This window comes from uncultured Bacteroides sp. (assembly GCF_949298305.1).
Taxonomy (GTDB): Bacteria; Bacteroidota; Bacteroidia; order Bacteroidales; family Bacteroidaceae; genus Bacteroides.
In genome coordinates, this window is the sequence record NZ_CASFWU010000010.1 from 1 (window position 1) to 57,671 (window position 57,671).

36 protein-coding genes and 2 pseudogenes are annotated in these 57,671 nt (G+C 57.2%); 18 read left to right on the forward strand and 20 right to left on the reverse strand.

What is annotated here, in order from left to right; translation table 11 throughout:
- Positions 1 to 396 precede the first annotated feature (396 nt).
- The gene (locus tag Q1Y74_RS02285; protein ID WP_300812097.1) at positions 397 to 786 is read left to right on the forward strand and encodes a hypothetical protein; all 390 of its coding nucleotides are present in this window, start codon (positions 397 to 399) and stop codon (positions 784 to 786) included.
- A gap of 90 nt (positions 787 to 876) precedes the next feature.
- Positions 877 to 1,851 carry a YwqG family protein gene (locus Q1Y74_RS02290; protein ID WP_300812098.1) on the forward strand — a complete coding sequence of 325 codons (975 nt, stop codon included), beginning with the start codon at positions 877 to 879 and terminating at the stop codon, positions 1,849 to 1,851.
- Here the strand turns inward: Q1Y74_RS02290 and Q1Y74_RS02295 are convergent.
- Positions 1,845 to 2,456, reverse strand: a complete 612-nt coding sequence (locus tag Q1Y74_RS02295; protein ID WP_300812099.1) for a DUF4143 domain-containing protein — start codon at positions 2,454 to 2,456, stop codon at positions 1,845 to 1,847. The genes Q1Y74_RS02290 and Q1Y74_RS02295 overlap by 7 nt on opposite strands.
- A gap of 392 nt (positions 2,457 to 2,848) precedes the next feature.
- Here Q1Y74_RS02295 and Q1Y74_RS02300 point away from each other — a divergent pair, with 392 nt between their 5' ends.
- Entirely contained in the window at positions 2,849 to 5,275 is a 2,427-nt protein-coding gene (locus Q1Y74_RS02300; RefSeq protein ID WP_300812100.1) for a glycoside hydrolase family 95 protein, read from the forward strand.
- Between the two features lie 387 nt (positions 5,276 to 5,662).
- On the opposite strand, the gene Q1Y74_RS02305 is transcribed toward Q1Y74_RS02300, so the two are convergent.
- From Q1Y74_RS02305 to Q1Y74_RS02335, 7 genes are all read right to left on the reverse strand, one after another.
- The gene (locus Q1Y74_RS02305; RefSeq protein ID WP_300812101.1) at positions 5,663 to 7,477 is read right to left on the reverse strand and encodes a YgiQ family radical SAM protein; all 1,815 of its coding nucleotides are present in this window, start codon (positions 7,475 to 7,477) and stop codon (positions 5,663 to 5,665) included.
- Between the two features lie 33 nt (positions 7,478 to 7,510).
- Positions 7,511 to 7,723, reverse strand: coding sequence for a sulfurtransferase TusA family protein (locus tag Q1Y74_RS02310; protein WP_300812102.1), 213 nt, complete (start codon positions 7,721 to 7,723; stop codon positions 7,511 to 7,513).
- 8 nt (positions 7,724 to 7,731) lie between these two features.
- Positions 7,732 to 8,049, reverse strand: coding sequence for a hypothetical protein (locus tag Q1Y74_RS02315; protein WP_300812103.1), 318 nt, complete (start codon positions 8,047 to 8,049; stop codon positions 7,732 to 7,734).
- Between the two features lie 225 nt (positions 8,050 to 8,274).
- Positions 8,275 to 11,196 carry a xanthan lyase gene (locus Q1Y74_RS02320; RefSeq protein ID WP_300812104.1) on the reverse strand — a complete coding sequence of 974 codons (2,922 nt, stop codon included), beginning with the start codon at positions 11,194 to 11,196 and terminating at the stop codon, positions 8,275 to 8,277.
- Positions 11,197 to 11,373: 177 nt separating this feature from the next.
- Positions 11,374 to 13,365: a glucosamine-6-phosphate deaminase gene (locus Q1Y74_RS02325; RefSeq protein WP_300812105.1), complete on the reverse strand. Its 1,992-nt coding sequence runs from the start codon at positions 13,363 to 13,365 to the stop codon at positions 11,374 to 11,376.
- Between the two features lie 34 nt (positions 13,366 to 13,399).
- Positions 13,400 to 14,572, reverse strand: coding sequence for an N-acetylglucosamine-6-phosphate deacetylase (gene nagA / locus Q1Y74_RS02330; protein WP_300812106.1), 1,173 nt, complete (start codon positions 14,570 to 14,572; stop codon positions 13,400 to 13,402).
- 139 nt (positions 14,573 to 14,711) lie between these two features.
- Positions 14,712 to 14,963, reverse strand: coding sequence for a hypothetical protein (locus tag Q1Y74_RS02335; RefSeq protein WP_300812107.1), 252 nt, complete (start codon positions 14,961 to 14,963; stop codon positions 14,712 to 14,714).
- 262 nt (positions 14,964 to 15,225) lie between these two features.
- On the opposite strand from Q1Y74_RS02335, the gene Q1Y74_RS02340 reads away from it, so the two are divergent.
- Entirely contained in the window at positions 15,226 to 15,927 is a 702-nt protein-coding gene (locus tag Q1Y74_RS02340) for an SIMPL domain-containing protein (protein WP_300812108.1), read from the forward strand.
- Here the strand turns inward: Q1Y74_RS02340 and Q1Y74_RS02345 are convergent.
- The 3 genes from Q1Y74_RS02345 to Q1Y74_RS02355 form a co-directional block, all read right to left on the reverse strand.
- Positions 15,905 to 16,717: an amidohydrolase gene (locus Q1Y74_RS02345; RefSeq protein ID WP_300812147.1), complete on the reverse strand. Its 813-nt coding sequence runs from the start codon at positions 16,715 to 16,717 to the stop codon at positions 15,905 to 15,907. The two genes, Q1Y74_RS02340 and Q1Y74_RS02345, sit on opposite strands and share 23 nt — an antisense overlap.
- 71 nt (positions 16,718 to 16,788) lie before the next feature.
- Entirely contained in the window at positions 16,789 to 17,343 is a 555-nt protein-coding gene (locus Q1Y74_RS02350; protein ID WP_300812148.1) for a lysophospholipid acyltransferase family protein, read from the reverse strand.
- A gap of 2 nt (positions 17,344 to 17,345) precedes the next feature.
- Positions 17,346 to 17,615: a hypothetical protein gene (locus Q1Y74_RS02355; RefSeq protein WP_300812109.1), complete on the reverse strand. Its 270-nt coding sequence runs from the start codon at positions 17,613 to 17,615 to the stop codon at positions 17,346 to 17,348.
- Between the two features lie 443 nt (positions 17,616 to 18,058).
- On the opposite strand from Q1Y74_RS02355, the gene Q1Y74_RS02360 reads away from it, so the two are divergent.
- The 4 genes from Q1Y74_RS02360 to Q1Y74_RS02375 all read left to right on the forward strand — a co-directional run bounded on the left by Q1Y74_RS02360 (position 18,059) and on the right by Q1Y74_RS02375 (position 24,878).
- Entirely contained in the window at positions 18,059 to 19,255 is a 1,197-nt protein-coding gene (locus Q1Y74_RS02360; protein WP_300812110.1) for an efflux RND transporter periplasmic adaptor subunit, read from the forward strand.
- A 25-nt stretch (positions 19,256 to 19,280) separates the two neighbouring features.
- Positions 19,281 to 22,388 carry a multidrug efflux RND transporter permease subunit gene (locus Q1Y74_RS02365; protein ID WP_300812111.1) on the forward strand — a complete coding sequence of 1,036 codons (3,108 nt, stop codon included), beginning with the start codon at positions 19,281 to 19,283 and terminating at the stop codon, positions 22,386 to 22,388.
- 140 nt (positions 22,389 to 22,528) lie between these two features.
- Entirely contained in the window at positions 22,529 to 23,917 is a 1,389-nt protein-coding gene (locus tag Q1Y74_RS02370; RefSeq protein WP_300812149.1) for an efflux transporter outer membrane subunit, read from the forward strand.
- A 310-nt stretch (positions 23,918 to 24,227) separates the two neighbouring features.
- Positions 24,228 to 24,878, forward strand: a complete 651-nt coding sequence (locus Q1Y74_RS02375; protein ID WP_300812113.1) for an HU family DNA-binding protein — start codon at positions 24,228 to 24,230, stop codon at positions 24,876 to 24,878.
- Positions 24,879 to 24,978: 100 nt separating this feature from the next.
- Here the strand turns inward: Q1Y74_RS02375 and Q1Y74_RS02380 are convergent, their stop codons facing one another.
- Positions 24,979 to 26,271 carry a DUF3667 domain-containing protein gene (locus Q1Y74_RS02380; RefSeq protein WP_300812114.1) on the reverse strand — a complete coding sequence of 431 codons (1,293 nt, stop codon included), beginning with the start codon at positions 26,269 to 26,271 and terminating at the stop codon, positions 24,979 to 24,981.
- A 111-nt stretch (positions 26,272 to 26,382) separates the two neighbouring features.
- Positions 26,383 to 27,744: a DUF3667 domain-containing protein gene (locus Q1Y74_RS02385; protein ID WP_300812116.1), complete on the reverse strand. Its 1,362-nt coding sequence runs from the start codon at positions 27,742 to 27,744 to the stop codon at positions 26,383 to 26,385.
- A gap of 155 nt (positions 27,745 to 27,899) precedes the next feature.
- On the opposite strand from Q1Y74_RS02385, the gene Q1Y74_RS02390 reads away from it, so the two are divergent.
- Both Q1Y74_RS02390 and Q1Y74_RS02395 read left to right on the forward strand, forming a co-directional pair.
- Complete coding sequence (locus Q1Y74_RS02390) at positions 27,900 to 29,546, forward strand: diphosphate--fructose-6-phosphate 1-phosphotransferase (RefSeq protein WP_300812117.1); 1,647 nt, start codon at positions 27,900 to 27,902, stop codon at positions 29,544 to 29,546.
- A gap of 214 nt (positions 29,547 to 29,760) precedes the next feature.
- Positions 29,761 to 30,624 carry a glycoside hydrolase family 25 protein gene (locus Q1Y74_RS02395; protein WP_300812118.1) on the forward strand — a complete coding sequence of 288 codons (864 nt, stop codon included), beginning with the start codon at positions 29,761 to 29,763 and terminating at the stop codon, positions 30,622 to 30,624.
- Positions 30,625 to 30,688: 64 nt separating this feature from the next.
- Here Q1Y74_RS02395 and prmA read toward each other — a convergent pair whose 3' ends face one another.
- The gene (gene prmA, locus Q1Y74_RS02400; RefSeq protein WP_300812119.1) at positions 30,689 to 31,534 is read right to left on the reverse strand and encodes a 50S ribosomal protein L11 methyltransferase; all 846 of its coding nucleotides are present in this window, start codon (positions 31,532 to 31,534) and stop codon (positions 30,689 to 30,691) included.
- Positions 31,535 to 31,797: 263 nt separating this feature from the next.
- Between prmA and Q1Y74_RS02405 the strand changes: the two genes are divergently transcribed.
- From Q1Y74_RS02405 to Q1Y74_RS02420, 4 genes are all read left to right on the forward strand, one after another.
- Positions 31,798 to 33,126 (forward strand): hypothetical protein, encoded by a 1,329-nt coding sequence (locus tag Q1Y74_RS02405; RefSeq protein ID WP_300812120.1) that lies wholly within the window; start codon positions 31,798 to 31,800, stop codon positions 33,124 to 33,126.
- A gap of 169 nt (positions 33,127 to 33,295) precedes the next feature.
- Positions 33,296 to 34,888, forward strand: coding sequence for a TonB-dependent receptor (locus tag Q1Y74_RS02410; protein ID WP_300812121.1), 1,593 nt, complete (start codon positions 33,296 to 33,298; stop codon positions 34,886 to 34,888).
- 1,352 nt (positions 34,889 to 36,240) lie between these two features.
- Positions 36,241 to 37,989: a glycoside hydrolase family 43 protein gene (locus tag Q1Y74_RS02415; protein WP_300812122.1), complete on the forward strand. Its 1,749-nt coding sequence runs from the start codon at positions 36,241 to 36,243 to the stop codon at positions 37,987 to 37,989.
- 5 nt (positions 37,990 to 37,994) lie between these two features.
- On the forward strand, positions 37,995 to 39,611 hold the full coding sequence (locus Q1Y74_RS02420; RefSeq protein WP_300812150.1) for a glycoside hydrolase 43 family protein: 1,617 nt from the start codon (positions 37,995 to 37,997) through the stop codon (positions 39,609 to 39,611).
- A gap of 228 nt (positions 39,612 to 39,839) precedes the next feature.
- Here the strand turns inward: Q1Y74_RS02420 and Q1Y74_RS02425 are convergent, their stop codons facing one another.
- The 4 genes and pseudogenes from Q1Y74_RS02425 to Q1Y74_RS02440 form a co-directional block, all read right to left on the reverse strand.
- On the reverse strand, positions 39,840 to 41,087 hold the full coding sequence (locus Q1Y74_RS02425) for a hypothetical protein (RefSeq protein WP_300812123.1): 1,248 nt from the start codon (positions 41,085 to 41,087) through the stop codon (positions 39,840 to 39,842).
- Positions 41,088 to 41,408: 321 nt separating this feature from the next.
- Positions 41,409 to 42,089, reverse strand: a complete 681-nt coding sequence (locus Q1Y74_RS02430) for an ABC transporter ATP-binding protein (RefSeq protein WP_300812124.1) — start codon at positions 42,087 to 42,089, stop codon at positions 41,409 to 41,411.
- A gap of 180 nt (positions 42,090 to 42,269) precedes the next feature.
- A pseudogene (locus Q1Y74_RS02435) lies at positions 42,270 to 44,629 on the reverse strand (ABC transporter permease).
- A gap of 305 nt (positions 44,630 to 44,934) precedes the next feature.
- Positions 44,935 to 46,329 carry a DUF4933 domain-containing protein gene (locus tag Q1Y74_RS02440; protein ID WP_300812151.1) on the reverse strand — a complete coding sequence of 465 codons (1,395 nt, stop codon included), beginning with the start codon at positions 46,327 to 46,329 and terminating at the stop codon, positions 44,935 to 44,937.
- A gap of 268 nt (positions 46,330 to 46,597) precedes the next feature.
- Here Q1Y74_RS02440 and Q1Y74_RS02445 point away from each other — a divergent pair.
- Positions 46,598 to 47,929, forward strand: a pseudogene (locus Q1Y74_RS02445) (sigma-54 dependent transcriptional regulator).
- A 170-nt stretch (positions 47,930 to 48,099) separates the two neighbouring features.
- Positions 48,100 to 49,455 carry an ATP-binding protein gene (locus Q1Y74_RS02450; protein ID WP_300812125.1) on the forward strand — a complete coding sequence of 452 codons (1,356 nt, stop codon included), beginning with the start codon at positions 48,100 to 48,102 and terminating at the stop codon, positions 49,453 to 49,455.
- A gap of 1 nt (position 49,456) precedes the next feature.
- Here Q1Y74_RS02450 and Q1Y74_RS02455 read toward each other — a convergent pair whose 3' ends face one another.
- Complete coding sequence (locus Q1Y74_RS02455) at positions 49,457 to 51,703, reverse strand: inorganic phosphate transporter (RefSeq protein ID WP_300812126.1); 2,247 nt, start codon at positions 51,701 to 51,703, stop codon at positions 49,457 to 49,459.
- Between the two features lie 211 nt (positions 51,704 to 51,914).
- On the opposite strand from Q1Y74_RS02455, the gene Q1Y74_RS02460 reads away from it, so the two are divergent.
- Positions 51,915 to 53,480, forward strand: coding sequence for an ATP-binding protein (locus Q1Y74_RS02460; protein ID WP_300812127.1), 1,566 nt, complete (start codon positions 51,915 to 51,917; stop codon positions 53,478 to 53,480).
- A 30-nt stretch (positions 53,481 to 53,510) separates the two neighbouring features.
- Here the strand turns inward: Q1Y74_RS02460 and Q1Y74_RS02465 are convergent, their stop codons facing one another.
- The gene (locus Q1Y74_RS02465; protein WP_300812128.1) at positions 53,511 to 55,586 is read right to left on the reverse strand and encodes an RNA degradosome polyphosphate kinase; all 2,076 of its coding nucleotides are present in this window, start codon (positions 55,584 to 55,586) and stop codon (positions 53,511 to 53,513) included.
- A gap of 136 nt (positions 55,587 to 55,722) precedes the next feature.
- Here Q1Y74_RS02465 and Q1Y74_RS02470 point away from each other — a divergent pair, with 136 nt between their 5' ends.
- Positions 55,723 to 56,214, forward strand: a complete 492-nt coding sequence (locus tag Q1Y74_RS02470) for a metallophosphoesterase family protein (RefSeq protein WP_300812129.1) — start codon at positions 55,723 to 55,725, stop codon at positions 56,212 to 56,214.
- The last annotated feature ends 1,457 nt before the right edge of the window (positions 56,215 to 57,671 follow it).

Here is a 57,671-nt window from a genome sequence, read left to right on the forward strand (position 1 = left end):
ATATTATATATATATTATATAATATATAATATTACTTTTTCTTGCTACATCCCGAAAATCGATTTTTAGCTAACTGTAATTGTAATTGTAATTGCAATGCTGTGATTGCAACTGCTTTTTGGGGCATGAACCTTTTTCCTGTCTCAAATATAGTTTTGCAAATAAAACTAAACAAAAGCGCAGGAATGTGTATAAAAAGACCTCTCCATCGCCCTGCTTTTCAATGATTTAGATATTTTTAACACGAAAACTGTGTTATGTTAACAGATTTTCACAGGTTACGGATGCCTGTTTTATGGCTTTTCGCTTTTTTGTACTTATCTTTGCTTTGGGAAGAGGGACGGATGTGAGCGGTTAGTGGTGAGTGGTGAGCGGTGAATTTAAATTTTATGTTCTATGTATGGAAGCAGTGACGAAGTGTATGTCGAGGCAATGACGGAGGACATCGGCCTGGCGGCCCGGATGCTGGCTCTGGGGGTGGAGACGGAGGTGCCGGAGTGCGGGCTGTTCGAGCCTCTCAAGGTGCCCTTCAGGGACAAGTCGGGACGGCTGGACATCACGGACTGGTGGCTGAGGGTGTTTTCGCTGGGCAGCCTGGCAGGATGCGACAAGACGGAGAACAGGCGGTGCCTGGAGCTGGTGGGCGCCTTGCCGGGTGGCTACAAAATCTCGTCCTGTCATTTCTGTGGTACGAAGGAGGAATGCCTGGCGGCATTGCGGCATCCTGACTATGCGGAGCGCGTGAAGGATAGCATCCGCCACGACCTCTTCTGGATGGACGACTGACGGGGCGTGGCGTGGGTGTCCGGGCGGATGCTGTTGTCAAGAGAGTGAGGGGTGCCGATACTGAAAGTGGCCGGTCTGGCCTGAAGGAAAATGAAAACAGGAAAGGATATGGACAAGAATGGCAAGGGGGCGGAGTTGCGCGTGGTTGCCACACGATATACGCGCGACATGTCGGTGGCCAACACGTACAGCAGGGAGGCGCGTGTGGGCTGCGCGGAGTTTCGTGTGGGGATGCGGATTGAGGTGGAATATATGGACTGCGGGGCGGTGGAGGTGCTGGCTTTCTCGGAGGAGAAGGTGGTGCTGCGGTGGGCCAACGAGGTGTATGAGGTGCCCCGGGGCGGAAGCGTGGAGTCGCCCGCTGTCCTGATGGACAATCCGTATCTGAGCGTCGACCAGGTGACGATGAGGTTCGGCTACGGGCAGCCGCCGGCCGGCAGTGCGGCCATCTTGATTGCGACCCGTGACGCGGAGGAGGACCTGACGGGCCGCAGCCACTGGTGGGGCGCCCCTGACCTGCCGGAGGATTTGGTCTATCCCTGCGTGCCGGTGGACGACGGCGAGGGCGGGCACTACGACGAGCCGCTGACGTTTGTCTGCCAGATACGTTGCGCCGACCTGGCGCCGCTGGACGAGGAGAACCTGTTGCCCCACAGGGGGATGCTCTATTTCTTTGCCCCGCTGGATTATTTTCTGGGCGAACACGGCTCGCCGCTCGACCATCACGTGGCGCCGGTGGTGCTCTACACGGAGCGGGAAGAGGGGCTGGAGCCTTACGACCTGCATTGGGAGGACACGGGCGAGAGTGTTTTCCGTCCGGCGGAGGCGATGGACTTCCATCGGGTGGAGGAAGCCAGGGGAGACGGACACCGCCTGCTGGGCCGTCCCTATCAGGAGGAGGTGGAGGAGGCGCATCGGGGCTGCTTGTCGCTGCTCCAGATTGACGAGGACGACCGCTGGGGCCTGCGCTTCTACGATTGCGGCATGTACTACTTCCTCCTCTCGGAGGACGACCTCAGGGCACGCCGGTGGGACAGGGTGGAGGGGGCGCTGTTCTACTACTGACGGGGGCTCTTGAAGATGTTGGACAAGGCATAAAGCGGGATGATGTCAATCCTGTCCAATTGGCCGAAGTTTTCCAGCGAGGTCCGGATGCCATAATCCAGTTGCTTGTCGGACATAAACTGGTACATGCTCTTCATGGAGCCGCTTGTGCCGGCCTTGACCTCTACGGGTACCGCCTTCATGTCCTTGGCAATTACGTAGTCGACTTCTGCCTGCGAGCCTCTGGATAGGTTCTGCCAGTAGTACAAGTCGTGCCTTTGGGTGGGTGGGCTGTATTTGAGCATCTCCAGTCCTGCCACCATTTCGGTCAGAGACCCTTTGTTTACCAGGTCGGAGGCTGTGCCGACAAGAATGAGCCTGGACATTTCGGATAGTCCGCCTGTGTTTTCCAACCCCAACAGGCGCAGCAGCAGACCGCTGTCCAGGAACAGGTATTTTACAAACTTATCGTTTGTCTCAGCTCCAAGAGGCACTCCATTGGCGGCGGTGTGTACGACGGGTTTGATGAGCCCGGCGTCTGTCAGTAACTCCAGTGCGGCCTTGACCTTCTCGCTGCGGTAGTTGCCTTGTACCTGGCTGAAGACGAATTTGCCGCCTGTCTGCAAGGCTGCTGTAAAAAGTCAGGGATAAAAACGCCTGTTTTCTGTAAAAAGTCAGGGATAAAAACATCTGTTTTTCGTGAAAAGTCAGGGATGGACGTGCCTTGCGCAGGGCTGAAGGAGGCACTTCGTGACGGACGGCCTGAAAAACTTAGTTTTTCGTTTGTCTCTCCGCACACGTTTCATTACATTTGTGGACAACTTGTGACAAGCTACGAGCTACCAGTATTAGCTACAGGCTACGAGCTACGAGTAACGTGCTATGAGCTGCCAATGGGAGGCTATAAAAACTTTCCGAAGGCCGCAACGCATCGTACTCGCATCTTGTCATTCGTTCGTACATGGCTCACACTGGTAGCTCGTAGCTTGTAGCTCGTCACTCGTAAAAAACAGATGAAATGAAAAATACACTTTTGAGAAACATGGCACAGGGGCTGCTCCTGCTGGGAGGATGCCTGTGCGCAGGCGCGGTATCGGCGCAGAACGACAACCTGGTATTACACTACAACCGCCCGGCGGAGTACTTTGAGGAAGCGCTGGTGATAGGCAACGGGACGATGGGGGCCATCGTCTACGGCGGTACGCAGCGCGACGTGCTCTCGCTCAACGACCTTACCCTCTGGACTGGCGAGCCCGACCGCGAGGTGACATCGCCCGACGCCCATCGGGCCATCCCCGTCATTCGTGAGTTGCTGGACAACGAGGACTACCGCGGCGCCGACCGCGAGCAGCGCAGGGTGCAGGGACACTACAGCGAGAATTATCAGCCCCTGGGGCAGCTGACCGTCACCTACCTGGACGAGCCTGCCGAAATCAGCGCCTACCGCCGCACGCTGGACATAGGCAACGCCACCGCGCGGACGGAGTACTTGCGGGGAGGGAAGCGGCAGGCGAGCGACTACTTTGCCTCGGCGCCCGACTCGGTCATCGTGCTCCGCCTGAAGTCCGACGCCGTACAGGGCTTGCAGGCCGTGCTGACCTTCACCTCGCAACTGCCCCACGCCACGACGGCCAGCGGCAACGAGATTGCGGCCGAGGGCTATGCCGCCTACCACTCTTACCCCGTTTACCTGGACGACGTCAAGGAGAAGCACCTGTACGACCCCGAGCGGGGCACGCGCTTCCGTACGCTGGTCAGGGTGCTGACGCAGGGAGGCAGTGTGAAGAGCTTCCCTTCGGGCGAACTGAAGATTGAGGGCGCAAGCGAGGCGCTGGTGCTGGTGGCCAACGTGACCAGCTTCAACGGCTTCGACAAAGACCCCGCCCGCGAGGGACGCGACTACCGCAGCCTGGTGGAGCGGCGCATGGAGCGCGCGGCCGCCAAGACGTACGACCAGCTGAGGGAGGCGCACGTGGCCGACTACAAACGCCTCTTCGACCGCGTGAAGCTGGACCTGGGGCGGACGGCACCCGAGATTGCGGCCCTGCCCACCGACGAACAGCTGAAACTCTATACCGACCGGCAGCAGACCAATCCCGAGCTGGAGGCGCTCTACTTCCAGTTCGGCCGCTACCTGCTCATCTCCTGCTCGCGCACGCCAGGCGTGCCCGCCAACCTGCAAGGCCTGTGGAACGAACGCCTGCTGCCGCCCTGGAGCTGCAACTACACCAGCAACATCAACCTGGAGGAAAACTACTGGGCGGCCGAGACGGCCAACCTGAGCGAGCTGCACCAGCCGTTGATGGATTTCATCGCCAACCTGAGCCGCACAGGCGGGGAGACGGCCAAGGCTTACTATGGCGTGGACAAGGGCTGGTGCCTGGGACAGAACACCGACATCTGGGCCATGACCTGCCCCGTGGGACTGAACGGCGGCGACCCCTCGTGGGCCTGCTGGACGATGGGCGGCGCGTGGCTGTCCACCCACATCTGGGAGCGCTACCTGTTTACCCTCGACAAGGATTTCCTCAGGCGGTATTACCCCGTGCTGAAGGGGGCGGCCGAGTTCTGCCTCGGCTGGCTGGTGGAGAAGGACGGCTGGCTGATGACCTCGCCCGGCACCTCGCCCGAGAATAAGTTCGTCACTCCCGACGGCTATGTGGGCGCCACTTCCTACGGGTGTACGGCCGACCTCGCCATGACGCGCGAATGCCTGATGGACGCCGCCAAGGCGGCCGAGGTGCTGAAAGTGGACAAGGACTTCCGCAAGCAGGTGGACAAGACGCTGGCGCGCCTGCTGCCCTACCGTGTGGGGGCCGACGGCAACCTGCAGGAGTGGTTTCACGACTGGAAGGACGAAGACCCGCAGCACCGCCACCAGTCGCACCTCTTCGGCCTCTATCCGGGCCATCACCTCTCTGTGGCGGCTACGCCCGACCTGGCCAAGGCCTGCGCCCGCACGCTCGAAATCAAGGGCGACAACACGACGGGGTGGAGCACGGGCTGGCGCGTCAACCTCTATGCCCGCCTGCTCGACGGCAAGAACGCCTACCACATCTACCGCCGCCTGCTGCGCCTGGTGACGCCCGACGGATATAAGGGCAAGGACGCCCGCCGCGGCGGAGGCACCTATCCCAACCTGCTGGACGCGCACGCTCCCTTCCAGATAGATGGCAACTTCGGAGGCTGTGCGGGCGTCATCGAGATGCTGATGCAGTCGTCCGAAAGCACCATCAGCCTGCTGCCCGCCCTGCCCGCAGAGTGGAAGGACGGCCACGTGGAGGGCATCTGCGCCCGCGGAGGCTTTGTGGTGGACATGGCGTGGAAGGACGGCCGGGTGGTTTCCCTCCGCGTCACTTCGCGCAAGGGCGGAAAGACACAGCTGCGCTTCAACGGACAGAAGAAAACCGTCAGCCTGAAGGCGGGCGAGAGCTGGGAGTTGTAAGCGGACGGCGGAGTGTGTGGAAAATTCACCACAGATTGCACCGATTGGCACAGATTGTTTAAAACAAGGATAATCAGAAAAAAGTAACCTGTGTAATCTGTGGTGAAAGTATAATCGTAGGGTAGGAAGCGAGGGGAAAAGAAGGTGGCCAACCTGCCGGGCATAGGTGTGGCGGCCGGGCGACATGCCCGAAGCGGTTTCTGGGTTTTGAGGGTTCTGAAATCAGAAATCGAGTGAGTGTCGGGGGACTTTTTTAACCACAGATGGCACAGATAGGACTTGATAATCGCAGATGGATGTGGCAAGATGCCATAAAGCTGTGATAATCTGTAGTATCTGTGTCATCTGTGTGCCATATTCATTTGATTGGAATCCCAAACTCTGAAATCATCCCCCTCTTCTTCCATACAGCTTGTCTATCAGGTCGGCCCGTCCGATGCGGCGCAGCTCGTTGATGATGTTGCGGCGCTCTTCGGGTTTGTACCAGAAGAAGAACTGGCGTTGGGCCAGCTTCTCGCGTTGCGTCTTGGCGCTGAACACAGGTTCGAGCGTGTAGGGGTGATAGCCTGTGTACCAGGCTTCGGTGCTGACGGTCATGGGTGTGGGCGTGAAGTCCTGCACCTGCTCCAGGTGGAAGTCGAGCCGCTTGGTGATGACAGCCAGCTCGGCCATGTCCTCTTCGTGGCAGCCGGGGTGGCTGGAGATGAAGTAGGGGATGAGCTGCTGGCGCAGACCTTCTTCCTGGTTGATGCGGTCGAAGATTTTCTTGAACGTCTCAAACTGGGCGAAGGGCGGCTTGCGCATGACGTTGAGCACGCGCGGGCTGGTGTGTTCGGGTGCCACCTTCAGCCGTCCGCTGACGTGGCGGGTGATGAGTTCGCGGGTGTACTCGCGGGTGCTTTGGTTCACCTTGGGGTCTTTGCTCTCGTGGAGCAGGAGGTCATAGCGCACGCCGCTGCCTATGAATGACTTCTTGATGCCCGGCAGGGCGTCTACGGCGTGGTAGATGTCGAGCAGGGGGCGATGGTCGGTGTTCAGGTTGGGGCACACCTTGGGGTAGATGCACGAGGGGCGCTTGCACTTTTTGCACAACTCCAGGTTGGTGCCCTGCATGCGGTACATGTTGGCGCTGGGGCCGCCCAAATCGCTCAGGTAGCCTTTGAAGTCGGGCAGCTTCGTGACGGCCTCCACCTCGCGCAGGATGCTCTCCTTGCTGCGGCTCACGATGAACTTGCCTTGATGGGCGGAGATGGTGCAGAAAGCGCACCCACCGAAGCATCCGCGGTGGATGTTGATGGAGTGCTTGATCATGTCGTAGGCGGGGATGCGCTTGCCCTTGTACTTGGGATGGGGCAGGCGCGTGTAGGGCAGGTCGAACGAGTGGTCGAGCTCCTCGGTGGTGAGGGGCGGATAGGGCGGGTTGACCACCACCACTTGCTTGCCCACCGCCTGCACGATGCGCGAGGCGGCGTACTTGTTGCTCTCCTCCTCGATGTGGCGGAAGTTGGCGGCCTCCTTCTTCTTGTCCTTCAGGCATTCTTCGTGCGGGTAGAGGGTGATGTCTCCCTCCCGGGGGCTGACTTCGCGGGCAAGGTAGGCTATCTGGGGGACGTCCTCCACGTGGAGGCCTTCCTTCATGCGTCGGGCCAGCTCGACGACGGGCTTCTCGCCCATGCCATAGATGAGCAGGTCGGCACCGCTGTCCAGCAGGATGCTGGGGCGCACGCGGTCCTGCCAGTAGTCGTAGTGGGTGAGGCGGCGCATGCTGGCCTCGATGCCTCCCAGAAAGACGGGCACATCGGGGAAGAGCCTCTTCAGTATCTGGGTGTAGACAATGGAGGGGTATTCGGGGCGCATGTCGGGGCGTGCGTCGGGTGTGTAGGCGTCGTCGCTGCGCAGACGCTTGTTGGCGGTGTACTTGTTCACCATGGAGTCCATGCAGCCGGCCGATACGCCAAAGAACAGGCGGGGACGGCCCAGTTTCTTGAAGTCGCGCAGGTCGTCGCGCCAGTTGGGTTGGGGTACCAGGGCCACACGAAGCCCCTCAGCCTCAAGGATGCGGCCAATGACAGCGGCGCCGAACGAGGGATGGTCCACGTAGGCGTCGCCGCTGAAGATAATGACATCCAGTTCGTCCCACCCACGAAGTTCCACTTCTTTTTTGGTGGTGGGCAACCAGTCGGTCAGTCGGTATTCTCTCATGGGTGGCAAAAGCAGGGTTGGATTGGACTGGATTTATTTGGTAAATTGCACGGACATCCGCTGCCCGTCGTAGATTTCGCGGAAGCCTATCTGCTGTTCGGCCAGGTATTCTTTCAGGTCGTTGAAGGCTTCGGGGCTGTCCATGACGATTTCCAGCTTCTCACCCTGAGCCGCTTCGCACAAGGCTTTGACGGCAGGGATGAGCGGGCTGTAACGCTTCTGTCCGCAGGTGTCGATAGTTTTCATTCTCTTTCTTATTCTTCCTCTTCGAGGGGTTCCTGTTGGGAAAGCCATTGCAGATAGAGACGGATGAGCTGCTGCAATCCGAAGGCTTTCATGTTGTTGTGGTAGATGACGTCGATGCAGAGGTCGAGCAGGTCTTTGCTGTCTTCCTCCTGGGCGGCAATCAGCGAGCGGATGTTCAGCTTCAGTTTGTCGAGCACCGTCTCGTCCACAATGCCGTTGCTGTCAATGAGATGGCGGAAAAGTCCATACTTCTCAATCGTTGCCAGATTTTCTTCCGAAATCTCCATGGTGCGGGTGCCGCTGGGGTTTGCTTGTATAGTGTACATGAGTCAATAATTTTGCGGTTAATGATTAATGTTTCTTTTTCTGTTGGAACAAAGATAACTTTTTCGTCAGAGAATGCACAGCGTTTGGCAAAGTTTTTTTTAGTGATGAGCTACGAGCTACAAGCTACGATTTACGAGCTACGAGCTACGGGCTACGAGCTACAAGCTACGATTTACGAGCTACGTGTTGGACAGAAGTAGTATTCACTTGTAGCTCATAGCTCATCACTCGTTGCTCGCCGACAAGAACTTCAGGATGGAGGCCATGATGGCGGCACGGTCCGTTTCCTGTCGGATGCTCTCGAAGGGGAAGCCCATGACGAAGGTGCGGTAGTCGTTGCCCCGATAGGCCGTAGCGGAGGACAGGTTGCCGTAGGCGTATGTCAGGGCTGTGAAGGCGGGCGCTACGGGCAGGATGCAGTCGGACGCAGGGACGGCATAGCTGTCCTCGTTGGGAGTGGCGGGGAAACTGAATGTGCGTCCCAGTCCGCGGATGTAGGTCTGGTCGCCGCCTCCCTTGATGCTGGCGCCGAAGCGGCACTTCAGCACTTCGCTCACAAACTCCTGGTCGCCTTGCGAGCCGTCCATGTCGCTCGTCACGTAGGCACCGCTGACCAGCAGGTTGCCGCCCGAACGGCAGTAGGAGGTGAGGACGCGCTGCATGGCCGAGGAGAAGGTCTTGTAGCGCACGTTGCGGGCGGGGTTGCTGGCAGCGTCGTCCTTCTCCAAACCCAAGATGAGGTCTACTATCGGGTAATCTTCCAATGAGACTACGCCGTTCTCCACCGCTTCGTCGCTGCACGAAACAAAGCTGTAGCCGCCTGCGGCCTGAATGGCCTTGCCGTGTATGAAGGGATAGTCGAAAGTGTTGCCCGCTATCCTGACTCCTTCCAGCTCGCTGCTGCTTTCGCCCAGGGTCTTGCCTGCATTCTTGCGGTTGAAGTCCTGCTGGGCTCCACAGAGCGAGATGTCGTAGAGGTAGGGGACGCCCGCATCTTGCGAGAGGTCGAAGCCTGCCTGTTGGGCGTTGTTGATGACAGCAGGGCCACTGATGCGGTCGAAGCCGTTCACGATGAGTACCCGGCTCTCTTCGCGCTTGGCCTTGTAGGCGGAGAGTATCTCGGAGGGAAAGCTCTCGCCGCCGCGGTTGACGGCTGTCACCTTGAACGAATAGACAATGCCCGGCTCTATCTTGGCGGTATAGGAGGGGTTGCTGACACGCACGCCGTTGTCGAATCCGCCCCGCCCGATGCGCGTATAGACAATGTATTCGCGAGGTGTGGCGGTGGGTTCCAGCGGGTCTTCCACGCCCTGCCAGGTCAGTTCGAGGGTGTTCTTCTTCCGCCCGAACCGGATGGCAAAGCGGCTGACGGGCAGGGGTTGCACCACGTAGTCCTCGCCATGCTGGTTGCAGAGGTATTGCAGGATGGCCTTGTAGAGCGAACGGCCCACGGTGAACTTGAAGTTGGGGTCGTGACCCAGCTGCATGTCGGCAAAGTTCTGGTGTGAGAGAAGCTCTACAATGGTGGACGGCACGGCGGGCAGGCGTGTCTCGCTATAATTGCGGTCCCACAGGCTGCGGCGTGTCCAGTCGGTGTTGAAGGTGGAGCGTATGTCCCGCTGCAGTTGGGTGAGCAGGATGTCCGACAGGTCGCGCGAGGCATAGCGGTCGGTGCGGGCGGAGAGCAGGCCGTTGTTGAAGTTGGTGGTATAGATGCCCAAGGTGCCTACGATGCGGTCCTCCTGGCTGTAGCCGGCATCGCTGTGCAGGGCCATGCTCATCTCGAAAGGTACGCCCAGTCCTTTTTCTTCGGGGTTGAAGACGGAGCTGCCCGACAGGTAGTTGAGCATTCGCGAGCGGGTGTTGATGTCGTCGTCATAGTCGTTGTCGGCCTGTGGCCTGCCGTAGACAGAGGTAGGCATACCTGCCCACTGGGCGGAGTAGCGTGCTCCCTCCAGGTAGCGGGGCAGGCCGCTGATTTGTCCGCCCCGGCGGATGTTGCCCATGCCGCCGCCAAAGCGGACGGCATCGGCGCAAACCACACCTTTTTCCTTGCTTTCGTTGCTCAGTACCACCATGCCGTAGTCGTTGCAACCCTTGTCGAACATGAAGGTGCCCAGATAGACCCAGGTGCCTCCACCCATCTGCTGGTTGACCTTGAACTCGGTGACGCCTCCGTTGTGAAACACCAGGTATTTGGCATCGCTCACGCTTTGCGGAAGGGTCTGGTAAGAGACGTAGACGGCATATTCGCCCGTCTCGGGTATGTCAGGCACCCACTCGGCAAAGGCGCGGTCTTTTTTCTTCTCGGTGGGGGCAAAGCGGGCTGTGCCGTCCAGGAAGGGATTCTCTCCGTCGTTGTACGTCCTTTTGCGTTGGGCAAAGCCGGGTTTGTCCGTTGTCCGCCAGTCGGCCTTGCGGCTTTTGCCTTCGATGTAGAGCGAGCGGTTGCCGGCAGGAGTGTTGTCGTTGTCCACAATGACTTCCAGCCTCTGTGTGTCGCGTTCGCGGGGGGTGAAGACGATGGCACCGGCATTTTCGAGCATGGGGATGAGGTAGGGGAGGACAAAGGATTGGGTGAACTGGTCTTCGGTGGTGCAGAACAGGCGCGGACGCTGCCAACCCCACTTACCTTTGTCGTTGAGGTAGTACTTGCCATGGCTCTGCCAGAGGGCGATGTGCTTGCCTTCCAGTCCGCGGCTGATGTCGTAGGGGCGGGAAGTGCGGCTCACCCATGGATTTCCCTTGTACTCCAGCTTGCTGAACAGGCGGTTCTTGTCCTGCTTCTTCTTGCGGTAATAGTTGGGTATCAGTTCTTCAATGGGGCGTCCGCCGGCCGAGAGGATGACGTCGTAGTAGCGTACAGGGCCGGGAAGCAGTTGGCGGATGCTGCGGTAGATGCCGTCGGTAATCTCTTGCCTGAAGGGCTGGTAGGCGAAGCGGTCGTTGGCATAGATGAAGATTTCCTTGCGGGGGTAGTCAATGCGGAAACTGTCCAGCCGACAGGTGCCGATGTCCGTTGCCGAGCAAGTGTATTGTCTGAAAAACGTCTGGAGCCGCTCTTTCACATTCTGTTCGATGTCTTGCGCAAAGAGGGCGTTGCTTCCCCAGCAGAGGAGAAATAGCAGGAAAACAATCTTTTTCATATTGTGGGGCGGTTGATGATGGGCTGTTTGCGGAAGACAGCAGATGGCATTCTGTCCTTGACATGCCCGATGTTACCTTTTTATTATTCTATTTTTCTTGTTTCGGGCGCAAAAGTAGATAAAAAAAGAGTGGGAAACGTTGTGCTTCCCACTCTTCTTGTTTCGATTTAGCAAACTTTACAACGGAATGTACTCCACAAAAGCCTCCATGGCTTCGTAGGATGCCAGGCCGAGGCTGTCGTAGAGAGCAGCCGTGCCGCGGTTGCGGTCTTCGCTGCGCTGCCAGAACAGGCGCTCGTCGTTGCCCAGGAAAGGCGCGCTCTCCATCTGGCTTTGGTGCTTCAGGATGGAGTTGCGTTTGGCACGAAGCTCTTCGGGGCTGATGGGGACAGCCATCTCGATGTTCTCGATTTCCCATTCGGCCCAGGCTCCGCGATACATCCAGATGCGGCATTCCTTCAACCATTCGGCACCCTCTTCCTTCTCCAGGTCGATGGCAGCGAAGACTGCGTCGGTGCAGACACGGTGTGTGCCGTGCGGGTCGGCCAGGTCGCCTGCCACGAAAATCTGATGAGGCTTCACCTCACGCAGCAGGTTGCGCACGATTTCCACATCGGCCTCGCTGATGGGGTTCTTCTGTATCTTGCCGGTCTCGTAGAAGGGCAGGTCGAGGAAGTGGCAGTGGTCAAGCGGGATGTTGTTGTACGTGCAGGCCGTGCGTGCTTCGCCGCGGCGTATCAGGCCCTTGATGGTGAGGATGTCGCGCGTGTCCATGTCGCCGTCCTTCTTCTCACGCAGGAATTGGCGGATTTCCTTGTACTTTTCGTTGATGGTCTGGTCGGCACTGTTGTTGAAGAGCTGGTTGAAACCGTTGATGAAGTGCAGGAAGCGGATGACTTCTTCGTCGCCCACGGCAATGTTGCCGCTGGTCTCGTAGGCCACGTGCACGTCGTGCTTCTGCTCTACCAGGCGGCGGATGGTGCCTCCCATGGAGATGACGTCGTCATCGGGATGGGGCGAGAAGACAACCACACGTTTGGGGTAAGGCATGGCCCGTTCGGGACGATAAGTATCGTCGGCATTCGGCTTTCCGCCTGGCCAGCCTGTGATGGTGTGCTGGAGGTCGTTGAATATCTTGATGTTGACATTGTAGGCCGAACCGTAGAGGGCCAGCAGTTCGCTCAGACCGTTCTCGTTGTAGTCCTTGTTGGTCAGTTTCAGGATGGGCTTGCCGGTGAGCTGGCACAGCCATACGATGGCGCTGCGTATCAGCTTGTCGTTCCATTCGCACGACGTAACCAGCCACGGACGCTGGATGCGCGTCAGGTTGGCTGCGGCGCTGAGGTCGATGGCTACATGCGCATTGTTGTGCGTCTGCAGGTAAGAGGCCGGGATGGTGTCCGTAATGTTGCCTTCCACGCATTCTTTAATCATCTTGGCCTTTTCCTCACCCCAGGCCATCAGGTAAATCTTCTTGGCGGCCAGGATGGTGGCCACGCCCATGGTGATGGAGCTGATGGGGGTATTCTCGATGTTGCCGAACATTTTGGCGGCATCGTTGCGTGAGGCATTGTCCAACAGAATCAGGCGGGTCGTGGAGTTCAGGCGTGAGCCCGGCTCGTTGAAGCCGATGTTGCCCACGCGGCCGATGCCCAGCAGGGCTATGTCAATTCCACCGAAACTTTCGATGCGCTGTTCGTAGAGTCGGCAGTACTCGAAGATGGTGTCTTTGGGCATGTTTCCGTTGGGGCTGAAGATGTTTTGCGGGTCAATGTCCACATGGTCCAACAACATTTCTTTCAGTGAGTTCAGGTTGCTGTTGATGGCGTCTGCGGCAAGGGGATAATATTCGTAGAGGTTGAATACAATGACGTTGCGGAAACTCAATCCTTCTTCCTGGTGCATCCGGATGAGGGCTGAATACACATTGCGCGGTGTGTTTCCGCCAGCCAATGCCAGCACGCAGAAGCGGCCCGCTTTCTGTTTCTCGCGGATAGCCTGTGCTATGTCGAGAGCCACCTGTTTGGCTCCTTCTTCCGGCGATTCATAGATGTCTGTCGGAATTTTCTCCAACCGTGTCAGCACCGACCGTTCAAAGGCATTTTCGGGTCTGTAATACCTGGTGGAGACTCTGTTGAGAGTGATTTGGGAACTGAGATTGGTTTTCATAAAATAGAAATATTAAATGAATAAAAAAAGATTGTCACGAGATGGATAAGGTGTCCGTTTCGGGCACGAGCTGCCCCATGGCCCATACGGCTCTGATTTTAAGTTCGTCGTCCATGACGATGATGTCGGCGTCTTTGCCTTTCTGGAGCGAGCCCTTGCGGTCGTAGACACCCATGATGCGTGCGGGCGTTTCCGAAGCCATGCGTACGGCATCCGCCAGGGGAATGTCTGCCTTCTGCACCATGGTGCGTATCAGGCGGTCCATGGTGGCCACACTGCCGGCCAGTGCCGAGCGGTCGGCCAGCTTGCAGACTCCGTCTTCGATGATGACGCGCGGGTCGAACGCTTCCTGGCTGTCGCTGGCGGCGCATGCCAGGGCATCGGTGATGAGGCAGGTGCGCTCCACACCTTTTATCTTATAGACCAGACGCAGGATGGTGGGCGGTACATGGATGCCGTCTGCCACAACCTCTACGGTCATGTTGTCCATCAGGTAGATGCTTTCCACCGTGCCTTCGTACTTGTACTCGCGGCGTTTGTGGAAGCCCGGCATGGCATTGTAGAAGTGGGTGGCATGAGTATAGCCGGCTTCGTAACCGGTGCGGATGTCTTCAAACTCGGCCTGTGTATGGGCTACTGAGGCCAATATCCCCTTGGCTGTGATGTACTTGCCGAACTGCATGGCACCAGGCAATTCGGGAGCGGCATCCCAACGTTTGATGCAGGACCATTTCTCTACAATGGGGATGTATTCGTAGGGGTCGGGGTTCTTGATGTTCTCAGGCATTTGTCCGCCTGCCATGGCCATGTTCAGGTAATGGCCTTCCAGGTGCAGGCCCAGAATGGGGCTGTCCTTTTCTGCCATCAGCTTGGTGCAGGTCTCTGCGGCCTGTTCAATCATGGGCACGGTGGAGGAGGAAAGAGTGGGGAAGATACTGGTGGTACCATACTTCATGTGTGTGCGGACTGCAGCTCGGAAAGCGTCTTCGGTACATTCCATAAAGTCGCGTCCGCCGCCGCCATGCACATGGATTTCCACCCCTCCCGGCAGCACGTACATGCCTTTCACATCGATGACTTGGGCACCGATTACAGCCAGGTCGCAGTTGGTCACCTCCAGAATTTTGTTGTCCCTGATGAGTACGGAACCGTCCTTCAGCCATCCCTGAGGTGTCAGGATGCGGGCATTGATTAATTGAGTCAACATAGGATTTAGGATTAAAGTTATTGTTTTATAAAGTCTTGTCAGTTGACGTTGTTTTTCAATTTACAAATGTAGGGACTTTTTAGCTATGATACACTCCCTATATCGTGGTATTTTCTTTAAAAAGTACAAATTCGTGCTTTCAATGTTGATGGCGCATTTGCAAACCATGCGTTGCTTTCGCAAAATTTGGAGTTATTCCACCTGCTATTTGCCTTCTTCCGCAAGCAGTGTGCGCCCGGTGTGAAACTTCTGCTTTCACCGAATTTGTCTGTCTGTCAGCTTCAAAAAGGCCTGTGAAAGCGTGAAGTTTTTTTCTGAAGAAGCCTTCATTGAGGTATGTGAAGGCTGAAACGGTGGAAACAAGGGGCTTATGTCCTGTGAAATCTGGCATACTCTGTGGTGCCCGGTCATTTGAAATTTGATGATGGACATGGAGTTTGTCGGATGTTTGCACAGTCCGTATCGGATGCTTGCATGGTCTGCGGTGGATGCTTGCATGGTCTGCGGTGGATGCTTGCATGGTCTGCGGTGAATGCTTGCATGGTTCGTAAGCCATGTTTGCAGGTTAGAATATGGATAAAAATTCCTAAAGGGGGAGGAATATGCAGAATTTTGATTATGTTTGTACGCACATATTTTAAATTCAAGGGCTTATGAAGAATTGGAGAATTGAGGCGATAATCATCGCCATCGGTATCATCATGCTGGGCGTGATGATCAGGAACGGCATCAACGATTTCAAGGACAAGGAACGGGTGGTGACGGTGAAGGGACTGGCCGAAATGGAAGTGCCGGCCGACAAGGTGGTGTGGCCGCTGGTCTATAAGGACATCGGCAACGACCCGGCTGCGCTCTATACCAATCTGGAGCAGAAGAACAAGGCCATCGTGGAGTTCCTGAAGTCGAACGGCATCGGCGAGGAGGAAATCAGCATTGCCCCGCCCGAGGTGATAGACATGCAGGCCGAACGCTATGCCGACCGCAACGTGAACTATCGCTACAACGCCACGTCGGTCATTACCGTGACGTCGAAGAACGTGGACAAGGTGCGCAAGCTCATGTCCGAGCAGGCCGAACTGATGAAGCAGGGGATTGCCATTACGGGCGGCGACTACCGCTACAACGTGGTTTATGAGTTTACTGGGCTGAACAATGTGAAGCCGCAAATGATAGAAGAGGCCACGAAGAACGCCCGCGCGGCAGCCGAGAAGTTTGCCAAGGACTCGGACAGCAAGCTGGGCAAGATACGCAACGCTTCGCAGGGTCAGTTCACCATTTCGGACCGCGACGCCAATACACCTTATATAAAAAGCATACGGGTGGTGACCACCATCAACTATTATCTGCGGAAATAGTAAAGCGGTCGGCATCCATCCAGACGGGGAATTTGGCTCTGAATTCCTTCAGACTGTCCAGGGAGAGCGTTGCGGTGGCAGCGCCCTCCTTGTTGTCTGTCAGGGTGGCAAGCGGAAGGCCCTTGGGGGAGTAGAGGATGCTGCCGCCGTTGTGGGGCAGTCCGTTGCCGTCTGTCCCGATGCGGTTCACGCCGCAGACGTAGCACATGTTTTCCAGCGCGCGGGCCTGGAGCAGGATGTCCCATACCCGGCGGCGCGAGGCGGGCCAGTTGGCCACGTAAATCAGCAGGTCGTAGGCATTGTCCGTGTTGCGGCTCCAGACGGGGAAGCGCAGGTCGTAGCACACCAGCAGGAGGATGTTCCAGCCGCGGTAGGTGATGATGGGGCGTTGGCGGCCGGGGGTGAAGTGTTCTGTCTCGTCGCCCATGCGGAAGAGGTGGCGTTTGTCGTAGTAGAAGCTCTCGCCTTCGGGTGTCAGGAAGAAGGCGCGGTTGTAGTAGCGCGGTTTTCCGTCCGGCCCGCAGGCTTCGTCGCGGGCCATGAAGCTGCCTGCAAGGGCTGTGCCGTACTGTCCGGCCCATTGGCGCAAGGTGCTGAGGGTTTCTCCGTCTACCGTTTCGGCCTGAAGGGCGGTGCTGGTGCTGAAGCCGGTGGAGAACGTTTCGGGCAGGACGACAAGGTCTGTCTTTCCGCCGACGGCCTCCAGTTCGCCGCGCAGGCGGCGGAGGTTTTCCTGCTTGTTCTCCCAGGCGATGTCGGTCTGGAGGAGGGTGATGCGTAGCGGGTTCATACGGATGGAATAGGGGGATAGGGAGTGGATGAAACGAAAGCTGGGCGCGTTTCCGGGCAGAGATAAGTCCGTCAATAGTCGCCCAGTGCGAAGTTGTTGGGATGTTTCCCTCTGAAGTTCTTGAAATACAGCTTGATTCGGCGCATGTCCTTCTCCACGTTTCCCGTCGGCACGAATGCGTCTCCGGCGGTAATGGTCTTGGACGGATAGTCGATGCCTATCAGGGCAATGGGTACCTGCGCTTTCAAGGCTATGTAATAGAATCCCAGCTTCCAGTTGGGATTGGCTTTACGCGTGGCTTCGGGTGTGATGGCCAGGTGGAAGTGCTTGCTTCGTGCAAAGCGTTCAGCCATTTGGTCTACCAGTGATGTCTTCCGTTTGCGGTCTACGGGGATGCCGCCCATAGCCTTGAAGATGGGGCCTAAGGGGAAGAAGAACCATTCCTTTTTCATCATAAAGCTGGTTTTTCCACCCACTGCACCATAGAAAAGTTTGCCGATGAGCAGGTCCCAGTTGGAGGTGTGAGGTGCCGCACAAATCACGCACTTGTCGTAGTTCGGCACCGTCACACGGTACTTCCAGCCCAGCAGGCGATGATAAATAAAGCTGCAAAGGGTTTTCTTTATGCTCATTTTAGCTGGCCGATTGCTTCGATGATTTCGTCTACTTTAGCGTTGAAATCAGAATGGAACTTCTTGTAGAAACCCTTCACGTTGCCGGGTTCGGTATGGCTGATGCGGCTGATGAACTCGTCCTGTACTCCCAGAATTTTGCCCATCAGTTCGTCTGCTTTCTTTTTGTCGGTTCCGGGCACATAAAGACTCTGTACGAGGCATTCCATAAACAGTTCTCCCATGATGTAGTTCACGTTCTTTTTCAGTGCTTTTCTGCTTGCCATAATTACATTTTATTTAAGTGAATACTAACCTCTTCCGGCCTTTGTGTCCGTTTGTGCCTTGAGGCTTTGGCGGAGTCAGAAGCCGTCTGTCTGGTTTGATTATCTGCTTTAGTGTCGGTAAAGATAATATATTTTCGGCGAATAACGGCAACAAACAGGTAAAAAGCTTTGAGACGGGCGGAAAGTGGGCGGATGGCCGGCCGGTGGAGGAAACCTGACGGGTGTGGAGCAGGTATGGGTTGCCTGTGGATTTTTTCTACACTTTCTTGTGGAATTTCTACACTCAGTCTGTGGACTTTATGGGTGAAAGAAACGCGGTTTTTGTCCCTCTATTTGTTGATAGCGAGATATTTGTGTACCTTTGCACGCAGATTGTGGCTTCTTGGCACTATAATTGTCTGATACTAATGAAAATCAGGGTAAAATTTAATCAACAAACAAGCATGAAACTATTTTTTACATCAAAAAGAGAACTGAAGCTGAAGAAGAAAAGGCTGATAGGAATGTTGGCCTGTATGGTCGTGTTGCTTGCCGTGTATATCATCTGGACATGGCCCAAGAAAGTTCAGCCGCAAGCTCCCATCGTAGTGGTGGAACCTGCCGGAACGGAAGATGTGGAGATTTATGGAGATTATGTAGGGCGCATCCGCGCGCAGCAGTTTGTCGAGGTGCGTGCCCGTGTGGAGGGCTTCCTTGAGAGCATGGAGTTTGCCGAAGGTACCTACGTGAACAAGAATCAGGTCTTGTTTGTCATTGACCCGCGGCAATATCGTGCCAAGGCCGACAAGGCGCGGGCGCAGCTCCGCAAGGATTCGGCCTCGGTGCGCAAGACGAAGCGCGACCTGGAACGTATCCGCCCGCTGTTCGAGCAGAATGCGGCCAGCCAGCTCGACCTGGACAATGCCATTGCCGCCTACGAGACGGCGGTGGCCAGCATGGGTATGAGCCAGGCCGACCTCGACCAGGCTGAGCAGGAATTGGGTTATACGTGGGTGCGGTCGCCGATATCGGGACACATCAGCGAGCGCTATGTCGATTTGGGTACACTGGTCGGCACGGCCGGTAAATCGTTGCTTGCCACTGTTGTCAAGAGTGACACCGTGCTGGTGGATTTCAGCATGACGGCGCTGGACTATCTGAAGAGTAAGGAACGCAACGTGACGCTGGGGCAGAAGGACTCCACACGCTCCTGGCAGCCCACCGTTACCATCACCCTGCCCGATAACAGCATTTATCCCTTCAAGGGGCTGGTGGACTTTGCCGAGCCTCAGGTGGACCCCAAGACGGGTACTTTCTCCGTGCGTGCCGAGATGCCCAATCCCGACCGCGTGTTGCTGCCTGGACAGTTTACGAAGGTGCGTCTGTTGCTCGACGTGCTTGAACGGGCAACGGTCATTCCTCAGAAGGCACTGATTATTGAAAAAGGTGGTGCCTACGTGTTTGTGATGCGCCGCGACTCTACGGTAGAACGCCGCTTCATCGAACTGGGGCCCGAGTTCGGCAACAATGTCGTGGTTGAACGTGGCTTGGTGGCTGGCGAGATGGTGGTGAGCGAAGGCTACCACAAGTTGAGCCCGGGCATCAAGGTGCGGATTGGCGAAGCCGTCGGCAAGGAAGAGGAAGAAAACAAGAAGTCGTAAACACCCAAACGCAGAACCCAACAGCATGAAAGTTAGTTTCTTTATAGACAGGCCGGTCTTTTCGGCCGTCATATCCATATTGATAGTCATTGTGGGTGTCATCGGCCTGACGATGCTTCCCATTGACCAGTATCCCCAGATTACTCCGCCCGTGGTGAAAATCAGCGCTTCCTATCCGGGTGCCAGTGCGCTGACCGTCTCGCAGGCTGTGGCAACTCCCATCGAACAGGAGTTGAACGGTACGCCGGGCATGCTCTACATGGAGTCCAACAGTTCCAATTCGGGTGGCTTTTCGGCTACAGTGACGTTCGATATCTCCGCCGACCCCGACCTGGCCGCTGTGGAAATTCAGAACCGCATCAAGCTGGCCGAGTCGCGACTGCCCGCCGAGGTGGTGCAGAACGGCATCGAAATCGAGAAGCAGGCCGCCAGTCAGCTGATGACCCTCTGTCTGACCTCGGATGACCCCAAGTTCGACGAAATCTATCTGAGTAACTTTGCCACCATCAATGTGCTCGACCTCTTGCGTCGTATTCCCGGCGTGGGTCGTGTGTCCAACATCGGCAGCCGCTACTATGCCATGCAGATTTGGGTGGACCCCGCCCGCCTGGCCAACTTCGGCCTGACCGTGCAGGACGTGCAGAACGCCCTGAAGGACCAGAACCGCGAGTCGGCGGCAGGCGTACTGGGACAGCAGCCGGTGACGGGACTGGACATCACCATCCCCATCACGGCGCAGGGACGTCTGTCCAGCGCCGCCGAGTTTGAGGAGATTGTGCTCCGTGCCAATGCCGACGGCTCACTCATTCGCCTGCGAGACGTGGCGCGTGTGTCGCTCGAGGCGCAGTCGTACAACACCGAGAGCGGTATCAACGGCGGCAACGCGGCCGTGCTGGGCATTTACATGCTGCCGGGTGCCAACGCCATGGAGGTGGCCGAGAACGTGAAGGAGACGATGGCGGAAATCAGCAAGAACTTCCCCGAAGGGCTGTCCTACAACTTCCCCTTCGACATGACCACTTACATCTCCGAGTCCATCCACGAGGTGTACAAGACACTGTTCGAGGCTCTCTTCCTCGTGATTGTGGTGGTGTTCCTCTCCTTGCAGAGCTGGCGGGCCACGGTCATCCCCATTGTGGCGGTGCCCATCTCGCTCATCGGTACTTTCGGGTTCATGCTCATCTTCGGCTTCTCGCTCAACATCCTGACCCTGCTCGGACTGGTGCTGGCCATCGGTCTGGTGGTGGACGACGCCATCGTGGTGGTGGAGAACGTGGAGCGCATCATGGAGGAAGAGCACCTGAGTGCCTACGACGCCACCAAGAAGGCCATGGACGGATTGACGGGTGCGCTGATAGCCACCTCGCTTGTACTGGCGGCGGTGTTCGTGCCCGTGAGCTTCCTCTCGGGCATTACGGGGCAGCTGTACCGCCAGTTCAGCGTCACCATCGCGGTGTCCGTGCTTCTATCTACCGTCGTGGCCCTTACGCTGAGCCCTGTGATGTGTTCGCTCATCCTGAAGCCTTCCGACCCCAACAAACCCAAGAACCGCGTGTTCCGCGCCATCAACCGCTGGCTCGACCTGGGCAACCATAAATACGTAGGCGCCATCAAGCATGTCATCAAGCATCCGCGCCGGGTGATGGCCGGCTTCGGCATGGTGCTGGTGCTCATTTTCGTGTTCTACCGCCTGATACCGACCAGCTTCCTTCCCGTCGAGGACCAGGGCTACTTCACCGTCGAACTGGAGTTGCCCGAAGGCACCACGCTGGAGCGGACGCGCGCCGTGACAGACCGCGCCATCGCTTTCCTGATGGATCAGCCCGAAGTGGAATACGTACAGAACGTCACGGGTACCAGTCCCCGCGTAGGCACCAGTCAGGCTCGCAGCCAGCTCACCGTCATCCTGAAGGAGTGGGGCGAGCGCGACGACACCACCATTGACGCCATCATGGACAAGGTGAACCGCGAGTTCACCGAGTACCCCGAGTGCAAGGTCTACCTCTCCACGCCGCCCGTCATCCCCGGCCTGGGTACGTCCGGCGGCTTCGAGATGCAGCTTGAGGCGCGCGGCGAGGCCACCTACGAGAACCTGGTGCAGGCTGCTGACACGCTGATGTTCTACGCCTCGCAGCGCAAGGAGCTGAGCAGCCTCTCGTCCTCGCTCCAGGCCGAGATACCGCAGCTGTACTTCGACGTGGACCGCGACAAGGTGAAGATGCTGGGCGTCCCCATGGCCGACGTGTTCTCTACGGTGAAAGCCTATACGGGCTCGGTCTACGTGAACGACTTCAACATGTTCAACCGCATCTATCGTGTCTACCTGCAGGCCGAGGCATCCTACCGCGAGCACCGGGACAACATCAACCTCTTCTTTGTCCGCGGAAGCAACGGAGCCATGATACCCCTGACCGCGCTGGGAACCACCGAGTACACCACCGGCCCGGGCAGCATCAAGCGGTTCAACATGTTCAGCACCGCCGTCATACGCGGTACCGCCGCCCAGGGCTACAGCTCGGGCCAGGCCATGGACCTGATGGAGCAGATTGCGCGCGACCGCCTGCCGGACAACATCGGTGTGGAATGGAGCGGTCTGTCTTACCAGGAGAAGCAGGCCGGAGGCCAGACGGGACTCATCCTGACGTTGGTGTTCCTCTTCGTGTTCCTGTTCCTGGCTGCACTCTATGAGAGCTGGAGCATTCCTATCGCCGTGTTGCTCTCGCTGCCTGTTGCCGCTTTGGGTGCCTACATGGGTGTCTCCATTTGCGGATTGGAGAACGATACTTACTTCCAGATTGGTCTGGTGATGCTTGTCGGACTGGCAGCCAAGAACGCCATCCTCATCGTTGAGTTCGCCAAGGACGAGGCCGACGCGGGCAAAGATGTGGTCGAGGCCGCCCTGCACGCTTCCCACCTGCGCTTCCGACCCATCCTGATGACTTCGCTGGCCTTTATTTTGGGCATGTTGCCTATGGTCATTGCCAGCGGACCGGGCTCTGCCAGCCGTCAGGCCATCGGCACGGGTGTGTTCTTCGGCATGATTGTGGCCGTCACGGTGGGCATTGTCCTCGTACCTTTCTTCTTTGTGATGATTTACAAGGCCAAGAACAAACTTAAGAAAATCCGTTCCTGATTTCCAAGATTCAAGACAGAACGACATACATTATATATTAATAGGTATTGATTATGACACACACCATACAGTCTGTTTCGTTAATTCTTCATAATCCTGAGGCACGTCCCGGCTTCCTCCGCCAGCGTAGGGAGTGGGGGATGCGCCCCTCTTTGATAGGCTTGCTGGCCGCTGTCCTGCTGCTGCTCTCGGGTTGTCAGTTGGGCAAGCACTATACCCGCCCGCAGCTGGATTTGCCCGTTTCGTTGCAGGATTCGGCTCATGCCGATACCCTCCATGCCGACACCCTTTGTTTTGCCGACTATCCTTGGGACTGGCTCTACGCTGACACGCTCCTGCAGGACCTCATCCGCCGCACCCTTGTCTACAACAAGGACATGCAGATGGCCGCTGCCCGCGTCAAGGAGCTGGCGGCCATGAAGCGCATTGACTTTGCCAACCTGTTCCCTTCCGTCAACTTCCGCGGCTATGCCGAGAAGGAGGCAGACAACTACGGAGGCGACGCCTACAGCCCCGACAACCAGTTCGACCTCAAGGCCGTCGTCTCTTGGGAGCTTGACCTGTGGGGCAAGCTCCGCTGGGCCAAGGACGCCAGTGTGGCCGAGTTCGTAGGCAGCATCGAGAGCCGGCGCGCCCTGCAGATGAGCCTCGTGGCGCAGGTGGCACAAGCCTACTTCGAGCTCGTGGCCCTGGACAACGAGCTGGCCATCGTCCGCCAGACCGTGGAGGCCCGCCGCGAGAGCCTGCACCTGGTGCGCCTGCGTTACGAGGGCGGACTCATCTCCGAGATTCCCTTCCGCCAGGCGCAGGTGGAGCTGGCCAAGACGGTCACCCTCGTGCCCGACCTGGAGCGCAAGATTACGCTGAAGGAGAACGAACTCTCGTTCCTCACCGGCGAGTATCCGCACGGCATCCGCCGCACGCCGTCCACCGTGGACATCGTCCTGCCCGACAACCTCCCCGTCGGCCTGCCGTCGGCACTCCTGGAGCGCCGCCCCGACGTCCGCCAGGCCGAGCAGAACCTCATAGCCGCCACGGCCGAAGTCGGTGTGGCCTACACGAGCCTCTTCCCCAGCATCACCCTGACCGCCCACCTGGGCGCCGAGAGCGAGGAGCTGGAAGACATCCTCAAGTCGCCCTACCACCTCCTCAGCGGCGCACTGCTGCAGCCCATCTTCGCCATGGGCAAGAACCGCGCCCGCCTCAAGGCGAAGAAGGCCGCCTGCGAGCGCGCCGCCTACGCCTATGAGAAGGCCGTGCTCAGCGCCCTGAAGGATGCCTACAACGCCATCACCGAGTTCAACAAGATAAAGGACATCTACGACACCCGCCTGCGCCTGGAGCAGTCGGCAAAGTCCACCCTGGACCTGGCCGAACTGCAATACGTCAACGGCGCCATCGGCTACATGGACCTGCTCGACGCGCAGCGTACCTACTTCGAGGCACAGCTCAGCCTCAGCTACGCCATACGCGACAAGCGCATCACCATGGTCAACCTCTACAAGGCCCTCGGCGGGGGATGGGAGTGAGCCCTCCATCCCGCCGTCATGCCGACCGAAAGTTTCCCTCCTGCCGTGATAAAAGATGTTATCACGGCAGGTTTTTTTTGCCAGTCCGGCAGAAAAATCTTATCTTTAGCCTTGACACAGATATGTCCAGCTTTGACACAGCTGTGGCAAGTCTTGACACGACTGTGTCCAGCCTTGACACGAGGATTTCCTGCCTTTCTCCGCACTTTTTCGCAGGGGGATACCTGAGAATCTGATGCCGTGAAGACCACTTTTCGCAGGCATGAATCGGGGGGGCTGCAGTGCTAACCACTTAAAACCGGACAATCGTATGGCAAAGTATGAAATGCAGGCGTCTAACCTGCCGCAGAAGGAGGGAGACTCCACCGTTTATTTTCCGCGTATGCGCATCGCCGGACACCTCTCGACGGACGAGCTGGTGCGGCAGGCCGTGCAGTACACCACCTACAATCCCGCCGAGGCGCGCGCCGTGCTCGACATGGTGTTCCGCCACCTGGGGCAGTGCATGGCGCGGGGCTACTCGGTCAGCCTCGACGGCTTCGGTAGCTTCAGCCTCTCGCTCCGCCTGAAGAAGGGACGCAAGCGCGAGACGGGCGCCGAGGGCGAGCAGAGGCGTAACGCGCAGAGCATAGAAGTGGGGGGCGTGAACTTCAAGCCGGACAAGCGCTGGCTCAGGGAGATGAACTGCACCTGCCGCCTGGAGCGGTCGGAGCGCAAGTTCGAGCGTTCGTCCACGCGCTACACCGAGGCCGAGCGCCTCGCCCTGGCCCGCGAATTCCTGCAGACTCACGAAGAGATGGCCCTCTGGCAGTATTGTGCCCTGACCGGCCTGTTGAAGAACAAGGCCAGCCGCGAGCTGCGCCGCTGGGAGGCACAGCCCGAGGTGACGGGCATCCGGGGTGTGGGGAAGGGGGCGATGAAGAGGTGGAGGAGCCTCACCCCCCAACCCCCTCTCCCGTAGAGAGGGGGAGCAGTTAGAATGCACCGCGCGCTCCCCCCCCCTCTCTACGGGAGAGGGGGCCGGGGGGTGAGGCTGTAGGGGGACTGTCGGGTTCAGTCTTTCAAATCCTCCCCATCGCCTTGGCCGCCAGCCACAGGATGAGCGCGGCGGCGAGGCCGAGCGCCAGCAGGTTGAAGAGGAAGAGCATGAGCAGGCATTTGGCCGTGGTCTTGCCCCAGCCCTCGCGGTAGACGGTGTGCATGGACACGAGCTGGTAGAGCATCAGCGCCAGCGGCGAGAGGAAGATGAAGGCGTCTTCCACGGGGTTGGTGACGACGTTGTTATAGCTTACACGGTTGAACTCCCAGAGCAGGATGCCTGCGGGCACGGCCATCAGCACCAGCAGGAGGCTGCTCAGGTGGGTGGCGTGGGCGAAGTGCTCCATGTAGCGTCGGCGCGGATAGAAGAGCTTGAACAGCAGCGCCTGCACAGGCAGGAGGAACATGAGGAACATGGGCGTCCACTTGGACAGCTGCCCCAGGACGAACGATGCCGTGGCCTGCTGGTGGAGACGGTCGGTCTGGTCGATGTTCGTCATCCAGTCGTACGCGTCGGCCGTGATGCGTCCCGTCAGCGAGTCCGTGGGCATGTCGTGGTAGAAGAGCTCTTCCTCGTCCATCTCGCCCAGCTGTGCCGTGCGCCTCAGGACCTTGGCCTCGGTCTGGTTCTCCTCGTGGATGTCGGTGCGCTTCAGGCAGGCGTCGAAGAGCGCCCGCGGGAGGGTGACCCGGTTCAGCTCGTCGCCGCGCTCCTCGTAGTGCAGGCGGACGAGGCTGTCGGCCCGTTGCGCCCCGCGTGCGTCCAGCACCTTGCGCAGCGTCTCCATGTTGTAGGCGTAGACGGTCGTGTCCGGCAGCGCGTCTGCGTCCGCTCTTTGCAGCATACCTATCACCGTGTCGGGAATCTGCTCTCCCGCCATCGTCAGCAGCGCCCGTCCGGTGCTCCGCTCGGCGGCCATGAAGAAGAAGGTGAAGAACAGCACGGAGATGAACATGTAGAGCCGGAAGGGGTGTACGTAGGAGTTGATTTTGCCGTCGTTGAACTCGTTCGTCAGGAAGCCCGGGCGGGAGAACAGCAGGCGCAGCGTCATCCACACCTTGCCGTCGAACTGGTACATGTTCTCGAAGTACTGGCGGACGTATTTCCACATGGGCTGGTGGATGTCCAGTGCGTATTGCCCGCACTGGTGGCAGTACATGCCCTTCAGCGTCGTTCCGCAGTTCATGCAGTGGGTGTAGGGCCTCACCTCCCCGGCCCCCTCTCCCGTAGAGAGGGGGAGAGTGGATGTGTCCTTCTTCTCCGTTTCCTTCTTCTTTTCCTTTCTAATCCGGTCGTATAGCTTTCGTATCATCATTGTCTTCTTCCTGTCATTATCTTAGTTATCTGTCTTATCTATTCTATCTTCTCTCCGTCTGTTCTATCCCTCCCCCTCTCTACGGGAGAGGGGGTAGGGGGGTGAGGCTCCTTATATCGCCTCCGCCTCCGCCGCCAGCAGCCATATCAGCAGCGTGGCGGCCAGCAGCGACGCTATGGCGCTGAACAGCACGTAGAACAGCACCGCTTTCACCGTCGTCTTCACCCAGCCCTGGCGGTAGACCGTGCGGAAGGACACGAGCATGTAGAGGAACAGGGCCACGGGAAAGCCTGTGAGAGTGATGCGCAGGGAGTTCAGCTGCACCGTGTTGAGCGTCTGTCCGGCAGCCACCAGGTCGTCGATGCCGTAGGCGAAGAGCGGCACCAGCGGAATGCAAATCAGGATGAGGAAGACCGTGTTCAGGTGGATGGCGTGGACGAAGTGCCACATGTAGGGCATCCGCTTGCGGGCATAGAAGAGCTTCAGCATGGCTGCAAAAAGAGGCAGGAGGAACATCATATAGAAAGGTGTCCATTTGGAAAGGCCTGCTATAATGTCGTTGGTGAACTGCTCCTTTTGCAGGGTATCAGCTTCGGCGTCTTTCTTCACGTCGTCGGTCCAGATATAGACTTTTTGCGGTTGCAATACGAGGCTGTCGTTTCCGGTACGTATGCTGTCAACCCGGAAGGCTCTGATGGCTGCTGCGTTGTCGGGACCGTAATCCTTGCCGTCTATCCAGTTCTCTATGTTCAGGTTCTTCAGGGCACGCACCTTCCGGATGTAGTCCCAGTCCTGCGGCAGGATGTCGGTCTGCTTAAAGCAGGAGTCCACCAGCAGGCGGGGCAGAGTGGTGCGCGCCAGTCCGTAGAGGTCGTCGACGGGCTGGAAGCGCACGAGGCTGTCCGCGTCTTCCACGCCGAAGCGCAGCTTGAGGGTCTTCACCAGCCCGGGTACTTGGTAGAGATAGACCGTGGTGTCGGCCTGTTCTCCGTCCCGGTTGCCGCTCTGCTTCACCTGCTCCACGATGCTGCGGCGCAGCCGTCCGTCGGTCAGTGCGTTGAAGTCGCCCGCCCGCTCGCCCACCAGCATGAAGAACACGGCGAAGAACACCACCGAGATGCACATGTAGAGGCGGAAGGGGTGGACGTAGGAGTTGATTTTGCCCGCGTTGAACTCGGCGGTGAGGAATCCCGGACGGGTGAACATATACCACAGCGTGCGTCCTATCTTGGTGTCGAACTGGTAGACGTTCTCGAAGTACTGGCGCACGTACTTCCAGAAGGGCTGCTCCACGTCCAGCGCATACTGCCCGCAACGGTGGCAGTACATGCCCTCGAGTGTCGTCCCGCAGTTCTTGCAGTGTGTATATTTCGGTGTCCTCTTCTTGCGTATTCTCCGCAGGCGCATCAGCTCAATCTTTCGCCGCACGCGCCGCGACCGTGCCCGCAGGCGTTCTTTCCAATCTCTCAGCATAGTCGTACGTATGTCAAATCGGCCGCAAAAATATAAAAAATGTGATAGTTGCTTAGGTTTTGCTTAAAAAAGTTATGCAGTCTACAAGAAAAAAGCGAAATTTGCGCTGCGTTAATGCAGGAGTATTTTTAATACCTTTAAACAATAAATACATTATGACAAAAAGTGCATTGCAAATTGCAAGGGCTGCCTACCAGCCCAAACTTCCGAAAGCGCTGAAGGGCAACGTGAAGGCCGTATGCGGCGCCGCCACCCAGTCTGTGGCCGATCAGGAAGAAATCAAGAAACTGTTTCCCAACACCTACGGAATGCCTCTCATCAAGTTCGAGGCTACCGACGAAGCTGTCAGCTTCCCCGCTATCAACGTGGGTGTCATCCTCTCGGGCGGTCAGGCTCCTGGTGGTCACAATGTAATCTCCGGCCTCTTTGACGGCATCAAGAAACTGAACAAGGACAGCAAGCTCTACGGCTTCATCCTGGGCCCCGGCGGCCTGGTAGACCATAACTACATGGAACTGACAGCCGACATCATTGACGAATACCGCAACACCGGCGGCTTCGACATCATCGGCTCGGGCCGTACCAAACTGGAGAAGGAAGAGCAGTTCGAGAAGGGATATGAAATCCTGAAGGAACTGGGCATCAAGGCGCTGGTCATCATCGGCGGCGACGACTCCAACACCAACGCCTGCGTGCTGGCCGAATACTACGCTGCCAAGAACTACGGCGTACAGGTCATTGGCTGCCCCAAGACCATCGACGGCGACCTGAAGAACGAAATGATTGAGACCAGCTTCGGCTTCGATACGGCCTGCAAGACTTACTCTGAAGTCATCGGCAATATCCAGCGCGACTGCAACTCCGCCCGCAAGTACTGGCACTTCATCAAGCTGATGGGTCGCTCGGCTTCCCACATCGCCCTTGAGTGTGCTTTGCAAGTACAGCCCAACATCTGTATCGTATCGGAAGAGGTGGAGGCCAAGGACATGTCTTTGGACGACGTAGTGACCTACATTGCTCAGGCCGTCGCTGCCCGCGCCGCAGAAGGCAACAACTTCGGTACGGTGCTCATCCCCGAGGGTCTGATTGAGTTCATCCCCGCCATGAAGCGCCTCATCGCCGAACTGAACGACTTCCTGGCTGCCAACGCCGACGAGTTTGCCCACATCAAGAAGTCTCACCAACGCGACTATATCATCAGCAAGCTCTCTGCCGAGAACTCCGCTATCTACGCCAGCCTGCCCGAAAGCGTGGCACGTCAGCTGACACTGGACCGCGACCCGCACGGAAACGTACAGGTATCGCTCATCGAGACCGAGAAGCTGCTCTCCGAAATGGTAGCCACCAAGCTGGCACAGTGGAAGGAAGAAGGCAAGTTCGTAGGCAAGTTCGCTTCGCAGCACCACTTCTTCGGCTACGAAGGCCGTTGCGCCGCTCCGTCCAACTTCGATGCCGACTACTGCTACTCACTGGGCTACACAGCCGCTTCGCTGATTGCCAACGGCAAGACTGGCTACATGTCATCCGTGCGCAACACGACTGCTCCTGCCGACGAATGGATTGCAGGCGGTGTGCCCATCACCATGATGATGAACATGGAGCGCCGTCACGGCGAGATGAAGCCCGTTATCCAGAAGGCTCTGGTGAAGCTGGACGGTGCGCCCTTCAAGGCATTTGCCGCACAGCGCGACGTATGGGCCAAGGAAACGGCTTACGTTTATCCCGGTCCTATCCAGTACTTCGGTCCTACTGAAGTTTGCGACCAGCCTACCAAGACCTTGCAGCTGGAGCAGGCCAAATAAGAAGAGGCATTGCGTCTGCAACAAAGTCTGAGCCTGCGGCCCGGCGGCACACAGCCGTCGGCCTCCGCCGGCGAGGCAATCTATATATAAGGAATATATAAGGAAAAAGGAGGATGTGTCAAAACCGCGCATGAATGGGTTTTGGCGTATCCTCTTCTTTTGAATACAAGCGGCTCCACCCGACGGTGGAAAGCCGGAATGACATTGAATGGATATGATGACAAAGAATACCCCCAAGCCCCAGCGCAAGTCGGCCAAACGAACCGCCACTGCTGCCAAGCGTCCCTCGGGCCGGAAGAAGCAGCAGCCTTCCCGCTCCATGTCCGTCTGGCTGCGCAATGTGCTGGCCGTGGCCATCATTCTGGTCTTTTCGGCCGGATTCTATTGGTTCTTTGTCCGTCCCTACGCCTATCGGTGGAAACCCTGCCATGGACAGCGGTTCTACGGAGTGTGCATGCCCTGCAATTACGAGGTGCATGGCATCGACATTTCCCACTATCAGGGAGACATCGACTGGGGAAAATTGGTGAACAGCCGCAGCGCGGACTTCCCCATTCAGTTCGTATTCATGAAAGCCACCGAGGGAGGTGACTACGGCGACGACAAGTTTGCTCACAATTTCGACCTGGCCCATCGTCACGGCCTGATTCGTGGAGCCTATCATTTCTTCATTCCGCAGACAGATCCTGTCAAGCAGGCCGATTTCTTCATCCGTACCGTCCGTCTGACGAAAGGTGACTTGCCTCCCGTGCTCGATGTGGAGACTACCGGGCGCAAGTCGGTGAGCGAGTTGCAGAAAAGCGTCAAGACCTGGCTGGACAGGGTGGAGGCCCATTACGGCGTTAAGCCCATTCTCTATGCCTCCTACAAGTTCAAGGAACGTTATCTGAACGATTCCATTTTCAATACCTATCCCTATTGGATTGCCCATTATTACGTGGACTCCGTTCGCTACACGGGTCCGTGGCACTTCTGGCAGCACACGGATGTGGGGCAGGTGCCGGGCATCGAGGAGGACGTGGACCTGAACGTGTTCAACGGCACGCTGGAAGAGCTGGTGGGCATGACCTTGCCCTGACCATTCTCCGCCTGCCTCCTCTCTTTACCCGTATCTTTCTTTCTCCTAGGTTTCGATCCCTTTCTTAAAAGCGGATAAACTTCACTGCTGCCCAATGGTTGCGCTCCCGTTGGTGTGCGAAGAACAGCCCGTTTTGTTCGGCTTCGTCTTGGATGGCGGGAATGTCGTCCGTATAGAATCCGCTCATGTACAGTTCCGCTCCCGGCTTCATGCGGGCAATGTAATGCTTCATGTCGGCCAGCAGGATGTTGCGGTTGATGTTGGCTATCACCACGTCGAACGGCCCCTTGTCGGCCAATGAGGAGGCGTCGCCCTGGTGGACGGAGATGTTGTCCAGGTGGTTCAGTGCGATGTTCTCGAGCGAATTGCGCACGCACCATTCATCAATGTCGATGGCGGTACACGAAGCCGCACCGCGCATGCGGGCCAGGATGGCCAGGATGGAAGTGCCGCACCCCATGTCGAGTACGTTCTTTCCTTGCAGGTCGTTGTCCAGCAGTTCGCTGATGATGAGGCTGGTCGTCTCGTGGTGTCCTGTGCCGAACGCCATCTGCGGGTTGATGATGATGTCATACTCCGCCTGTGGCACGTCGTGGTGGAAGGTGCTGTGTATCACGCAGCGGTCGCCGATGATGATGGGCTGGAAGAAGTTCTTCTCCCACTCCTCGTTCCAGTCCTTGTCCTCCGCTTCCTCGCAGGTGTAGCTTATCTTCGTGTCGGGCAGGGGGAAGTCGGCCAGGGCGGCCTCCAGCGCTTCTTCTTGATAGAGGTTCTTCTGGATGTAGGCGGCGATGCCTTCGGGTTGCTCTACGAAACTCTCAAATCCCACTTCCCCCAGTACGGCGGAAAGCACGTCGTTGACGGTCTCCGTGCAGGGGACGGTGCGGAACATAAATTCTAAGTACTTCATGGCTGTCTGTTGATGGTTGGTTAAGAACCAAAGATGTCTGTAATCCTTGTGTAGTGCAAAGATAAGGTAAAGCTGAGGCTGTGCAAACATTTGTCTTCCTTTTTTTGCGGAGTGGGGAAATAGGGATTTCCCTAAAAAACTTTGGGGGAAATCTGTCGGGCGGGTCATTTTACGTGGCTATCTTCGCACTGCAAGTATAGCGGCCAGACGGTACGCTGCCTGCCGAGAGACATTATTTCTATAAATCTATAAAACCTACGAATATGAAAAAGATTGTTTTTTTATCACTTTTTGCCTTGTGCCTTCCCTGGACACTCGCCGCGCAAAGTATAGAGGACGACCTTTACTACGTGCCTTCCAAGAAGAAGGAAACGCCCAAGCAGGAGGAAGTGAAGAAGACTCCTGCCCGCGAGACGGTGGTGGTAAAGACCAACGCGCCTGCTACGACGGTGGTATCCTCCGGCAAGAGCGGGACGACCGTGGTCGTGAGGGACGTGAAAGGCAATGTCCGCGACGTGGACGAGTACAACCGGCGTTACGACTCGGACGACTATGCATTCTCTCAGGAAAATGATACGCTGTTCATCGACGAAAAGCCCTACGACGGCCTCGACGGCGAATGGGTGAACGGTTTCGACGGTTCGGCAGATGACTATGAGTACGCCACCCGCATCATCCGCTTCCGCAATCCGCGCTTTGCCGTCAGCATCAGCAGTCCTTATTATTGGGACATTGTCTACGGACTCAACTCGTGGGAGTGGAATGTCTATACAGACGGTCTTTATGCCTATGCTTTCCCCACGTTCAGCAACAGCTTGTGGTGGGATTGGCGTTGGGGCTCCTACGGCTGGGGCTATCCCTACTACGGTTGGGGATGGAGCAGCTGGTACGGTCCGGGCTGGGGCTATCCTTATTATAGCTGGGGCTTCGGCTGGGGCGGCTGGTATGCCGGCTGGTGGGGTCCTCACTATCATTATCATCCCGGCTGGTATCCGGGCGGCTACTGGGGAGGACGTCCTGCCGTTTACGACACCTATACCCGCCGCAGCACAGCCGGCGTCCGGAGCTCTTACAGCACGGGTGCACGCCGGGGAGGCGCATCGGCCGTACGCGGAACGTCGGGAGCTACCCGTGCCACCCGCTCTACCGGAACATCCACTTACAGCCGTGGCGCCACCAAGCGCGTGGTTGGTACCCGCTCAACGGCTACGAGGCCCGGAGCAGAATCCCGCACCAACGCCGCCGACACCCGCCGGAGCGTCTATACCCGTCCGAGCAGTACCCGTACAGGCTCCACCTATACCGGTACCCGTGAGAACGGTTCGGCCACTACTCCCGTCTACACCGGAGGCGGCCGTCGCACCAGCACACGCGGTGCTTCCACCTACAGCCGGGGCAGTTCGCAGTCCGCTACCCGCAACTATTCCAATGGAAACAGCAGCAACCGTAACCGTTCCTACACACCTTCGTCGCGCAGCACGACCACCCGCAGCTATTCCACGGGCGGCGGCAGTTCCTCCAGAGGTTCCATGGGCGGCGGCTCTACCCGTTCGTCGGGCGGTGGCGGCGGTGCTTCGCGCAGCAGAAGATGACAGTTGCCCTGATTTGAGATTCATGTAGAATGATAACAACCCAAGCTCTGCAAGCCCAGGTCCTGTGTCGGGCAGGGTGGGAGAAGGAACGTTCCTTTCCCGCTACGACGGGCGGCACTTTGCTTCCTGACAGGAGATGGGGCTTGCGGTGTTTAAACAGACTTTAAATATGAAGAAAATACTGACGTTGGCTGTAGGGACGCTTTTGCTGGCAGTCCCGTTGAGTGCACAGACTGTGTACGATGCAGCCCAGATAGCTAATAAAGACTTGAACGGTACTGCCCGTTTTGTCGGTATGGGCGGAGCCATGAGTGCGTTGGGCGGAGACATCTCCACCATCGCCACCAATCCGGCCGGCATCGGCATCTACCGGAGCAACGACCTGGTGACTACCTTCGGCCTCTCGGCCTACGGCACGGAGAGCTCTTTCCAGGGCAACAAGTGGTCGGCCGACAACATGCGGGGCGACTTTGACAACATCGGCCTTGTCTGGTCCAACAAGATAGGCAATGTCACCACCCTGCGCTATGTGAACTTCGGGTTCAACTACAAGCGTGCCAAGTCCTTCTACCGCAACATGGAGATGGGAGGCAACATGGGCAACCTTTCGCAGACCTACCAGATGGCCTGGCAGGCCAGCGGTTCGGGCATCCCCGATTTCGGCATCACCAACTGGGGCGACTATCCGTTTGAAGACCCCAATGTGGGCTGGCTTTCGGCCATCGGATATAAGGGATATGTCATTGACCCGGCCGACGACAAGGGCAACTACGTGGGCATGTACAACAACGCCGATGCCAGCTTCCGTTCCGAGGAGCGGGGCGGGGTAGACCAGTACGACTTCAACCTCTCGTTCAACCTCAGCGACCGCATCTACTTGGGTGTCACCATCGGCGCCTATTCCGTCAACTATAACAAGTACACCTACTACGGCGAGAACTATACGGGCGTAGATGCCCCGCAGAAGTACTCGTTGCAGAGCTGGAACAAGATTGAGGGCAGCGGCTTCGACGTGAAGCTGGGTGCCATTGTCCGTCCTTTCGAGACCTCTCCGCTGCGTATCGGCTTTGCTGTCCATACGCCTACTTTCTATAACCTGGACTATCGGACCAGCGCCTACATCAGTTCGGACGTGCTGAACGCCGAGACGGGCACCATCGACCAGTGGGAACTGGATACCCGCGCCGAGTTGGCCGGCGGCGGAGACATGGTACGCTCTTTCCGCCTGCGCACGCCCTGGACGTACAACGTCAGCCTGGGCTACACCGTCGGACAGAACTTTGCCTTCGGTGCCGAGTATGAGTATCAGGACTATTCATCCATGGAGTTCCAGAGCCCGGAAGGCTTCTCTTCCGACTTTGAGTGGGAAAACAGTGCCATGCCCATGCTGAAAGGGGTAAGCACGTTCCGCGTGGGCATGGAGTACAAGGTGATTCCGCAGTTTGCTTTCCGTGCGGGCTACAATTTCCAGTCCGCCCTCTTCAAGAGCGACGCTTTCAAGGACCTTCCCTTCAACTCCATCCAGACGGATACCGACTTTGCCAATACCAAGGCGCTGAACAATTATACGATTGGCATCGGTTACCGTGGCTCGATGTTCTATGCCGACCTGGCCTATAAGTTCTCGTCCTACAAGTCGGACTTCTATCCCTTTGCCAATTTCTATACGGAAGGCGGAGGCATTGTTTACGAGACTCCCGAGGTGACCAAGGTCACCAATACGCGCAGCCAGGTGCTGCTGACGCTGGGCGTGCGGTTCTGACGCCGGACCTTTTTGTAGGGACGCACCACGGTGCGTCCGTCCGTATGTTCTTGTCGGTATTCATGGATGCATGTGCGGACGCACCTTGGTGCGTCCCTACATGTTTTATATGGAGCCGGCTTTGTTTACATTCTCCACCCACGTTGTAGGGACGCACCACGGTGCGTCCGCCCGTATGTTCTTGTCGGTATTCATGGATGTATGTGCGGACGCACCTTGGTGCGTCCCTACATGTTTTATATGGAGCCGGCTTTGTTTACATCCTCCACCCACTCTGTAGGGACGCACCGCGGTGCGTCCGCCTGGTTTCATGTGGGACATGTTCGAGTTGCCGTTCGTAGGTGTATATGAGGGTGCCAAAACAAAGGTATCCAAAACTCTCCTCCTTCTGGAAGGAGGAGTACCCGAAGGGGGAGGTGGTAGGTGGAAACATAAAGTATTGATATACAAGATGTCTTAAAACCTACCACCCCGCCCCTTGGGCACCCCTCCTTCCAGAAGGAGGGGAGTCAGATACCATCATCTGGTTTTGACACTATGGGATTTTCCCCATCATCGTCGACCTGGATGAAGTCAGATACCATCATCTGGTTTTGACACCCTCACATCGTAAACGATTAACCGGCGGCCGAAGGGAACCACACGCTTGGTTGCCCTGACTGCTGTTTTCCCCGATAACGGGGGAAGTCTCTGTTAGGTACGGGAAAAGATGCTTCTTCTCCGCAGAAAGGTTCTGCCAACTTCTTAGAAAAGTTATAAAGCAGCTGCTCAGTTGTATATCTGAGCGCTTGCGATGTACAACTGCGCCCTTGCGATGTACATCGCAGCGGCTGCTTTATAGGATAACTTGCGGGTCGGCCAATCTTCACTGCTTGCTTGGTGCTTCCTTTCCGCTTGTTTGGCATTTCCTTTCTGTCTGCCGGGCGGCTCTTTCCTTTCCGTTTTCCCACTCTTTTCCGCCTCTGTGCCCTTCCCTCTGTCGCGGCTTCCGGTGGGGGACGGGTATGCCGTGGATGGAGAATCTGTGGGCGTTTTCTTCGTTCTTATAAGGCTTTCCGTGCCTTCGTCCGAGGCTGTCGGATGCTTCGCTTTCCCTTTCCTTTGGGGGTGTCGCGTAGGGAAACATCCCTTTCCGGCCCGTTCACTTCCCTCAGGCGCGTATTTCCGGGCCGAATTGTTTTGTCTGCGTTACATTCTGTTTCGTCAGTGTTACACAAGCCCCTTTTTTTCGGTACGGAATGCCAGCAAAGATATCTGTTACATAATTTTAATGAAAGAAATCTGTTTCTCCTTATCTTTGCTATACATAATTTCATTTATAGCTATCATTTTTATTATAAACATTTAATTACATGAAAACATCCAGATTGAGAATGGGCTGGCTCCGCAGCCGCCAGACTTTGTTGTTGCTTGCCTGTGCTTTGTTGTCTTCCGGCACGGCGTTGGCAGCCAAAGGTAAGGCCAGTAAGAATGCGCCTGTGTTCACGAATTTTGTCTATCAGGGAGACGACAAAATATACAAGGAAAATCCCTTGCAGCCCGACGAGTTCTACAACCCCATCCTGCAGGGCTGTTACCCTGACCCCAGCATCACGCGCAAGGGCAATGACTATTACCTTGTCTGCTCTTCGTTCGCCATGTTCCCCGGTGTACCCATTTTCCACTCCAACGACCTGGTCAACTGGAAACAGATTGGCCACGTGCTGGACCGCACGTCCCAGCTGAAGGTGGAAGACTGCGGCATCAGCGCCGGCGTGTATGCCCCGGCCATCCGCTACAACCCCTACAACGACACGTTCTACATGATTACCACCCAGTTCTCGGGCGGCTTCGGCAACATCATCGTCAAGACCAAAGACCCCATGCAGGGATGGAGCGACCCCATCAAGCTGAACTTCGAGGGCATCGACCCGTCCATCTTCTTCGATGAGGACGGCAAGGCCTATGTGGTACACAACGACGCGCCGGACAAGGGCAAGGAACGCTACGAAGGCCACCGCGTCATCAAGGTGTGGGAATATGACCTGGAGAAGGACCAGGTGATTGCCGGCACGGACAAGATTATTGTGGACGGCGGTACGGACATCAACAAGAAACCCATCTGGATTGAGGCTCCCCACCTCTACAAGAAGGACGGACGCTACTACCTGATGTGTGCCGAAGGCGGTACGGGCGGCTGGCACAGCGAAGTGATTTTCATGAGCGACAGCCCCAAAGGCCCCTTCAAGCCGGCTCCCTCCAACCCCATCCTGACCCAGCGCTACTTCCCGCAGAACCGTGCCAACAAGGTGGACTGGGCCGGTCATGCCGACCTGGTGAAGGGCCCGGACGGCAAGTACTACGGCGTGTTCCTGGCCATCCGTCCCAACGAGAAGGACATGGTGAACTCCGGCCGCGAGACCTTCATCCTGCCGGTTGACTGGAGCGGCACGTACCCCGTATTCGAGAACGGACTGGTGCCGATGGACTGCAAGCTGAAGATGCCTGCCGGCGTGGAGAACAAGACGGGCAAGGACGGCTTCTTCCCCAACGGAAACTTCAAGTTCGAGGATAACTTCACCGCCGAGAAGCTGGACTACCGCTGGATTGGCATGCGTGGTCCGCGCGAGGACTTTATCTCCATCGCCAAGAAGGGCGGATTGCAGATTACTCCGTTTGCCACCCAGATTAAGGAAGTGAAGCCCATCTCCTCGCTGTTCTACCGCCAGCAGCACAGCCACTGCACGGTTTCCACTACCCTGAAGTTCAAGCCTGCTTCGGAGAACGAGCTGGCCGGCCTGGCCTGGTACCAGAGCGAACGCTTCAACTATGTGTTCGGCGTGACGAAGAAAGATAAGGAATACATGCTGGTACTTGCCAGAACCGAGAAGGGCAAGACGACCATCCTGGCATCGACCCCCATTGACGTGAAGGAACCCATCACCCTGCAGGCACAGGCCAAGGGCAACGACTACCGCTTCTTCTACTCGGTGAACGGTGGCGAACGGATTAACCTGGGCGGCATCGTTTCGGGCGACATCCTTTCTACCAACGTGGCTGGCGGATTTACAGGCAGCCTGATTGGTCTGTATGCTACTTCAGCCAACGACATTCTTCCTTAATGATGATGAAACTTAATAGTTTGTATTTTTCGCTTCTGCTTCTGGTGTCCTTTTTCGGATACCGGGCAGAAGCCTCTGAAAAGCAGGTGGCAGACAGCACAGTGTTTGTCAACCCGATGATGTGGGCCGATGTCCCCGATCCGGATGTGATTCGTGTGGGCGACGACTTTTATATGGTCAGCACCACCATGCACCTCATGCCCGGCGCGCCTGTGATGAAGTCCAAGGACCTGGTCAACTGGGAAATCGTCAGCTACGTGTTCGACAAGCTGACGGACGGCCCCAAGTACGACCTGCTGGAAGGTACCGCTTACGGACGCGGGCAGTGGGCTACCTCCATCCGCTACCACAACGGTAAGTTCTATCTCTACTTCTCGCCCAACGACCAGCCCTATCGGGGCTATGTCTATACGACGACCGACCCTGCCAAGGGCTGGACTCTGGAGGCGCGTACGCCGCACTTCCACGACGCCTCCCTCTTCTTCGACGACGACGGCAAGGTCTACGTGTTCTACGGCACGGGCGAACTGCGCGAGCTGAAGAGCGACCTGTCCGACGTGCAGCCGGGCGGTCTGCAAATCAAGACTTTTGAACGCGACGCCTCCGAGAACGGCCTGCTGGAAGGCAGCCGTGTCATCAAGCACGACGGCAAGTACTACCTGCTGATGATTTCCTGGCCCAACGGCGGCAAGCGCCGTCAGGTCTGCTACCGGGCCGACAAGATAGAAGGTCCCTACGAGAAGAAGGTGATTCTGGAGAGCGATTTCGGTGGCTTCCCCTACGTGGGCCAGGGCACCATTGTGGACGATGCCAAGGGCAACTGGTACGGTGTCATCTTCCAGGACCGTGGCGGAGTGGGCCGTGTGCTCACGCTGATGCCCTGCCGTTGGATTGACGGCTGGCCCATCCTGGGCGACGAGAACGGCCGTGTGCCCCTGACGATGAAGAAACCCGTGCAGGGCTGTCCGGAGATTCCGTTGGTGGTGAGCGATGCTTTCGACAATAGCAAGCTGAAACTGAACTGGCAGTGGAACCACAATCCCGTGGACAATGCCTGGTCGCTGACCGAACGTCCGGGATTCCTGCGTCTGAAGACCAGCCGCGTGGTTGACAACCTCTACCTGGCTCCCAACACGCTGACCCAGCGCATGGAGGGCCCGCAGTGCAGCGGCGTTGTTGCCATGGACCTCTCGCACATGAAGGATGGTGACGTGGCCGGCTTTGCGGCCTTCAACGGCCATTCCGGCCTGCTGTCCGTCTCGATGGAGGGCAGCAAGAAGTACCTCACCATGTCTACCAACGTGGTGGACCTGCGCGACCAGGACAAGGCCGTGCTGGGTGTGGATGTGGAAGAGAAGGAGCGTGTGGAGCTGGATGCTTCCGTGGTCTATCTGCGCATCGACGCCGACTTCCGCCCGGGCAAGGACATCGCCACTTTCTATTACAGCACGGACAACACCAACTGGAAGAAGATTGGTGCCGACTTCAAGATGATTTTCGACTATCGGAAGTTGTTCATGGGCACCAAGTTCGCCATCTTCAACTATGCCACCAAGGCTCTCGGCGGCTATGTGGATGTGGATTCTTTCGACTACAAGCGTACGAAGAACACGGCGGAATAAAGAGGTTGTCGGGGTGTTGAATACCCGTACAATTCTTAATGTTATTCACCACAGATTACTCGGATTGGCACAGATTAGGGAAAATAAGTCTGTGAGAATTTGGGCAATCTGTGGTGATTCTTTTATGGATGTCTCTACAGCGTGGATGTATTCAAGCCGCCCCCGCCCCTACACGTATTTTTTGTTGTAGGGACGCACCACGGTGCGTTCTTACGGCGGAAACTTGAATTAGTTAGCCGTGGGAGTCAGCATCGGCCCGATAATCTCCCACAGCCCCATGTAGCGCATGATGAATTCCATGCCGCCAAGTACATGGCTGGGCATGGTGAGGTCTGTCAGTGTGGAGTTGCCCCAGATGGCGTGGGCGCTTACCGCATTGCTGTAAGGTACAAAGTCGTCCAGCGGCGAGTGGAAGAGGTTGAAGGCGGTCTGCGGCTGTGTGGCGGCGTTTACCAGTGAGTTCTTCCGCAGGGCGTTGATAATTGCCAATACGTCGGCGTTGCCGTTGAAGTCGGGGGCGGCGAAGAAGTCGGGGTGCACCACCTGGGTGATGTCCGTGCCCAACGCTGCGTGCCATTGGGACAGGGGAGTGGTGGAGAACATTTGGTTCAGGCCTTTCTCAATGACGACCGGCGCATACAGGTTCTCGTCGCTCACGTTGAGCTGTTCGCCGTAGGCCATGCCGCGTATCAGGTAGGGCAGGTAGCCGCTGCGCGGATAGGATTCCGGTATTCCCTCTTCGGTGAGGAATGCTTGCAGCAGGTTTTCCAGGTCGTACGGACCTCCGCCGGCCCATACTTTGCGAAGGCTGCTGCCCAGTCCGCGGCTTTCCAGTTCCAGTTGGGTGGCCATGGTGGCCTGTCCGCCTTGTGAGTAGCCCAGCAGTTCGAGGTCATCGTCCGTTTCGGCAATCTCCTTGTAGCGCAGGTACTCGCGGGCGGCCTCTATCATGTCGGCGCAGGCTGTTCCCGTCAGCTTGGCGTGCAGGTAGGGATGCTGGCGGTCTGCGGTACGGCTGGCTCCGTATCCCAGATAGTCTGCCATGACAACGATGTGCTTGCTCACCACCGGCATCATTTCGTAGTAGAAGAGTTGCTCCGAAGGTGCTTCCTCGATGTCGAGTGTGCCGTGCTGGATGCTGAGCAGATGGTCGTAGGAAGTGGTCCCGCTGGGGATGGCCACTACGCCCGATGCCGTGACGTCGTTGCCGTCGACTCCGGTGGTGGTGTAAGTGATGGCGGCCACATCCACGTCGCACAGCAGTCCGCTAATCAGTGCCTCCGGCAAGTCGATGTCCTGTGAGGCAGCGTAGTTCACCACCATTTCCGTTATTTCACTTTTGCTGATGTGTTTCTCGGCCGTGACTCCTGTCAGATACTGGTTGCTGACGGGTGGTTCCTGTTCCGGTGTGTCCTCGTTGCTACAGGCGCTGAAGAATGCCAGCATCAGCAACAGACTCAGAAGTTTGTTAGTCATGTTACGGTTCATTTCTGTTCTTTTATAGGTTAGTTGATAATAGTGGATAAAAGTCTGTCGGTTTTGTCATGTCTGCTGACGAATGCTTTTGATGGGAAGCATTGCCATGGTCCCTACCAGATATGGGCACAAAGGTATCAAAAGATGGGATATGTCTGCCCTTTTGTGCAGACTTTTTGCAGTTCCGTCTGTAAATCTGTGTTCGGGTGGGGGAGAAGAAACGGGGAGTCGGGCCGGGGATGCTGCGGTAGCGGCTCCCCCCGGCTTAACTCCCCGTTTTCCTTACTATGGGCGGTGGCGGATAGTCTTTTCCGCTTCGTGCTATCTGTCCAGACTGGCTTCCGTCAGTATCACCCCGTCCATCATGCGGATGATGCGGCGGGCCTCGCGGGCGTTCTCCTCGGAGTGGGTCACCATGACCACCGTGGCGCCGTCGGCATTGAGTTCCTTCAGCAGGGACATCACTTCGTTGCCGTTGGCCGAGTCGAGGTTACCCGTCGGCTCGTCGGCCAGGATGATTTTGGGGTTGGTGACGATGGCGCGGGCAATGGCCACACGCTGCTGCTGGCCGCCGCTGAGCTGCTGCGGATAGTGCTCGGAGCGATGGGCTATCTGCATGCGGTCCAGTGCACGGTTCACGCGCTCCACCCGTTCGCGGACGGATACGCCGGCATAGAGCAGGGGCAGTTCAACGTTCTCGAACACCGTCAGTTCGTCTATCAGGTTGAAGCTCTGGAAGACGAATCCCAGGTTGCCGTTGCGCAGGTCGGTGCGGTCGTTCTCTTTCCATCGGGACACTTCCTGCCCCATGAACCACAGTTCGCCCGAGGTGGGATTGTCCAGCAGGCCGATGACGTTGAGCAACGTGGACTTGCCACAGCCCGACGGGCCCATGATGGCTACAAACTCGCCCGGATGTATCTCCAGGTTCACTTCGTTCAATGCGGTTGTCTGCACGCTTTCGGTGCGGAATATTTTGGTCAGATTAATGGCTTTGATCATATTAGATATTCTGAGCCTCACCCCCGACCCCTCTCCCAAGGAGAGGGGGGGAGTAGAAGCGTTGTTTTTAAGGGTTAGACATTGTTTTAATGGTTAGACATTTTATCCAATATATTATATATGTGTACATCCACCCTCCTCCCCCTCTCTTTGGGAGAGGGGGTCGGGGGGTGAGGCCCTTTACTCGTATCTCAACGCCTCCACCGGGTTCTGCGACGCCTTGCGCCACGTCTGCCCCACGACCGTCAGCAACGTGATGGCCGCCGTCAGCAGGCCGGCCAGCAGGAAGAGCCACCAACTGATGGGTGTCTGATAAGCAAACTCACTGAGCCAGCTGCGCATCAGCCAGTAGCCTATAGGGCACGCCACAATGAAGGCAATACCCACCCACACCAGGTACTCGCGGCAGAACATACGCACGATGCGGTCGGAGTGCGCGCCGTTCACCTTGCGGATGCCGAACACACCCATTACGGCAATGAGGATGGCCAGCACGGTGAAGAACAGCAACATACGGCTCTGCTGATGCTCGCTGGCATAGCTTTGGTTCAACTTATCGGAAAAGAACTGATAATTGAAATCCTTGATGAAGGCATTGTCGCGCGCGGCAAACTCCTCGAACTTCTCCTTGATGAAGGCCAACGTCTGCTGCCGCCGTTCGGGGGCTATCTTGATGTACAGATAGCTCAGAGCTTCGGGGTTGTACCAGATGTAGGCAGGCTTGATTTGCTCGCGCATGGACTGGAAGTTGAAGTCCTTCACCACGCCCACGATGCGTAGCGGCATTCCCCACTCCGAACGGATTTCCAGCCCGATGGGGTCGGCCACCTTCATGGCATGCCAGGCTGTCTCGTTGATGACGGCGGTCTTGGTCTCCCCCTGGTTCCAGTAGTTGTTGAAGTCGGCATCCATCAGTTCTCCCTTCACCAACTGCATGCCGAAGGTCTTCACGAAGTCGCCGTCGGCCCACAGCTGCACCATGCGCAGAGAGTCGGTGCGACCGTCCACATCGGTCCACTCCACTGGTTTCCCATCCTTGTAACTGGTGCCTTCGCCGAAGCTCTCGATGGGCGACGACATGGTGACGCCTTTGATGTCGGGATTGCGCAAGAGCTCCTGCTTGAAGTCGCCTACGTTGTACCACAGGCTGGTATAAATGCAAACAATGTTTTCCTTGTCCAGCCCCATGTCCTTGTTCTGCATGTAGTGCAGCTGCTTGAAGACGATGCCCGTCAGCAACATCAGCACCAGGGCGATGACAAACTGCACGCACACCAGTCCGCGTATCAGCCCGCCCTTGCGCCCCGTCTTACGCCCGCCCTTGAAGGCCAGCAACGGATTGACAGACGAGAGATAGAAAGCCGGATAGCTGCCTGCCAGACAGCCCACGCCCACAATGCCGAACAGGCTGTAGAGCACCACGCTCCAACTCGCCTCCAGTCGCAGGTTGGTCTCCATCACCCGGTTGAATAGGGGCAGCGTCAGCTCGGTCAAGGCCAGCGCCAGCAGCAGGGCGATGCACGCCTGTACCATCCCTTCGGACAAGAATTGCCCGATGAGCACGCGGCGTTTGGCTCCCGTCACCTTGCGCACGCCCACCTCCTTGTAGCGCAGCGAGGCACGGGCGGTGGAGAGGGTGGTGAAGTTGAACGCTCCCATGAAGATGATGAGCACCGCCAGGGCGATGAACAAATAGACGGTAGCCAGGTTGCCGTGCTTCTTCACGTCGGGGTCGGCAAAGCGGGTATGCAGATAGATGTCGTGCAGGGGCTGGAAATTGAGGCGCACATTCTTCTCGCCACGGTCGGCCGGCAGGCGGCTCATGGCCTGCGCCTCGCTGCGGAGCAGGGCCGCACCGTCCTTCATCTTGACATAGACGTGCATACTTTCTCTGAAGGTATCCCAATCGATGTTCATGGCTCCTCTGCCATACGCCTCCATCGGCTTGGCCAGCTCGAAGCGGATGTGGCTCTTGCGGGGAATGTCCACCACGGCCACCACCGTATAGACGTCGTTGATGAAGTCGCCGAACGAATAGGTCAGCTTCTGCCCGACGGCCGTGCCCCGAACTTGCGGGCCAGTTCGGTGGAGACGACCACGTTTCCGGGGTTGTCGTTGATGCGTTGGGGGTTGCCTTCCACCACGGGGAAGGTGAAGAAGCGGAAGAAGGTGCTGTCCACGTAAGTTTCCGTTGCCGTCATCTTCTTTCCGTCCTCTGTCTCGTAGGAGTGCCGGTCGCCGTACTTGATGGCCGTCGCGTCCTCCACCTGCGGGAACTTCTGCCGGAAGGTGGTGGTAAGCGTGCGCGGCAGGCGGGGCGACTCCTTGATTTCTCCGCCCGCCTCGCGACGAAGCTCCGTCACACGGTAGATGCGGTTGCCGTCGCGGAAGCAGTCGTCGTGCGTCAGTTCGTCCACCACCCACAGGTAGATGAGGAAGGCAGCCGTCAGGCCCAGCACAAAGCCCATCAGGTTGATGGAGGAGAACAGCAGACTCCGGCGGATGAGCCGAAGCGCTACTTTGATGTAATGTCTCAGCATAATTCGGTATTTATTCAGGTTCTACAAATATACGGTTTCTCTCGCTCCCGTCAAGGTTCTGCCCTGTCGGGTCGCCGCCTTTGCTTGCCCAAGGTGCCACCTTTCCCCGCCTGAGGCGCTACCTTTGGTAGAAATAAAAGCCTTTCATTTGAAAATTAAAAGGCTTTTAATTGGTAATTAAAAGGCTTTCATTTGTGCATTAAAAGGCTTTTAATTTTCAGATAAAAGGCTTTTAATCTATACAAAGGTACGACCATGGACTGGGAAAGGTGGCACCCTGTCCCGGCAAAGGCTGCACTCCGGGGTCAGTCCATCCGTATGATTACCAGCTCGTTGTCATCTACTTGGCTGCTTAGGGGCAGGTCGGGCAGCATCTCCTTCAGCCGCTTTCCTTTGTAGAGGATGGCGGCCCGACGGCCTGCCGTCAGCGTGGGCAGGAGGGAAATGTCCGTACCCTCCACCCGGAAAGGCAGGTCGGCGTAGGTGTACCGGTTCTCCTTGTCCCGCTTGCCGGGCAGGCTGAAGAAGTCGCCCGTCCGCTTGTCGTAGACCAGGGTATGGAGCGTCACCGTCCCCCGGCTGCGGGCGTCGGGCGTATTGTAGCCGCCGGACAGTTCAATCAGCAGATGCCGTTCCGTCTCCACCCAGTTCTCTATCAGGTAATATCCGTCGAGGCTGTTCTTCAGGCTGCCTGTCACGTACTTGCCCGTGGGGCGCTTCAGCGTGCCGAAGTCCAGCCGCCAGACGGCCCGGAGCGTGGAGGCGTCCGCCAGCTCGTAGACGGTGTCGTCGTATGCCATGCGCAGGCGTGTCTTCCCTTCGTATTCATAGATGTCGGTGTCCTCCCCGTTGCGGTAGGTGGAGGTGGGCGTGTAGTCCTCGTCGTCGTTCACCGTGAAGCGGCACAGCGTGTCGCCCTTCTGCCCGAAGGTGCAGAGTCGCGAGCTGAAAGGTTCGGTCATCAGCCAGCCGCCTTCCGTCACGCCGAAGGCGCTGCCCTGCGTCCTGGTGATGGGCAGCTTGCCGGGCAGTTGGTCGGGTGTCCACGGCTCGGAGGCTTCTACCAGTATGTCCCAGGGCAGGGTGGCGACGGCGTACTCGTAGCCGCCGGACTTTCCCTGCTCCGTCTTGCCTCCATAGAGGCCGCGGAGCTGGCGGGCGGACGGGTCGTAGCCCACGCTGCGGAGGGTGCGGTTCATGCGCATGCCATATCCGGTCTGTCCGTTACTCATCTTCATTTCGCTGATTTCCACGTCGTTCTCGAAGAGTACCTTGCGCAGCTTCATGTCCTTGTCCAGCAGGCAGATGCCTTCGTAGTCCGTCAGCATCCAGCCGCCGTCCACGGGCGTCAGCCGGGCTCCGAGGCCACGTCCCTCGTAGCCGGTGGGATGGAAGGAGAGGGTGCCCAGTGCGTTGGGTTGCAACTGGCGCACATCCTTCAGGGCGGCGGGCACGTTGAGCACCTTGGCACCCGTGCGGACGATGGTGGCCCGGTGCTTGATGCCTGCGGGCGGGCGGTAGTCGGCTGCAAAGGTGTCCAGACTGGCGGCAGCCCGTTGGCGCATGGCCTCCTGTCCGATGGCCTTCGCCTCCAGTTCGGCCACCGCTTCCTCGCGGCTCATGCCCGGGCGGCGCTGCCCGCACGAGGCCGCCACAGCCGTCAGAGACAGGGCCGTCAGTAGTAAAACGAGTTTGTTCATCACGATATACATTTATTCCATAGAAGGCAGGACAACATCCGTGCCAAACCGCCAAACGATTATTCGTCAGTAGGTTAACGGCGGAGGCGGGGATGGAAAACGTACGATTCCGTACACCAATCGCACGCTGGCGTACAGTGTTTATCGGAAAAGAATGCGTATCTTTGGGGCACCACAGCGGACACAGAGTTACACGGAGTTCTTTTATGGAAACTCTTATTAAACTCTGTGCTACTCTGTGTCCTCTGTGGTGAACCCCCAAGCCCCCATGAAACAAGGAAAGATACTCATCGTAGACGACAACGAAGACATCCTCTTCACCCTGAAGATGCTGCTGCGCCCGCTGGCCGAACAGGTGACTACCCTCGACGACCCGCGCGAGATGCTGCCCCTGCTGTCGCGCGTCCGCCACGACGTCGTCCTGCTGGACATGAACTTCCGCCGCGACGCCGTCAGCGGACGCGAAGGCTTTGCCTGGCTGGAGGAGATATTGAAACTCGACCCACAGGCAGTGGTCATCTTCATCACCGCCTACAGTGATACGGAGAAAGCTGTGCAGGCTATCAAGCAGGGAGCCACGGACTTCATCCCCAAGCCCTGGCAGAACGACAAACTGCTGACCACCGTATCTGCGGCCCTGCAACTCAGCTTCAGCCGACACGAGGTAACAGTGCTGAAAGAACAAAAGAAGACCCTTGAACAACGTGCCGAAGCGCTGGCCACGCCTGCCGAACCGACACGCATCATCGGCGAGTCGGCCGCCATGCAGGCACTGCTGCAAACCGTGCGCAAGTGCTCGGACACCGATGCCAATCTTCTGCTCTTGGGCGAAAACGGTACGGGCAAGGACCTGCTGGCCCGCTACATCTACGAGCAGTCGCCCCGTCACAGTAAGCCCTACGTAGCCATCGACTTGGGCAGCATCCCCGAACCCCTGTTCGAGAGCGAGCTGTTCGGCTACGAGAAGGGTGCCTTCACCGATGCCCGCCGCTCCAAGCCGGGACGCATGGAGGCCGCCGCGGGCGGCACGCTCTTCCTGAACGAGATAGGCAACCTCAGTCTGCCCATGCAGGCCAAACTGCTCTCCGTCATCGAGCAGCGGCGTGCCTCGCGCCTGGGTTCCACGACCACTTATCCCGTGGACGTACGGCTGATATGCGCCACCAACACCGACCTCTATGCCGCCATCGACCGACGCGAGTTCCGTCAGGACCTCCTCTACCGCATCAATACCATCGAATTGCGTCTGCCTCCTCTGCGCGAACGGGGCGACGACCTCTTCCTGCTGGCCGACTTCTTCGTGCAGCGCTAGTTGCAGCAATACCGCTGGCCGGGCAATGTGCGCGAGCTGGAGCATGCCGTGGAGCGGGCAGTCATCCTTGCCTCCGGACCGATGCTGGCCGCACGCGACTTCCACTTGCAAAGCCGCCTGACGCACGAGCCGCCTGACGGGAAGGAGCGATACAACCTGGAGCGCATCGAGCGCGAAAGCATCGACGAGGTGCTCCGCCTGTGCAACGGAAACATCACCCTGGCCGCCGAGATGCTGGGCATCACGCGGACGTCGCTGTACAGAAGGATTGAGAAGTATAAATTGTAATGAATAAGGAGTAAAAGGGAGTTAGAAGGAGTTATCGCCCGCTTTGGCGGGCTTGGGAGTTAGAAGCCGATAGAACTGGTGACGATTATCGGATTGTCAGGCAAGGGTATCGGCCTCTGACTCCTTCTAACTCCCTTTTACTCCCTCTAACTCCCATAACGAATAAAGATATGACCACCCACTGGCCCCGTACCCCCCTGCTGCTCACCGCCGCCCTGCTGGCCTCGTGCCTCCTCACGGCCTGGATGGCCGTACACGGTTTCTACATCAATATGTGCCTGGCGGCTCTGCTGACGCTGGGCGTTGCCTGGGCCGTCTGCCGCTACATGCGGCGCACATCCCGCCTCATGGAGCGGTTTGTGCAGTCGGTGCGCTACTCCGAGTTTCCCGAAGCCTTTGCGCAGGGCGAGGGAGGCAGTCGTGACTCCTTGCCGCCGGGCTTGCTGGCGAGCATGCAGGATGCCTTGGAGCACTATCGCGCCAACCTGCAGCGACAGGAAGGACGCCTGCTCTACTTCCAGGCACTGGCAAACCATATCGACACCGCCGTACTGGTCTATACGCCGCAGGGCTGCATCGAATGGAAGAACGAGGCCGCTACCCGCCTGCTGGCCACCGCCGTGGACGAACGGCAGGAAAGCACCTGGGTGCTGAAGGCTCCGAAGACCGTGGACGACCTCCGCCACTTCCACCCCGAACTGCCCCGCCTTTTGCGTGACTTGCGTCCCGGCTCGTTACATGTGATACAGGTTCGCCAACAGGCAGAAGAAACGCAGTTGGCCCTGTCGGGCATGGAGTTTATTCTGCAAGGAAGAAAACTGGTCATCGCCAGCCTGAAGAATATCCGTTCGGCACTGGACAGCCAGGAGACACTGGCCTGGCAGAAGCTGATACGGGTGCTGACCCACGAAATCATGAACTCCGTCACCCCCATCATTTCCCTGGCCGAACTGTTAGGCAAGCAGGTGGACGGGCTGGAAGGCAGCGGGCAGGACAAGGAGGACATGCGGCAGATGCTGGCCACCATTGCCCGCCGCGGACAGGCCCTGACGCGCTTCGTAGGCAGCTACCGCGAGGTGTCCCGCTTGCCCCAACCCCTGTTGCAGCCGCTCGACGCCACTGCGCTGTTGGAAGACGTCCTCCGCTTCATGCAGAGCGCCGACAACGATTTGCACCTCACCCCTCCGCCCGCTCCCCTCCGCCTGCTGGCCGACAAGGGACAGGTGGAGCAGGTGCTCATCAACCTGATAAAGAATGCCCGTGAGAATGACGCCCGCCGCATCATGCTTTCGGCAGGTGTCACCCCCACGGGCCGTATCTTTCTCCGTGTGACGGACAACGGAACGGGCATCGAGCCCGAGGTGCAGGAACGCATCTTCATCCCCTTCTTCACCACCAAGCCGGGCGGTTCGGGCATCGGGCTTACGCTGGCCCGTCAGATTATGCTTCGTCACGGCGGTAGCATCGACGTGCGCTCCTGTCCGGGCAAAGGCAGCACCTTCACCTTGCTGTTTCCGTATTACTGATTCAGTTTTCCATTGCCTGGAACTTACGGCTCACCTTCAGCAGGTTCACCGCGTAGGTAACGATGTTCTGTGCCTCCTGAATCATGGTCAGGTAGACCATGCTCACCTTGATGCTGCCCGTCTGGTTCTGGATGCGTTGCAGTTCTTCGCGCTTCAGGTGGGACAGCTGTCCGTTCAGGTCGTTGGCCTTGCGTATCTCGGTCTCCATGCCTGCGTAGTTGTTGTCCTCTATGCGCTGGCGGCAGATTTGCAGCAGGTTGGTGATGTCCTCCGTCACGTCGGCGAACTCGCCCTTCTGGATGGCATCCAACGGCATGAAGTTGTTGTCCACATGCTCCAGGCAAGGTTCACACAGACGGCCTACGCTGTACACCAGTTCGCTGGCAAAGTCGTTGCCCTGGTAGTAGTAGAGGCCTTTCTCCAGCACCGTGTTGTTGTCCAGGCGGCACATGGCCAGCGTGCCCGTGCGCTTCATCTGCTTCACCAGCTGCTTCTCGAACTTCACGGCTCCCATGGAGCGGCGCAGTCCGCGCAGGTTCTCGTGCAGGAAGGAGGTACCTGTACGCTCAAAGTTCTCCTGGGTGAACTCCAGTATCTTGGCCAGTTCCTCGCGGGTATGCTTGCGCAGCAGGTTCAGCACTTCGTCGTTGTCTGTGCTTTGCATCAGCTGCTTGATGGTTTCGTTGCCTTTCTCTTTCTCCTTGCGCTTCTTGTACATCACCTGGCTGCGCACCAGCATGAATACGGCCAGGGCAATGAGCAGGATGATGGCGGTGGTGCCGCCGAAGTAGACGATGAGCGTCACGAAGAAGCAGATGGTGAAGGCTGCACCAGCCGTGATGAACCAGCCGCCGATGACGCTGAGCACACCCGTGATGCGGAAGACGGCCGAGTCGCGACTCCAGGCACGGTCGGCCAGCGAGGTACCCATGGCTACCATGAAGGTGACGTAGGTGGTGGAGAGGGGCAGTTTCAGCGAGGTACCCAAGGCAATGAGCAGGCCGGCCAGCACCAGATTGACGGAGGCACGCACCAGGTCGAAGGCGGCGCCGTCGGCAATGATGGCTTCGTCCTTGCGGAAGCGGGTGTCTATCCAACGCTTGCCGCTTTCGGGTACGATTTTGGAGATGCCGTTGGCCAGCGTCATGCTGAAGCGAACCAGTGTGCGGGCTATTGGGGTACTGCCGAAGTTCTCCTCTCCTTCGTCCTGACGGGAGAGGTCGACGGAGGTCTTGATGACGTTGTGTGCCTTCTTCGAGGTGCAGAGGGCATAGACCATGATGACACCCGCGCCGAAGAGGAAGTACCACGGCGTCTTGGCGGGGCCCAGCAGGGACGACATCAGGAAACCGTCCACTCCGCTGCCTGTCCCGTTGGCCATGTAGTCGGTATAGGCCGAGAATCCGGCAAGGGGCACACCGATGAAGTTCACCAAGTCGTTGCCCGCAAAGGCCAGTGCCAATGCAAAGGTACCCATCAGCACCACTACCTTGAACACGTTGACCTTCAGCCAGTGGAGTATCTGCATCAGGATGGTGAAGACAACAAAGAATACGACAATCAGCATGCCGGTGTTGTCTTGTATCCAGTGCTTGTATTCGGCAGTCATGAAGGAGCTGTCCTTCAGACCCTTGATGAGCATGAAATAGATGATGGAAGTGGCGGCGATGCCTCCGAACAGGGCAATGCTGTACTTCATCTTCTTCTCATAATTGAAGGTGAAGACGATGCGGGCCAACCATTGCACCAACATACCGAAGAAGAAGGCGATGGCCACCGAGACAAAGATACCCATGATGACGGACAGGGCTTTGTCGGTGTTGATGAGGTCCCCCAAACCCAGCGTATCGCTGCCATAGACCTTGATGAGCGCCAGCGCAAACGTACCGCCCAGCAGCTCGAAAACCATCGAGACGGTGGTGGAGGTGGGCATACCCATGGTGTTGAACACGTCCAGCAGGACGACGTCCGTCAGCATGACCGCCAGCAGAATACACATAATCTCCGCAAAGTAGAAATGCTGCGGCTGGTAGATGCCGTGTCGTGCAATGTCCATCATGCCGTTGGAGAGTGCCGCTCCGATGAAGACGCCGACGCCGGCAATGAACAGCATGGTCTTGAACGAGGCCGCCTTGGCTCCTACGGCCGACTGAAGAAAATTGACCGCGTCGTTGCTGACACCCACCACCAGGTCGAATACCGCGAGGATGAACAGAAAGACAACGATACCTAAGTAGATTGTTTCCATGACAAATATGAATTTTATTTCTGGGTGCAAAGGAACGGGATTCGTGTTGCAGCAGAATGTCATACATGTTACAACCGTGTTACAAATGCAGGGTTGCACACGGCAGGGCAGGCCGCAGCCTTGTATCTTCCAAAATTCCTCATCCGCTATTCTTCATTCTTCGTTTAATCCATTATCTTTGCAGGTGTTGAACAGTAAAATACGTTGCACCATGAAATATCCCATCGGAATACAGAGCTTTGACCGCATCATTGAGGACGGTTATGTTTATGTGGACAAGACTGCCCTAATCTATAAACTGACGCACGACGGAAGCATTTATTTCCTGAGCCGTCCGCGCCGCTTCGGCAAGAGCTTGCTGGTATCCACCCTGGAGAATTACTTTGAGGGCCGCAAGGAGCTGTTCAAGGGGCTGGCCATCGAGGGGCTGGAGAAGGAGTGGGGGACTTACCCTGTATTTCATGTGGACTTCAACAGCACCAATTTTACCAATCCGGGCGAGCTGGAGAAGAAGATTGACTTCCTGGTGTCGGAGTGGGAAAAGAAGTACAGTCTGCCCTGCCGTAAGGACGAGCTGGGCCGCGGCGACCGCTTTGCGGAAGTGCTGCGCGCCGTCCACGAACAGACGGGCCGTCGCTGCGTGGTGCTCATCGACGAGTACGACAAGCCGATACTCGACGTGCTGGATGTGGATGAAGAGTTGGAAGACCGGCACCGCAACGTTCTGAAGAGTTTCTACTCCGTGTTCAAGGCTGCCGACAGCCACCTGCGGTTCGTGCTGCTGACGGGGGTGACCAAGTTTTCGCAGGTGAGCGTGTTCAGCGGCTTCAACCAGCCGGACGACATCAGCATGAGCACCGACTACGAAGCCCTGTGCGGCATCACGCAGGAGGAGCTGGAGCAGTATTTTGCCGAACCCATCGCACGGATGGCGGGGGAATACAGCACTACGGTGGAGGATATGAAGGTACGCCTGAAAGCACAGTACGACGGCTATCACTTCAGTAAACGCCTGACGGACATTTACAACCCCTTCAGTCTGCTCAATGCCATGAAGAATTACAGCCTGGACAATTACTGGTTCCGTTCGGGCACGCCCACCTATCTCATCCGCCTGCTCTCCCACTTCGACGAGAACCTCAACGAACTGACCGGCAAGTTCTACCCCATGGAGGAATTCATCGACTACAAGGCCGACGTGGAGAAGCCGCTGCCCATGATTTACCAGAGCGGCTACCTCACCATCAAACAATACGACATCCTCTTCAACACCTTCCTGCTGGACTTCCCCAACAACGAGGTGAAGAACGGCTTCCTCACCATGCTGGCCTCATCCTACCTGAAGCCGGCCGAAAACACTTCCTCGTGGGTGAGGGATGTGGTCATTGCCATGCGTGGCGGCGAGGTGGAGAAGCTGCGCACGCTGTTCACCTCTTTCCTGGCCAGCATTCCCTACACCATGCGGCGCAAGGAGGGCGAGGCCGAGCGCGAACGCTACTTCCAATATACCTTCTACCTGATTATGCGTCTCATCAGTGTCTATACTGTCTACTTGGAGAAAGTGCAGAGCCAAGGACGGGTGGACTGCGTTGTGGAGACACCGCAATACATCTACGTCTTCGAGTTCAAGCTGGACGGAACGGCGGCTGAGGCCCTGCGGCAGATTCAGGAAAAGGGTTATGCGCTGGAGTACTCTGCCGACACGCGCAGGGTGTATCAGGTGGGAGCCGCTTTCTCGTCCGAGACGGGCAGCATCAGCGACTGGGAGGTCGTCTGACGGAAGTGCTTCTTTCACGCCATTCTTTTTCTACACGCTTTGCTGCTTGTTCTTCAAGTATTCATAGAAAGTATATTGCGAGCGCACCTTTTCCTTCTGCGGGTGGGGTGACTTCCAGCAGTTGCGCAGTTGGTCGTCCACCAGACAGGCCTTCCGCTTGTCGGCCAGCTGGATGGCCAGCATGTCGGAGAGTTCCTGCTTCAGGTCGGCGTCCAGGATGGGCGTGACGGCCTCGATGCGGCGGTAGAGGTTGCGGCGCATCCAGTCGGGCGAGCCCAGGAAAATCTTCGGGTTGCCTCCGTTGCCGAAGTACCAGACGCGGGCGTGTTCGAGGAACGTGTCCACAATGCGGGTCACGCGGATGTTGCGGCTGTATGCCTGTCCGGGGATGAGGCAGCAGATGCCGCGCACGATGAGGTCAATCTCCACGCCGGCCTGCGAGGCTTCGTACAGGCGGTCTATCATGGCGGGGTCTTGCAGGGCGTTCATCTTGAGGATGATGCGCCCTTTTTTTCCGCTTTTGGCCAACTCTATTTCGCGGTCGATGAGGCGGTTCAGTTCGGGTATCAGGTTGAACTGCGCCACCAGCAGACGGCGGAATTTCGGGTTCTGTTTGCCCTGAAGGGTGCGGAACAGGTTGTGCAGGTCGCGCACGATAACGGGGTTGCTGGTGAACAGGCCGCTGTCCGCGTAGAGGGTGGCGGTCTTTTCGTTGAAGTTGCCCGTGCTGATGTAGGCGTACCCGGCCGTCAGGGGAGGCGTCTGCCTGCCTTTGCGCAGCACCAGCGCCACTTTGGCGTGTACCTTCAGTTTGGGGATGCTGTAAATGATGTTGATGCCTGCGTTCTTCATCATTTCGGCGGTGGCCAGGTTGTTTTCCTCGTCGAAGCGTGCTTTCAGCTCCACGAATACCGTCACCTTCTTGCCGTTTTGCGCAGCGGCTATCAGCGTGTTGATGACGGCCGAGTTCTCCGCCACGCGATATTGCGTCACCATGATTTCGCGTACGGTGGGGTCGTGCACCGCTTCGTAGAGGAAGTGGATGAAGTGGTCGAAGGAGTGGTAGGGATAGTGCAGCAGCAGGTCTTTCTTCTCCACGTAACGGAAGATGGACTCACGTTCGTCCAGGTAGGTGAGCTTCATGGGCTGAGGCTTGCGGACGGGACGCACGATGTGGTCGGGATTGGGCAGGTGGCGCAAGTCTTCCAGATTGAGATGCTTGTCGCCCGGCACCAGCTCGCTGCGGTCAATGCGGTAGGCATCTATCAGGAAATCGAGGAAATCGGCCGGCATGGCGCGGTCGTAGACAAAGCGGCACACGGCGCCTATCTTGCGCTTCTTGATTTTTGTCTTCACCTGCTCGATGATTTCGGATGTGTTGGCCGCATCGTCTATCAGGATGTCAGCGTCTCTTGAAATCTTGATGCAATAGCTGCTCTCCACCTCGTAGCCGGGAAAGATGGTGTCCAGATTGGCCTTGATGATGTCCTCAATGAACATCAGGTAGCGGTCGTCCCCCCTGCGTGGCAGTTCGATGAAGCGGGGCACCTTGCTGTAGGGCAGCTTCATCACGAAGTATTCGGGCTGTCGGCGCCCGTCGGCCGGTGAGGGAGACTTGGGGAGCAGGCGCGCGGCCAGATAGAGGCGGTTGTCGCGCAGGAAGGAGACAATCTTTTCCTTGTTGACAGGTACGGGGGCCAGGTAGGGAAATATCTCTTCGCGGAAGAAACGGCGTACAAACTCCTGGTGGAAGGGCTCCACGTTGCGGCTCTGATAGAAAATGATGTGCTGTCGGCGGAGGGCGGGCAGAATCTTCTGTTCGTAGATGCGGATACGTTCCTCCAGCTGGCGGTTCACCTCGCTGTTAATCTCCTCCACCAGTTCGACGGCAGCCTGCACGCTCTCCTCATCGCTGCGGACGGCCCCGCCGGCAATGGCCTTGTGGTCGGCCACACGTATCTTGTAGAATTCCTCCAGATTGGACGAGTAGATGGAGATGAAGTTGATGCGTTCATATAGCGGCAGCGTGCCGTCCTCGGCTTCCATCAATACGCGGTAGTTGAACGACAGCCAGCTGATGTCCCGTTTGAAATATCTGTTTTCCATGAAGATTCAAGTTTGGCGGTTCGCTCCTGTCCGTGGTCCGTTTCCGACATTCTGACAAAAAAAGGTCATTCCGATATAGGAAGGAGCTAAAATCTGACCAAATATAACTACCTTTGTACAAATAAACAAAAGAAAAATGATAAAAATAGGTTTGTTATCGGATACGCACGGCTATTGGGACGAGAAATACCTGCAATACTTCGAGTCGTGTGACGAAATCTGGCATGCGGGCGACATCGGCTCGATGGAGGTTGCCCGGAAGCTGGAGGCTTTCCGCCCCTTTCGGGCGGTTTATGGCAACATTGACGGGCAGGACATCCGCCGCATCTATCCCCAGACCCTCCGTTTCAAGGTGGAGGGGGCGGAGGTGCTGATGAAACACATCGGCGGCTATCCCGGTAAGTACGACCCCTCCATTGCGGGCAGCATCCTCACGCGTCCGCCCAAGCTGTTCATCAGCGGCCACTCGCACATCCTGAAGGTGAAATATGACAAGACGCTCGATTTGCTCCACATCAATCCGGGGGCGGCCGGCAAGTACGGCTTTCACAAAGTGCGCACACTGGTACGTTTTGTCATTGAGGACGGTATGTTCAAGGATTTGGAAGTGGTGGAGCTGGCCGGATAATCTGCTGTCTTGAGTAAACACTCCTCTCTATATGGGGGAAGCTGGTTGCTGGCCGGTACTTTGCATAAATAGTTGTAAACACAAGTGAAATAGCCAATAGAATTGGAAAGTACCATGAGTTTACCGTAAAAAGGAAGTGATAAAGCCGGAGAAGTGTTATATGCTTCCATAGGCTGCCCGCATCGCGTAAAGACGGAGGAGAGGTGGGGTATGGGCATAAAAAAGGAGTACCGCTGTACTCCAACCTTTGTTAACCTTAAATCTAATACTATGAAAAACACGTTGTAAAGGTACGGACTTTCGGGACAATTGCAAACAAAACAGGCGGAAAATGTGATATTCTAACATGTTTTATCGTTTTTGCTTGTATTGTTAACACTTATAAGGGTGTTTGTGTCCGGAGGAGTGTTTGGTCCGTCGTATGATTGATTGGGCCGTTGCTTGAATAGTGTTCGGGGCAGAACCGTTAAGGTGCGGGTTGTACTCTCTTTTATTGTCGGCTGATGGGTATTGCTTCACGTTTTTCAGTTTGTTCCGAATATCAGGATAATACTTGCAAAAAGTTGTATTTTGGCGGATTCTGCTGACGCTGACTGTTTGTAGATGGTGTAAAATAGAGGTCGGAAAGACGCCTGTGGGGGGCTTGCTGTCTCCTCCGGGCAAGCGCCGTCCGTCCACGATGCAAGCTTCGTCCGTTCAGAATGCTTGTTCCGTCCGTCCACAATGCTTGTTCCGTCCGTCCACAATGCTTGTTCCGTCCGTCCACAATGCTTGTTCCGTCCGTGCAGAATGCTTGTACGGCTCGTCCAAAAGCCTTGTTCCGGCCTTTGGGAAGGCTGGTTGGCTCCTCTAAAGTGGCTTTGGGAAGCTGTAAAGTGGGTATTTCCCTCCCTCGGAAGCTGTTTTTCTCTCTCTTTCAAATGTAAGGATTTCGCTATCTTGCTGCCATGCTGTTGGTTATGGATTTTTGTTCCCGTTTTTTCGTGCAAGCCGGACAGAAGGCCGAAATAACGGATTCTCACGCATCAGGAAAGTCAAAGTGTCAAAATGTAAATCCGTGGCGATGATGGTGATTGTAATACGAGGGCGGAAGCTGGATGCTGGGAAGTTTATGGACGAGTGCTTGTGCGTATGGTCGATATTTGCAAGTTTGCCTGCCTGGAGAATTGGAGCGGATGGGGATATGGCGTGAAAGTTCCGGAGTTGGGGTATGGACATAAAAAAAGGAGTACCGCTGTACTCCAACCTTTGTTAACCTTAAATCTAATACTATGAAAAACACAGTGCAAAGGTACGCACTTTGGGGTAATCTGCAAATAATTGGATGAAAAACTTTCGATTTGTAACAAGTTTTATCGTTTGTTTGCTGGTTGTTAACATACCGGGCGTCTTTTTTCCTTCTTCTCAATCCTTTTTCTTCGCGGAGGGCCGGCTTTTCGGGGATTGTCCGGCGGGAA

What these genes read in the sequence shown, in the direction of transcription:
- Q1Y74_RS02285 (WP_300812097.1), top strand. Translation starts at nt 397, where the DNA reads ATGTATGGAAGCAGTGACGAAGTGTATGTCGAGGCAATGACGGAGGAC.
- Q1Y74_RS02290 (WP_300812098.1), top strand. Translation starts at nt 877, where the DNA reads ATGAAAACAGGAAAGGATATGGACAAGAATGGCAAGGGGGCGGAGTTG.
- Q1Y74_RS02300 (WP_300812100.1), top strand. Translation starts at nt 2,849, where the DNA reads ATGAAAAATACACTTTTGAGAAACATGGCACAGGGGCTGCTCCTGCTG.
- Q1Y74_RS02305 (WP_300812101.1), bottom strand. Translation starts at nt 7,477, where the DNA reads ATGAGAGAATACCGACTGACCGACTGGTTGCCCACCACCAAAAAAGAA.
- Q1Y74_RS02310 (WP_300812102.1), bottom strand. Translation starts at nt 7,723, where the DNA reads ATGAAAACTATCGACACCTGCGGACAGAAGCGTTACAGCCCGCTCATC.
- Q1Y74_RS02315 (WP_300812103.1), bottom strand. Translation starts at nt 8,049, where the DNA reads ATGTACACTATACAAGCAAACCCCAGCGGCACCCGCACCATGGAGATT.
- Q1Y74_RS02320 (WP_300812104.1), bottom strand. Translation starts at nt 11,196, where the DNA reads ATGAAAAAGATTGTTTTCCTGCTATTTCTCCTCTGCTGGGGAAGCAAC.
- Q1Y74_RS02325 (WP_300812105.1), bottom strand. Translation starts at nt 13,365, where the DNA reads ATGAAAACCAATCTCAGTTCCCAAATCACTCTCAACAGAGTCTCCACC.
- nagA (WP_300812106.1), bottom strand. Translation starts at nt 14,572, where the DNA reads ATGTTGACTCAATTAATCAATGCCCGCATCCTGACACCTCAGGGATGG.
- Q1Y74_RS02335 (WP_300812107.1), bottom strand. Translation starts at nt 14,963, where the DNA reads ATGCCAGATTTCACAGGACATAAGCCCCTTGTTTCCACCGTTTCAGCC.
- Q1Y74_RS02340 (WP_300812108.1), top strand. Translation starts at nt 15,226, where the DNA reads ATGAAGAATTGGAGAATTGAGGCGATAATCATCGCCATCGGTATCATC.
- Q1Y74_RS02345 (WP_300812147.1), bottom strand. Translation starts at nt 16,717, where the DNA reads ATGAACCCGCTACGCATCACCCTCCTCCAGACCGACATCGCCTGGGAG.
- Q1Y74_RS02355 (WP_300812109.1), bottom strand. Translation starts at nt 17,615, where the DNA reads ATGGCAAGCAGAAAAGCACTGAAAAAGAACGTGAACTACATCATGGGA.
- Q1Y74_RS02360 (WP_300812110.1), top strand. Translation starts at nt 18,059, where the DNA reads ATGAAACTATTTTTTACATCAAAAAGAGAACTGAAGCTGAAGAAGAAA.
- Q1Y74_RS02365 (WP_300812111.1), top strand. Translation starts at nt 19,281, where the DNA reads ATGAAAGTTAGTTTCTTTATAGACAGGCCGGTCTTTTCGGCCGTCATA.
- Q1Y74_RS02370 (WP_300812149.1), top strand. Translation starts at nt 22,529, where the DNA reads ATGCGCCCCTCTTTGATAGGCTTGCTGGCCGCTGTCCTGCTGCTGCTC.
- Q1Y74_RS02375 (WP_300812113.1), top strand. Translation starts at nt 24,228, where the DNA reads ATGGCAAAGTATGAAATGCAGGCGTCTAACCTGCCGCAGAAGGAGGGA.
- Q1Y74_RS02380 (WP_300812114.1), bottom strand. Translation starts at nt 26,271, where the DNA reads ATGATGATACGAAAGCTATACGACCGGATTAGAAAGGAAAAGAAGAAG.
- Q1Y74_RS02385 (WP_300812116.1), bottom strand. Translation starts at nt 27,744, where the DNA reads ATGCTGAGAGATTGGAAAGAACGCCTGCGGGCACGGTCGCGGCGCGTG.
- Q1Y74_RS02390 (WP_300812117.1), top strand. Translation starts at nt 27,900, where the DNA reads ATGACAAAAAGTGCATTGCAAATTGCAAGGGCTGCCTACCAGCCCAAA.
- Q1Y74_RS02395 (WP_300812118.1), top strand. Translation starts at nt 29,761, where the DNA reads ATGATGACAAAGAATACCCCCAAGCCCCAGCGCAAGTCGGCCAAACGA.
- prmA (WP_300812119.1), bottom strand. Translation starts at nt 31,534, where the DNA reads ATGAAGTACTTAGAATTTATGTTCCGCACCGTCCCCTGCACGGAGACC.
- Q1Y74_RS02405 (WP_300812120.1), top strand. Translation starts at nt 31,798, where the DNA reads ATGAAAAAGATTGTTTTTTTATCACTTTTTGCCTTGTGCCTTCCCTGG.
- Q1Y74_RS02410 (WP_300812121.1), top strand. Translation starts at nt 33,296, where the DNA reads ATGAAGAAAATACTGACGTTGGCTGTAGGGACGCTTTTGCTGGCAGTC.
- Q1Y74_RS02415 (WP_300812122.1), top strand. Translation starts at nt 36,241, where the DNA reads ATGAAAACATCCAGATTGAGAATGGGCTGGCTCCGCAGCCGCCAGACT.
- Q1Y74_RS02420 (WP_300812150.1), top strand. Translation starts at nt 37,995, where the DNA reads ATGAAACTTAATAGTTTGTATTTTTCGCTTCTGCTTCTGGTGTCCTTT.
- Q1Y74_RS02425 (WP_300812123.1), bottom strand. Translation starts at nt 41,087, where the DNA reads ATGACTAACAAACTTCTGAGTCTGTTGCTGATGCTGGCATTCTTCAGC.
- Q1Y74_RS02430 (WP_300812124.1), bottom strand. Translation starts at nt 42,089, where the DNA reads ATGATCAAAGCCATTAATCTGACCAAAATATTCCGCACCGAAAGCGTG.
- Q1Y74_RS02440 (WP_300812151.1), bottom strand. Translation starts at nt 46,329, where the DNA reads ATGAACAAACTCGTTTTACTACTGACGGCCCTGTCTCTGACGGCTGTG.
- Q1Y74_RS02450 (WP_300812125.1), top strand. Translation starts at nt 48,100, where the DNA reads ATGACCACCCACTGGCCCCGTACCCCCCTGCTGCTCACCGCCGCCCTG.
- Q1Y74_RS02455 (WP_300812126.1), bottom strand. Translation starts at nt 51,703, where the DNA reads ATGGAAACAATCTACTTAGGTATCGTTGTCTTTCTGTTCATCCTCGCG.
- Q1Y74_RS02460 (WP_300812127.1), top strand. Translation starts at nt 51,915, where the DNA reads ATGAAATATCCCATCGGAATACAGAGCTTTGACCGCATCATTGAGGAC.
- Q1Y74_RS02465 (WP_300812128.1), bottom strand. Translation starts at nt 55,586, where the DNA reads ATGGAAAACAGATATTTCAAACGGGACATCAGCTGGCTGTCGTTCAAC.
- Q1Y74_RS02470 (WP_300812129.1), top strand. Translation starts at nt 55,723, where the DNA reads ATGATAAAAATAGGTTTGTTATCGGATACGCACGGCTATTGGGACGAG.